This window comes from Pseudobacteriovorax antillogorgiicola (assembly GCF_900177345.1).
In the GTDB taxonomy this organism is placed as follows: Bacteria; Bdellovibrionota_B; Oligoflexia; order Oligoflexales; family Oligoflexaceae; genus Pseudobacteriovorax; species Pseudobacteriovorax antillogorgiicola.
The window spans coordinates 346,028-403,698 of the sequence record NZ_FWZT01000002.1 but is presented as its reverse complement, the minus strand read 5'-3'; the positions used below and the strand labels follow the sequence as shown (position 1 = coordinate 403,698).

Below are 57,671 nucleotides of genomic sequence, written 5' to 3'. Positions count from 1 at the left end.
CCCTGCTCCAGATCGTTTTTAAACGTAAGATCGAGGAACTTAGTGAGCGCAACGAAGGCAAGCCCGTTTCCCGCAAGCAGCGTAAAGATTTGCTTGAGGAGTCTCGCTTAGAGCTATTTGAGCAGTGTCTCCCCAATGTTAGCTTCGCTGATGTGTACTGGCATGAAGAGCGGCACGAGGTATTTTTGTTTTCCACAAGCAAAAGTATTCAGATCATCTTTGAAGAGCTGTTCAAGAAAACTTTTTGCGAGCATCTGAATCTAAGCTTGGTTAAGGTTCTTCCGCCTCTACTAGGCATGAGTCAGGATGAATGGCAGTCGGGTGCGAAGACCATAGACAGAGTTAGCCATGCGCTACCTAGTGAATTAGTTTCCACAAGCATTTCATAGTTGAACGGGCAGAGAGGACAAAGCAATGGCAATCGATCGGCAGTCGAAGATCTCAATTGGTCAGTGGTTTTTCAGAAATCGCGACTATACTCCTATTCCACTTATCATCTTACTGTTGTTTTTTGGTAAGCCTACAGTCGCAAGTGCTAGCCTGGGCTTATTGTGCGTAGTCTTTGGGGAACTCATCCGTATCTATAGTGTAAGTTTTATAGGCGGGGTATCGAGAACCCGATCTGATAGCACTGGTCAGAGCCTTGTTGCAACTGGCCCCTTTTCAATGGTGAGAAATCCTTTATATCTGGGCAATTTCTTTATCTCCTTCGGTTTTTCTTTGTTTGGCGGAGAAGCCTGGATTGCCCTACTGACCGTAGCGATGTTTGCCGTTCAGTACTTCTTCATCGTTCAGTATGAAGAATCGATCTTGTCGCAAAAATTCGGAGATGAGTACAGCAACTATAGAAAAAGGGTTCCAGCATTCATCCCCTTGAATCTACCCAAGCTGGAGCAGGTTGAGTGGCCAAGAGATTTTTCTCCAGCACTCAAAAGTGAGAAGCGCACCCTCACCACCATCTTCGCCTTGCTGGCATTTCTCATCGCCCTCAGTTAACGACCTCACATCGAGCTAGAAGTTTACATCTAACTCGATAAGCTAAGGATCGTCGCTGCACTCGGTAGCGGTCGATCCCGCAGCATCTGCCAGAATACTCTCACTCCGTCCTCAGGCTCCCACTGAAAACCACGGTAACCAAGCGCCATCCAGATTCGCTGCAACTTATCGTAACTAACCTGTACCCAAGGTAACTTAGACTTTGGTTCAATTCTGCTGGTGATTTTTTTTAAAGCTACTCGATAGCGACCTGCTGCCATTAAGCCTTCCAGATAGTCACCCCACGCTTCGATGAAATAATCATCCAAACTTAATGACTGAAACAGTTGCTCCGTTTGATGGAGATCCATCGCCTCAAAAATAGTGCAGACAATGCCTAGGAGTTGAGTAAAGGCCGGCTCGTCCTGCCAATCATCAAGGTACTGAACAAAGTGTTCCAGCTTTTCGCTCGACAGGCTGAGGTCAACACCCTCAAAAAAGTTTTTGACGCGACTCCGTGTACTATCGCCAGGGCTTGTGAGGATACTATCGATCACAATCAACCAAAAGTGACCAAAAGACTCGTCTAGTTCATCCTCAACGGCAAAGCTACTCAGATCTTCGTCGCTAGCCTGGCCCAACTCCCCAATCACTGCAGACTCTACCCCATCAGGTTCAATCGGAACATGTTCATCATTCGTGTCAATAAGCCCCCCAGGGGTACGATGATCGAATGACTCCTCTAGGGCATGTGCGCCTGATTCCTCTTCAGTTTCTGCCATTGCATCTTGTTGCGCTGTTAAGTGCTCTCGGGATGACTCAGCCTGAGTGTCTTCGTTCAGTGATGAAAATGCGAACGTTTGATCTGACGGTGGTGCTACGGCGAGTTGAGTCTGTTTGAGTTTTTGAGCTTTCTGCCCCATCTCCGAAAGATCAATTGGGCGCTTGTTGAGGGCTGTGACATTCGTCGCATCATGTTTCGCCTTGCGAATCTCTTCTTCACGAGCCTTTTTAGCAAGCTGCTCTTGCTCCTGACGCTTCTTCAGTTCTGCTGCTGCTCGCGTTGCCTCGGCTTCTCTTCGAGCGGCATTGGCTCTCTCCTCACCTGCACGGCGTTCCGCTGCAGCCCTCTCCTCGGCCGCCCGCTGTTGAGCTAAAGCTTGCTCTGCAGCTCGCCTTTGAGCCACTTGTTGTTCCTCTTGCTCCTGTCGCTGCCTTCGTACCTCTTCTTGGGCAGCTCTTTCTTGTGCCTGTTTAAGCTCAGGACTAACTTGATCAGGGCTTGCTTTTGTACCTTCATTGCCCAGAACAGACCAAATCTCGTCTGCAGACTTATTATCAAAGAATGGTTGCCGAGTAGAGTGTGGCGTAGAAGTATCTGGTGCTACTTGAGCAGGCTGCCTTACATCTTGCTGTGGAGTCGGTGGTTTTGGAGACACTACAGGTGTTGTGGGTGGCAATTGCTGTTTCGGTGTCGGCGAAGGTTTTTGGGGTTGCGACGGAGTTTTATGATTATCTTGAACCTGATGCTTAGGGGGAACTAAAGGGTTTTGCTTGTCTCTCGCAACTTGCCCAGGAGCCTCCTTCATAGGAATCTTGCTTTTTTGATCATGGCCACCGAGTTCATTCATGTTTTGAATGATCGTCGCTTGATCAAATGATGCTGACAAATCTTGGCCATCAGTTTTCTTTTTTCCTGGCAGGATCAAGGTTGCATCATCTAGAAACGACTTCAGCTTCTGCCTCACAGGCCTTGGAGGCTTTTTCGCTGGTTGAGTTGGTTGTCCTTGTTTTGGGGGTTCAGCGGGGCGTTGCTCTTCGACTTTTTTGCGCTTATTGAGGGTTGAAAAATCAATATTACTAGCCTGGTCGGGTGCAGATTTTTGTTGATGCACGCGAGCCAACTCTTGCTCAAAGCTCATCTCATTAACCTTAGTACCAATCTCCGGCTCGTTTTGCTTGATTTCCGCCTCTCGCTTCTTCTTATCACCAAGGACGTTGCTACCAAGTTTTTGTTCGACAGCCTTAGAGATTCCATGACGTGAATCACGAACTTTCTTTCCAGGCACCCCTGGTCTGTAGACACCAGAAAAATCTTGGCTTCCTGCTTGCTTGGGAAAATGAATCCGCCTTTTGGCATCGCGAGCCTCCGGCTTCACTGCCGATTTATCTTTTACTTGTGGGATTGCTGGCTTCTGACTCGGTACCCTCCGTACTAAACTTTGCTTTTTTTTCTCTCGATTGAGTTTGACCCACTCCGAGTGCTTCGCTCGCAACTTCTCCATTTCATGACCGATCAGCTCCGCCTTGCCATCCCTACCCAATGCTGTAAAACAAGCTTTGACAACTTCCAGAACTTGAATCTCTTGGGAATGCCCGTTAGACATAGCTCTAGCTTCTTGAAGCGCCATATAGGAAACTTTAAGTGCAATCATGGGATTGGACTTTACAAGTATGGTCCCCATGCGAAGATAGTAACCCATCCTCTTCTGGCTTGGTTCGTCTATCAGAAGTGAAAGAAAGCGATCAATATAGGTGTCGTTGGTGGGAGACCCCGCGATCTTCTTGAGAAAAGCTTCTAAGCCCTTGGCCATCATACCTCCGCACTAGGGGTGCTGTTCGGAGATATTGTATCATGGCCAACAAGGCTGAGAGGCTTCTGGAAACTCAGATAAGCATTACTACTTAACCTTTTCTACGTACTCTGACGTACGAGTATCAATCTTGAGCTTGTCCCCTTCGCTAATATGAAATGGAACTGTGACAGTTAATCCGGTTTCTAGAGTCGCCGGCTTGCCACCGCCAGACGACGTATCACCCTTAATGTTTGGCTGCGTCTCACTGACTACTAACTCCACGAAGTTATCCACTTCTACAGAAACAGGACGTCCTTGGAAGAACGTGACCTTGACGATGCTGTTTTCAATAATAAAATTCTTGGCAGTGCCAATATCGTCGTTACTTAGCTCAACCTGGTCGTAATGTTCCATGTCCATAAATGTGAATGCGGTGCCATCGGTGTAAAGATACTGCATGTCTTTGGTTTCAAGATCCGGTACAGCAACTTTCTCACCAGACTTGAACGTCACCTCGAGCACCTGAGCTGTTTCCAAGTTTTTTAATTTGGTGCGTACAAAGGCAGCGCCCTTCCCTGGGTTGACATGCTGAAAATCAACAATCACATAGGGTTTGCCATTGTATTCAATCTTGAGGCCTTTTCGAAAGTCGGTGGTTACGTACATAGATCATATCCTAAAGAACTATTAGTTGGTTCCGTATTAAGAAGGGTTTTATACGAAATCTTAGTTCAGCCCGCAAGGAAATGTCTCGGCATTTTGGCAAGGACTGTGGAGCTATCCCAATGGTGAACAGGATCTATAGCTTCGAGCGGACACCGTATTTCGGAGAGAGTGTTCGCCGAAGTTCTTTTAACAAACTCTCATGGCGTAGCACTTTCTGCAGAGGGCCCTTGTAAGTTTTAAACGTCACGAGGGTTTGCCTTTGGATTCCCTGACCTGGGCCACGGACCTCCTTACCCGACGTTGCATGGACCACATGACCAGTCCCAGGTTTGATGACCTTCTCCACGATGACCACGTGACCAGGATAGACTAACAAATCCCCCGGCAATGCCCGAGAGGCGCGATTGCCAAGATTCACCCAGCCATACCTTCGCCGCAAGGTATCCGTCGGTAAATCACGCATCTGACTGGTTGTAAGGTAGGGAGCACGCAAGCCTGCCTGGGTAAAAACAAGTGAGACAAAGTGTGAGCAATCCAAACTACAGCTCCGGCAAACCGGGCAGACTTCCAAGCGACGGTTCTTTTGAGGCACTTTTTCAGATAAACAGCTAGTGCAAGCATCGCAATGAGAAGAGTGGCCCAATTGCTTGCCGCCGTAAACATAGGACACATTAGCAAGATTTAGGATGCGGTCGGCTTCCTCCAGGACGCTCTGGCGAAGAGGGAGCTTCGTTCCCGACAGGCCATTTTGTGGAAGAAGCATGAACGCTACCACTAGAAAAACCGAGGAATAATGTGTCATGATATCTCCCTTACAGAAACTAGCTCCATAGTAGCAGACACCCGAGGATCTGCGAAGCAATCCCTAAAAAAGCCTTGCGTCAACCGGTCATGAGGCATATGCTGGCACACTTACGTTGACTCGATCTGCCGGAACCCTAATGGACACGACACCAAGGCATAGCCCATGGTACAGCGAAGAACCCAGCACCTATAAAACCTTTCCATTTCATGGCAAGGTCCGCATGATTGTGCCTTGTGAGCCGTGGAAGCTGGTACTCAGCCTTTATGGGATTGAGATCAACAAGCAGTGGATTCGCGCTGGGATAGACCGTAAGGCATTCGAAAAGCACTTTACTTTCGATGACTTGGCCTTCATTTTTCGCCTAGACGACCGCTACGGGATCCAGTTGGAGCCTGAGCACGATCATCTTCCAACACCGCTGATTAGCGGCGAACTGAGCCGACGTGATGTAGAGGGCAACGGCTTACAACTACAATTTACCTTCTTGGAACCGTCTCAGGACCTCGAAGAACTCTTGGCAGAATTAGAAAGCCAGCATAACTACCAGGAACTACCCAAGCACTTTTCTTGAAAAATCTGAGAATTAGCCGACAAGATACTGTGGCGGACTCGATATCGTCGCAGAATTGATTGCTAAGGATATGAAATATTGCTATTTCAAATACCTTATTTTACGTCAATTTTACCAAATAACTGGGGAAGGTAGCATCTTGTCACAGAAGCCAGACGTAACCCTAGAGACGCTACACAAAATCTTCACAATCCCCGAAAGTGAAGATAGCACACTGGGTCAGATAGAAAAAAAAATCTCTGAAAACCTTCTTGGATTTTTAAAGGAGCATATCGTCTCGGCTGAAACAACGCCAGCCAACCTTGAGAGGATGTTTCGTGAATTCAAGGTGCCCGAAGACCCAGTTTTCGTCTCCGAGCAAGCAGAGTTCTTGCTCAACAATGTGGTCTCTCAGTCAGTTCATACAGCCTCCCCTCGCTTTGTCGGCCATATGACCTCTGCCTTGCCCTACTTTATGCTGCCCCTGTCGAAAATGATGATTGCTCTCAATCAGAACCTGGTAAAGATAGAAACGTCTAAATCCTTTACTCCTTTAGAGCGCCAGGTGATTGGCATGGTTCATCACCTTATCTACGGCAACAGCACCATGTTCTATAAGAGACATACCCAAGACCATGAAGTAGCTCTAGGCACTTTCTGCTCCAACGGCACAATCGCCAATATCACTTCGTTATGGGTCGCTCTTAACAAGTGCTTTCCACCACGAAAAGACTTCGCCGGAGTTTCCGAGGACGGCCTTCACACAGCTCTACAAGAGTACGAAAAAGACGGTGCTGTGATTCTGGTCTCGCAACGGGGCCATTACTCGCTAAGCAAGGCTGCCAACCTTCTAGGCATCGGCAAACGCAATCTCATATCGATTCCCACCGATGACCGCAACAAGATCCAAGTTGATGTTCTCAGAGAGCAGGTACTCCGCTTTAAGCAAGAAAATAAGGCAATCATCGCCATCGTAGGCATCGCCGGCACCACAGAAACCGGCAGTGTCGACCCACTATCTAAGATCGCTGATTTGTGCCAAGCCGAGGATATCCATTTTCACGTGGACGCAGCTTGGGGCGGGCCTACCCTGTTTTCCTCCACCCATCGCTCAAAGCTAAGAGGAATAGAAACCGCTGATTCAGTAACGTTTGATGCTCACAAGCAGCTCTACGTGCCGATGGGTGCCGCCTTTGCCGTTTTCAGGGACAAGGGTGACCTGGCCTGTATCGAGCATCACGCCGAGTACATCATTCGAAAAGGCTCCCGTGACTTAGGCCGGAAGAGCCTGGAGGGCTCACGGCCTGGAATGGCCATGCTGGTTCATTCAGGGTTTCGAATCATTGGGCGCCGCGGCTACGAAATGTTGATCGATATGGGTATCGATAAAGCTCAACTGTTTGCAAAAATGATTCAAGAAGCTCCGGATTTTGAGCTGATTACCAAACCTGAACTTAATATCCTAACCTATCGCTACGTTCCTGAAAACGTTCAAAAAGTTCTCGGCACAGCCTCTTACGAGGAGCAACGTAGACTCAACGACCATCTCAACCGGTTGACTGTCACCATTCAGAAAGAACAGCGTGACAAGGGCAAAAACTTTGTATCACGAACCGCATTGCAGCCGGTCAAATATGACCGTAAAACCATCAATGTGTTCCGCGTGGTGCTCGCCAACCCCTTGACCAAAGAAAAGCATCTGCTCGAAATCCTTGACGAGCAGCGCAAGATTGCACGAACGCTCATGCGAGGAGAGTCTTGGTCAAAGACAGGAACCTAGTGTTACAGCTAAGTACCCAGTCAAGTTGAATTCTCGGCTCGGCGACAAGGAGCGAACGGGGAGACAGTACGTGCTGGGTACGGTGACGAGCGCGTGACAAAGTCAACAACGCCGAGGCTTCAAATCGACTAGGCACTAGTGCCTTATTGGGAGCTGTCTTGCCATTCAGCATCCTCTGCATCGGGGTCCCTACTAGGTGCAGGTGTGATGTCAGCCCTCTGGCTATCTTTGCGCCAGAGATCGTATTCTACAAGGTCATCGTGAACTGCTTTCAAAACATACACTAGAACCGTAGCATCATCCAAAAGCCCTTTTAGAGGGATAAAGTCCGGCACGATATCAAATGGGTTCAGAAAGTAGATAAAAGCGCCTACCACAATCAGTAGCGATTGCCACGGAACTTTCGTATAGCGACGCTTGATCACGTCCTTCATCATACCTAATGCCAGTTCCATGTCTTCACGAAAGTCTGCAAACCGAGGCAACGACTTCCGGCTGTACTTGCTCTGAACTCTGGAGATAAAAGACATCGCTTGATCTGGCTGCTTGAGCAGATCGCTGGCACGGCCCTTCAGGCCTTCTAAAATTTCGTTCACATTCATAAGCTCTTTGTCCTTGCTTTTGGATTCAGTTTTTTAGCGAATTGGCATGGGGTAGTGCAGCCCACCATCAATCCAGAGACGATTGAGACCCCGAGCAATCTTTAAGGGGCTATCCTGACCAAGGTTACGTTCGAAGACCTCCTCATAGTTGCCGACCTGCCGAATCACCTGGTACGCCCAGTCATTTTTTAAGTTGAGCTGACTCCCCAGTTTGCCATCTAAGCCTAACATACGTGCTGTGGCTGAGTTAGCCGCCTTCATCTTACTATCGATATTTTTCGAGGTGATGCCTAATTCTTCGGCATTTAACATGACAAATAGGGTCCAGCGAACCGCATCAGACCACTCGTTGTCACCGTGACGAACCACAGGCCCAAGAGGCTCCTTAGAAATAATCTCCGGCAGGATCTTGTGATCTTCAGGGGTTTTCAAGAGGAGTCGTAGAGCATAGAGACCTGACTGATCCGTTGAATAGGCATCGCAGCGACCACTCTCGTAGGCTTTAAGGGTTTCATCGGTCTTTTCAAAAGTCATCAGTTTGTACTTTTTTCCTTTGCCCTTAAAGTAGTCTTCAATATTTAGCTCGGTGGTGGAGCTAATATTAGCACAAATGGTGACCTCATTGAGTTGCTTCACCGATGTGATCCCTTGACTCTTACGGACCATAAACCCTTGTCCGTCATAATAAGTCACTCCCACCCAGTCGAGACCCAAAGAGCTATCCCTGGCAAAGGTCCAGGTGGTATTGCGGGAAAGAAGGTCTACCTTTCCTGTCTGCAGAGCCGTAAAACGCTCCTTTGACGACAATGGCTTAAATACAACTTTGGCTGAGTCGCCCAGAACAGCTGATGCGACAGCGTGACAAAACTCAACATCGATTCCACGCCACTGCCCTTTTGCATCAGGACTAGAAAAACCAGGTAGGCCTTGACTCACTCCACAGTGCAGTTGTCCCCGCTTTCTCACCTGTTCTAAGGTTCCTGCAAACCCTACTTGATTCCATGACAGCGCCAACTCTACAGCAACAACCCATGCAACTAGCCGCATATGCTCTCCTGTGATCATGTTGTGGGATATTATCCTACCTTTGGTTATAGCAAAATCCCCACCATGGCAAAACCTTCACTGGGCAAGGGAGAGGTCAAATGTCACTCCTACGTGATAATCAGGCTGGCTGCTTGCCGAGGGGGTAGGAATAAGCTAAAAAATGTCTGAATTTTGTTAACAGGAATGGCGGTCCTATGTCACTATTACAACACTCGATGTTTCAGTCTGTGTTTTTTCCCAACGAAGACGACGAAGCGTCAGGGCGTCAGCACGAACTGCTCTTGCAAAAGGTCCTTCGCTATCGGGCTCCGACCAATCGCCTGATTCGCGATTGCCGACTGGTGGTATTCGACTTTGAGACCACTGGCCTAGACAGTTACAAAGACCGGATCATTGAAATCGGTGGCCTCGTCGTAGAAAATGGCAAGGCGGTGGACGAGTTTTCGACTCTCATCAAGCCAGATATTCCCCTGCCAACAACAGCGTCTAAAATTACTGGCATTACAGAGGAGATGCTAGCGGACCAACCCAGCATCGAAGACGAACTACCCAAATTTCTAAAATTCATCGAAGGCTCAATCCTAGTCGCCCACAATGCCGAATTCGATATGGCTTTCCTTCGCAACACCTGTGAAAGGCTCGGCTACCAAATCCAGTGGCCTTCCTTTTGTACCTTGAAACTTGCGCGGGCTCTACTTCCAGATTTAGAAAGCAAGAACCTCGATACCTTAGCGCAGCACTACCAACTAAGCTTCGAAGCGCGTCACCGTTCCATTGGTGACTGTAAGGTAACGAGTGCCGTGCTGCAGTCTTTCCTTTCATCCGAAGGCTCCCACCTGGAATATTGGAACGACTTCGAACCTTATGCGGTAGGACAAAACATATGAAAATTGAATCGAAACTCGATACCTCCAGCGCTGGCTTTTTAGACAACGTTGAGCACCATAAGCATCTGGCAGAAGAATTGATCACAAAGCTTCAAACCGCTGCCGAAGGCGGTGGTGAAAAAGCTCGGAACTATCTTGAAAAACAAGGCAAGCTCAGCGCGCAGGCACGGATCGATCTTTTGATCGATCCTGATAGTCAATTTCTCCCCTTATCTTCTCTTGCCGGAGAGGAGTTGTACGACACGCCAGTTCCCGGCGGTGGAATCGTCACGGGCATCGGTATCGTTCATAACCGCCCTTGCATGATCGTTGCCAACGACGCTTCGGTCAAGGGTGGGACTTATTTTCCCATCACTGTGAAAAAGCATCTTAGAGCTCAAGAGATTGCAGAGAAGAATCACTTGCCCTGCATTTACTTGGTCGATTCAGGTGGAGCTTTTCTGCCAATGCAAGACGAAGTTTTTCCAGATAAGGATGACTTCGGCAGGATCTTTTATAATCAAGCCCGCATGAGCGCCAAAGGCATACAGCAAATCTCTGCTGTCCATGGCTTTTGCACTGCTGGAGGGGCTTACATTCCGGCAATGTCTGATCAAAGTGTGATTGTAAAAGGTACCGGAACAATATTTTTAGCCGGACCACCTCTTGTAAAGGCAGCTACAGGGGAAGATGTTACTGCCGAAGAATTAGGAGGAGCACGTGTACACACCAGTATCAGTGGTGTTGCCGATCACATGGCAGAAAATGATGAACATGCCTTGCAGATCGTTCGACAGATTGTAGCTCACTTCGGCAAGGCTAAAGCCAGTCATGTTGCCATCAAGAACCCTGAGCGACCCCACTACCACCCTGATGAAATATTGGGCGTCGTACCCAAAGATCCTAAGAAGGCTTATGACATCCGTGAGGTGATTGCACGGGTTGTTGATGGCTCGCAGCTTTTCGAGTTTAAGCCCAACTACGGCACGACTTTGGTCACAGGCTTTGCGCATATTGAGGGGATGCCAGTAGGCATCATCGCTAACAACGGGGTCTTATTTTCAGAAAGCGCTCTGAAAGGCACCCACTTCATTGAGATGTGTACCCAAGAAAAGATCCCTCTTCTTTTCCTACAAAATATTACGGGCTTCATCGTAGGTAAAAAGTATGAGCACGGTGGTATTGCCAAAGATGGCGCTAAGCTGGTTCATGCAGTCGCCAACGCTAACGTCCCTAAGATCACCTTGATTGTTGGCGGCAGTTACGGCGCAGGAAACTATGGGATGTGTGGCCGCGCATACGATCCCAACTTCTTGTTCATGTGGCCCAACGCCAAGATCTCTGTGATGGGCGGAGAGCAAGCAGCCAATGTTCTCGCTACTGTGAAGCAACAACAAATGGCCAAGAAAGGTGTAGAGCTGAGCGAGGACGATATCGATCAAATTCGCCAGCCAATCCTTGCCAAATACGAAAAGGAAAGCTCCGCATACTACTCCAGCGCAAGACTCTGGGACGATGGCATCATTCATCCCAAGGACACCCGGCGAGTTTTGGCAAGAGCTTTAGCCGCGACCATACATCATCCATGGCAAGATACCAAAAACGGTATTTTCCGCATGTAAACTGACCACGGTTCACTTCAACGACAAATAGGAGTTCGAAAGATTCGGACTCCTCCTGAAAATAGAGAGGGGCACACATTATGAGTAGTAAAACCATTAGCATCGGTAATGCGGGCGGCTATTGGGGCGATGACCCCACAGCCCTAGAACGCCAAGTGAATGGCGGTAAGCTCGATTATATCACTATGGATTTCCTGGCAGAAATCACCATGTCTATCATGCAGAAGCAAAAATCCAAAGATCAGAGCCTAGGGTATGCGCGCGATTTTATCGGTATGCTTAGGCCCATATTAAAGAAGCTGCTTCAAGATAAAACCACAATCATCACCAATGCGGGGGGGATCAACCCTCTCAGCTGCGCGCAAGCCATTCACGCTTTAGGGCAGGAGCTTGGTGAAAGCCCCAAGATAGCTATCGTTTATGGCGACGATATTCTTACATCTATCAACGATCTCCACAAAGACGGCGTTGCCTTCACCAACATGGAAACCGGAGAATCTTTCTCTGAAGTCGCAGACGACATAGAATCTGCCAATATCTATTTTGGTGCAGCACCCGTGGTGGAAGCTCTCAAGTGGGACCCCGACATCATCATTACTGGTCGCGTGACCGACACGGGCATTACCATGGCCGCTATGATACATGAGTTCGACTGGGCTCTCGATGACTGGGATCGCTTAGCCCATGGAATCGTCGCCGCTCATATCATGGAGTGTGGCACCCAATCCACTGGCGGTAACTTCACAGATTGGCATTTGGTACCATCTTTTGACAAAGTCGGCTTTCCGATCGTTGAAGCCTCTGAAGATGGTTCTTTTATTGTCACCAAGCATAGCAACACCGGCGGTCTAGTTTCAGTCGATACCGTTCGCGAACAGCTATTCTATGAGATGGGCAACCCAAAAGCCTATATCACTCCCGATGTGATCGCCGATTTCTCTAGCATTCAACTCGAACAAGCTGGTCCAGACCGGGTTAAAGTCTTCGGCATCCGCGGCGAGGCACCCACGCCTCTCTACAAGGTGTCCATGGCCTACGAAGACGGATTTAAGGCTATTGGCTCCATTATCATCTCTGGCCCCAATGCTAGGGCTAAGGCTGAAACCTTCGCCAAGATCCTGTGGGATCGCCTAGAAGGGGACTTCGAGGAGAGATCCACAGAATATGTTGGTTGGAACGCTTGTCATCGATCCCTCGTACAACAAGAAGATGGCAACGAGATCCTGCTCCGGCTAGGCGTTCGGGCCAAGGATGAGAAGACGATTCGTATCTTCGGCAAACTCGTACCATCTCTTATTCTTTCCGGACCTCCCGGGGTGGCCGTGCTAGGTGGTGTTCCACGGGCGCAAAAGGTAGTTAGCTACTGGCCTGCATTGATGCCAAAAGATATTGTGCATCCCAACATCGCCTTGCTCAAGGACGGACAAATTTGCGAAGAAAAGCAGGTTACCAACACTGCTACAGGGGAATTCGTTCCTGTCGAGGACTGCCTCGTCGCAGAATCACCCAAGCAAACGATTGGCCAAAGCTTGGCCGAGCAAAAAGATGATTGGATTCCTCTAGGAAAGCTCTGCCTTGCTCGCAGTGGCGACAAAGGAGATTCTGCAAATATTGGAGTCCTGGCTCGAAGCGAGAAAATCTACGAATTCTTAGATGGATACCTCACAGCACAAAAGGTAAAAGACTTATTCCAAGAACTTTGCTTTGGAAAGGTAACTCGCTATTCATTGAAGAATATGAATGGGTTCAACTTCTTGCTGGATCAATCTCTCGGCGGCGGCGGTACTAAAACTCTAAGAATCGATGCCCAAGGCAAGACCTTTGCCCAAGCCCTGTTGAGGCAACGAGTGCCTGCTCCCCGTGAACTTTTAGACGAGCTTTAAGGACAATTTATGACTCAGATTAAACGTCTATTCATCGCTAACCGTGGGGAAATCGCTAGGCGGATCGCCCAAACGGCACGCAAGCTCGGGATCGAAACCGTATGCATTGCTCAGCGGGACAGGGTACCCGTATTCCTCAAACCATTGATCGATCAGTTTCATTTGGTAGATGAGGAGAACTCCGCTCTATACCTCAATGCTGAGACGATGATTCGCATCGCCAAGGAAAACAATTGTGATGGAATTCATCCTGGCTTTGGCTTTTTATCAGAAAATGCAAGTTTTGCAGCTGCGGTGAGCGCAGCTGGCTTAGCTTGGATCGGGCCAAAGTCAGATGCGATCGAGGCCATGGCTTCCAAGTCTGCCGCTCGTGAGCTAGCTCAGAAAGCTGGAGTCCCCTGCGTTCCAGGAATTCAGGGGATTGATATTAGCCAGTCGGAAGCTCCCCTAGTTCAGTTTGTGGAGTCTGCCGGCCTGCCCGTCCTGATTAAAGCAGCTCTCGGCGGCGGCGGTAAGGGCATGCGAGTGGTCCGATCTCAGGACGAGCTTATTCCTGCTATGCAACGGGCCAGTTCAGAAGCGCTCAACTCCTTCGGTGACGGCAGCCTGATCGTTGAAAAATTCCTGGAAAACCCCCGTCATGTTGAAGTCCAGATTCTTGGTGATCACCACGGCAACGTGGTAAGCGTCGGCGATCGCGACTGCTCGGTACAAAGACGCCATCAGAAGGTGATCGAAGAAGCTCCAGCGCCGTTTCTTCACCCCGAAACCAGGCGTAAGATGCATGAGGCCGCCATTAGGCTTGCCAAAGAAGTCGGGTATAGTTCTGCAGGTACGGTGGAGTTTTTAGTAGAAGGCTCCGACGCTGAAAGTGAGCAGGGCTTTTACTTCTTGGAGATGAACACTCGCTTGCAGGTAGAGCACCCTGTATCCGAAGAAGTTTTTCAAACAGATCTTGTCGCGTGGCAGCTTAAAGTAGCAATGGGAGAAACTGTTGTAGGCCAGATTCCTGCAAATTCCCGTGGCCACAGTATCGAGGTAAGAATCTACGCCGAAGACCCCAGCAACGACTTTTTTCCAGCCCCAGGACCAGTCTATGGTTTTGAACCATTCCAACATGCTCATGTCCGCTGGGAGATTGGCCTCGACCCGATTGATGAAGTAAGCCCCAATTTTGACCCGATGGTTGCCAAGCTTGTCACTACCGGGGAAACCCGCTTGGATGCAATTCGGTATATGAAGATGGCTCTGGATAAGACCGTCTTTTGTGGGCCAATCCACAACATGGAGTTTATTTCAGAGATCATGGCCGACGAGATCTTTCTGAAAACTGTTATGGGAACTCGCTATATCGAAGAAAGGCGCGAAGACTTACTGGGGCTGATGGCACGCAAACGAGCCAGCAAACAGGATTTAGCAGATCGTGTGTTGATTCAGTTGGCGAAGTCTCCCCTAGAAAGCCAAGAAATTTGCCAGGTGACTCGCAATGCCTTTCAAACTCATAGCGGTGAGCAAGTAAAATTAAGCCCCAGCTTGCATTTTACCTGCTCCAGCTTTCCTCCCAAATCCGTAGAAATTGGTACTGGAGAAGGCATCCTAGCTAGCCAAACTGTCCGGTTTCAGTATGCTAAGACTCTTGCTCCAGAGGGGCAGTTCGTCTTCTGCAAGATTGACGGTCAAGGATTTCAAAGGCAAATTCCTAGAGAAGATAGCCCCGTTGGTAAGTCGGCAGAACAGGAAAACGCTATTGTCGCACCGGTACCGGGCAAAGTGATAAAGGTTTTAACCTCAAATGACGCTGAGGTAAAAGCAAAGCAAACTGTGGTCATTTTGGAGTCCATGAAGATGGAGTTTGAAGTTCAGGCCAACAAAGACGCAAGGATTAAAGAAGTTGTTGTTAAAGAGGGCCAGCAAGTTAATGCTGATGAACTTTTAATCAATCTTGCTTAGTCAACTTACCTTTCGGAGGCCTTTGGCCTCTGCCTTTCCTTTTAAGTGCGAAACCTGAATATTATTCTCTTTCCTTTACACAATCTTCATAGTAACTCTTCCCCCAATGAAGGAGACTGCGACACTTGCCCGGAAGATTGATATAATCTAAAGGCAAAGACGCAAAGATTATGGGAGAGACTCGATGTTCAGACACTTAGGATTATGGAGCGTAGGAGCGCTAGCTATTGGCTATGGAATTCCTCAAATAGCAGTAGCATCCGATGTAAAGGTTTATGGTAAGTTAATTGGAGCTTATGCCCAGCAAAGCACTTCGGAAGCGGAACTTTCTGGAACGCGGGTGAGCAGTTCAGGCAGTCGCTTTGGAATCAAGGCCAGTGAAAAAATTGACGATAACCATGAAGTTTTCGCAAAGGTTGAATTTGGCCTTTCTTTAACGAGCGCTTCGTCAACAGTGAGCAAGAGGGATCAATATTTAGGCCTCAAAACTGATATTGGTTCGTTTAGCATCGGTATTCGCGACACTCCCTACAAAAAAGCTAAAGTTGATATTTTTGCTGATACCTTCGGCGACCACAATGCCATTATCAGTAGTGGAATCGAGCGGCGAGGCGAACAAGCACTAGCCTACATGTCGCCAGAGATTGCTGGCTTGCAAGTTTATGCACAGTATTCGGATGCTGCTCAGCCAGGATTTGATGGTTCTGAGAACTTTTTCAGCGTTTCACTAACCTATAAACTAGCACCGCTGAAAGTGATGCTAGCTCACGAAAAAATCGCCCGACAGGATTACCAAGACGACGATGATCAATCAGTTTCAGCCGATGATCTCACAGCGACCAAGCTCACCGTAACAGGCAAGTTTGGGGACGCATCTGCAGCTGTGGTTTACGAGATGATAGCTGACGAAACTGGTGATACCCAACTCGATCGCACGGCCTACGGTGCCAATGGTACTTATAGGGTGGGCCAGTGGGAAGGACTACTCGAATACCTCATCGCTAGTGAAAGTGAAACAGAAGCTGGTAAAGACGGGGCAACAATGGCAACATTTGCAGTCAAGCGCCATCTTAGCGATCAGTTTTCTTACTATTTGATGGCCTCAAACCTGAGCAACGACGAGAACGGGTCGTATAAACCCAAAGCCTTCTCTAGCGACTTAACCGCCAGCGGCACCGCTGAAGAGAGCTACACCTCCGCAGGGGTGGGGATGATTTTTAAGTTCTGAAATCAAACAGCTGTCTAGACCTTTGACACCCTCTTTCGCAGATTGTCTGGACGGCCAGTTAATAGTTCCCCATGTTATCGCTAGCTTAGAAATGGCGTAAAAGTTGCTGTAAAGCCTTTAACTTGGGGACACCAACACTCTGAATTCTGCACTCCAGATCACAGTATTTCCTGCCGATAAGAACCCCAGCCCATGTAAAAGTTATTTTAGGGGAGAGGGGAATGCTCAGATTTATTGTAGCTACACTTTTTCTATCGCTGTTCGCTTGCGAAGAAAATTATGAGAAAAATAAACCCTACAGTGCACCCGCCCTGCCAGCCACGGCCGATGTGGTAGGTAATCGCGTATTGACGCCGACCAATCCTAATGGTGGCGATGTTGTAGGAAAGTTTGAGCCGCTCGACCCTGAAGAAAGCGAGCGACGAAAGGCACTCAATGTCATTCAGCCTATCCTATGGGGTGAGTCCATTGCTGGGATCACGATGACCACGGCTTTTTCGGAAGCTAGCTCCATCCTCTCTAATTCCGTAGGCACCAATGGCTTTTTCGTTTTCTACTCTGAGCATGTTGCAATTGCTTGGACAGGTGCCGAGCCAAACGTCCCGTTTGCCATCGTCGCACTTGATGGCTATGGTGGCAGCCTGAGTGTGGGAGGCTCCATTGGCGATATAAAGATTGGAAGTGATCTCAGTTCGCTCCTTGGTAGCTACGAGCAGAATCAAGAATTTGTTCGCACCTTAGCCAGAACCTTCGATGGTCAGGGAGCCGGTTACGACTGCTTTGCTCTGAACACCTGCCGCTACCTAGAGTTTAACGACGGATTCAAGCAGCTAGAATTCCGCCGAGGAGTGATCAGCATTGATAATCAAAATAGAATTTCACTCATCTATAGCCTTATGGACCAAACCTATCCAGCGCCTCTAACTGGTGATTATGTCTACGGCCAATCTCTTGGTGGCCTCACCCTAGCATCCAACCGTACCACCACAGAGCAGGCCATAGGCTTTCCCGTCTCAGAGGATGCCTTCTTTGATTTCTATGACAGCCTTAACATTGGTATCCAGTGGGGTGGAGATAATAGCCCCCTTGTGATCATTGCCCAGAACCGATTTGCTGGTGATATCAATATTGGTGACAGCATTACCAAAAAAATCGGAGATAGCATGATCGATATACTCGACACTCCCCCTGATCCAGCCACCGTCAGCGATGCTGAATTGGTAGAAACTCATGCTCCTGCCTTGATCCAAAAACTGGAGCGAATTCTTCACAACCGGGCCGCTGATTATAACTGCTTGGAGCCTGGCGTTGATGTGACTCCAACTTGCAAGCTTGGGATTTTCGACGATCAGCTGGTGCTCGATTTGCCGGAAGGAGCTTTCCTTCTCCAAAGGAAGGGCACCATGGACCTCGATGTAGTGTCTTTAACTGCACCTAGAACATTCGAAGAAGAAGAAACCGCAGAATAAGCTATTACACTCTTCAGGAGATCGGGATATATGAAACACTTGGCGTTGATCACAACAATTGGACTAGCTTTCAGCCTTGCCTGTGCTAAAAAGCGACCGGTTGAGAAGGTTCAGACTCTCGACGCGAGTCGATGGGCAAAAGGGGTCTTTGAAAATGGCCAGAAGTGGCTTTATAAGGTCACCATAGTTAATAATACTGCGAATGCCGCGCTAGGCTTCGTAGGCCTTCAAAGCGATATGCGTCTCGGTACATTCCGTTTCACTGAAAACAGCCTTGAGTTCCTGTCATCCGAAGAGGTCTTCGGTGACGACACCAATAATGCTAAAGTGATCAACTCTTGGAGCGGTACCCACAGCGACTACCATCGTGCTGTGGTGGGTGGCCAAGTGAGCAACGTGGAATCCGAAAACGACGAAATTCCATGGAACGAAAAGAGTTTCTTTATTGTTGATTGGACGTCAGCCATCGTTTCTGAAGAAGACAGCTTTGGATACGGAATAAGAGGAAGCAGATGTTTCGACAAAGCAGGCTCTCGCCTTATTAAGGACTCTGAATCCATCGAAAGTGAGCATGTAACATTTACGATTGCTGTTGATTTCAAAGGCAATGGCAAATGTGCCTGGACAGACGATATACAGACTCTTCATTACAAGTATAGTTTTATTCCAGATAAGCCTACTGACTACGAGCCCTACGTTTATACTGGTGAAGTTGATCCACTTATGAAGAAGTACGGATACTTCAATACGGTCGTACCCCGTGTTGATGCTAATAATCGCCTTCAATATGACTTTGTCATGAATCGCTGGGACCCGAAGAAGACCCACACATTTTACTTCGCTGAAGATTTCCCCAATGAATACAAATGGATTTATAATGATCCAGAAGCAGGTATTTTTGCCCGGACCAATAAACTATTCGAAGAGAATGGCATTGCCACCCGATTCGAAATACAAGATAACGATGGCAGTAAGAAATTCGGAGATCTCAGATACTCCTTCATCAAGTTCATCGATCACCCAGAAAGACAAGCCCCTTTAGGCTACGGACCTTCGGATGCTCACCCGATCACTGGCGAAATCATCACGGCCAACTCAATGATGTGGATCAGCGACCTTAAATTTTACGCCCTAAGATATCGAGACGAAGTGGAATATGAAAAAATTCAAGACGCTAGTTCAAGTATTTATCGAGAGATGGGTAATATCCTAGGCAACGGTCCTACCAACTGGACCGAGACGGCAGGCTTCCTTGAGAATGCTGACCTATCTTTCTACTATCGCTACCTAGTTCCTGAATTTACTTACAGCAGCCCAGGTAACTATTTTACCCGCGCGATCGACAACACACCCTTCCAGGGCTATGAGCGCACAAATCAGTATATTGTCGACAAACTAGGACCAACATCTAGCTTACCGACACATCTTCAAGCAACGGAAGAGACCATTCGCGAAGGCCTAGAAAAATATGCAAATGCGGAAAAATATGGCAACAATAGCTTTACTGTATTCGAATTCAACGAAGCTATCTTTGGCAATAGTGGCAATACTTTTCAAGATGCGACTTCAGAACAAGTCATCAATGACATCCTATACCGGGTGGCTGTTCACGAGTTTGGTCACAATCTCAATTTAAGACATAACTTTTATGGTTCAGTGGATGCCCGTATCAACCGGATTCGCGGTGAGGATCTTTCATTGAAGCGAACAAGCTCGGTCATGGATTATCTAACTGGTAGTGATGAAGTTGGTCTTGCTTATGACTGGGAAGACTACGATCGCGCCGCCTTGCTCTACGCCTACAGCGACGGCAAAGTGGATATGGCTAAAAAAACGGGAATTGTGCATCTATACTGCACCGACGACCATGAATTTTTCAACCCGATGTGTAACACATTTGATCAGGGAGCAACACCCACTGAAATCTTAATGAGCATGATCGACAACTACGATTCAAGCTATCGTTGGCGAAACTTCCGCTATGACCGAGCGATTTGGGACACTCGATCTTACGAAGGCCGAATGCTTCAGACTATGCTGAGAATTAAGTTAATGGTTAAACTGTACCAGGAAACCTTCCTACCTTCCCAAGTTGCCCAGGAGATGGCTGGATTGGATTTCCTGAGTCCAACTTTTAAAGACAATCTCACAGCTTTTATACGGCAGGACATTACAGAAGCAGTGAAGCTATCAGCGGCCTTCTTCGCTGCGGTAATCAAGCAATCATCTTTCGATCGGGACCACTCTAACCTCTACGATGAGTTCACTGGCCAGTTAAAGCAAGTGGGAATCTACCCTGATAAAGCATGGGCGCAACGATTCTTGATGTTTGACGATGCCTTCCCGTTGAATCCCAATTTTGGCTTCATCCCTGTTTCCTACATCAATCTCCGATCGAATACGCAGATCGGACCTGTCGTCGACAGCATCTTATTCGACAGCTTTGTCAACGCCGGCGAAGCACCTTATACTGATTTCGATGATCTCGGTAGGCTCTACTACGGTATCAACGCCGCACGATTCTTCGACTTCGAGGGAGAACAAGGTGCCGTTGACCTTATGAAAATCGAATGCTTTACAAGCCGAACCTTTAACAGTCAGTTTGGAGTCGACAGTGCTACCCTCGACCCAGGCTTCAATCGCCTGACACCAGACTGGGCAACCTTGGATGCCAATGCCAACGACTACTTTAAGACCGAAACCGAAGTCCTAGCCACTGTCATCAATGACGAGGTTTACGTCACTGGCCCCACCAAGAATCGCTATGCTGCTGGCGTCTTTCTCAATAACGACCTCAATGGAGTTCTCAACAGCCATCGCTTCTACAAGGACATTACCAGAGGCGAGGTTGAAAGTTGCCAATGATCAAGGCCTTTATCACTGTTCTGGGCCTTTTTATTGCTGGTAGCACAGTAGTCGCAAAGCCCTATTACTGGTCTGGCTCCACCGCAGCCAGCTACTCTTCTGACTTTGAAGGCGCAAACCCCAGCGCCTTATTTAGTTTAGCGCTTAACTACCCTGTGTCCGATGTTTGGACTCTAGGACTGAGCCAGGCGGTCAGCAAAAAGTTTTATATTTTTCCCAACGAGGACGAATTCGGGCTAACCGACACGGTAGTTTCAACCAGTCACAAGCTGATACCCATATGGGGATTGGAACACACTGGTAGCTTTAGTCTGAGCCTACCGATCTCGGAAAGCTCTTTAGACAACGAAAAAATCACAACTGCTAAGGCAGCCTGGAGCGGAAGCCACTCCATCTTAGATAGTCAGCTGAGCCTAAGCTATGGCTTGAACGCCGCAGGCTATTTTTCCGTCTATCAATCTGAACTTAGCGACGACGGCCTGGGAGGCGCTCCTTTGCCCACAAGTAGCGTGGGTATCAGCCACGGCGGGTCCTATACCATGCTTGAATCTCTATCTGCCAACTACTCAATAAGCTATACCCGGGTTTGGTATTACAACCTAGACCCTGAAGTGACGAGTTTATTGATTGCCATAGCCGACGTTCCCAATGAGCTATTCAATAATACTATTGGCTTGACCTACAGTATGGACAAGGGTTTGAGCGTCAGCGCGGGCTTCAGCAAGGGTAATCAGATCACCCAGCTGGGCTCCATCGATCTCGCAATCTTCGACGCTGAGCTTACCCAATACTATTTGAGTCTTGCTTGGTCATTCTCAAAAGAAACCTTCTTTGATGTGAAACCTAAAAAGCGAAAGAGACTGAGACGTAAGGCGCCGAAGCCTACAGCTCCCGCCCCAACAGTTCCATCAAAGCCCGAAGACCCACCTCAACTGCAGGCTCCCTCTCCCCTTCCAACAGAATCGGAATAACGCGACTTAGATGATTCTAAATTCAGCTAGCTTAGAATCATGGAGTAAACTGCCGGAATATGTAGATCTGGCAGAAAAGTTTGTATTTAAGCCATGATGAGACTCGCTCTCATATTTACAGGCACCACGACAAATGGGATACTAGACCTGGTGCTTGATCCATGTGCCGATCAATACACCCCCTGGGATCTCCGATAAATTATCCCTTTAGGAGCTATCATGGCATTTCAAGACTTTGTCACCGAGTCAGGGTTAAAGATCCTGGCTATGGCTCGACTCAGCCAATGCGAATACAGTGTCGTACTTTACTTACTCAATTGCTCGGTATCTGGCCTGACCCAGCTAATTACCACAGAACAAGAGTTCGCTTCGCTCATCGGTTATGACGAGGAGACCCTCGATCGCGCCATGACAAATCTAGCGGAGCGAAATATCATATCGATCAAATATGGTGAGTATCACCAGCCCGCAGATCGACGGTCCATAAGGGTCGGCATGAAGTGGGACACCAACGAGTGGCAGCTGACATTCGATGAGGATGTCACCTCTCAGGATGCGATTGTGTTTCCCTTCCGTCGGGATTCAAATTTAACTGTTTTGCCTAGCACTGAGACCCAAACACCAACCATCAAGCATCCTTTGCCAACCTGGAAGCGGATTGTGGAAGCCTACCTTGAAGGCCGAGACGAAGAACTGGCGGATGAAGCCATGGACAAAGCCGAGCGGGATGCCAAGATATTAATTGATACCCACCCCGTCGATCAGGTGATACTGATGTTAAGGCACTTCGGGGATCGAGTCCCAACCTTAAGCCTGCTAGCCTCCTCATGGCAGCACTATCAGTCGATTTTCGAGGAAGAGACCGAGAAAGTAAACCTGATGGAAGCCCGGCACAAGCACCATGAGCTTGACCACCGGCTTCGGGATTCTGTGGATCTTCTACTCAAACAAAAGTCATCATTGAAGCTCAATGACGAGGAAATTACCGTGCTTGAAATCCTGTATAATCATCGCCACCCTCGCCGGCAGCTTTTTTGGGCCTATCAAACGCGAGCACGGTATCCAAACCTGAAGTCCTTTTTTGAAGACAATAGCTTCCTGATGCTACCGGTCACGTCATCTGGGGCTGTCGTCAAAAAGCGACCTCACCGAGATTGAGGATCAACTCATGTATTCACACTTGAGTTAGATCTATTAGGAGGCTTGGGGGAGTGCTTCGGTCGGATAAAACAAACGAACACCCTCCACCTCTAGGATGATACCATCAGCGTTCTTTATCAGAACGAAGGTTTGCCCACCCAGAGAAAAGCTTTTTTCTACGTTCGGAGCTAGAGAACTAAGATCAAAATCAACAAAAGCTCCAGAATCAAAGCTTAGATGAAGCATGGTATCGATTACATCCATGCCCGAAAACTTAAACACTTCGGACGTTTTAATGGGTTTTCGCGGACTGGAGGCCATGGGAGTGATCGAAATCGTCTCTTCCGCCATATTTGCCAAGTCATCATCTGATTCGGCATCATCTTCGATAGGAGATAGCTCGCCCTCATCCAGGTCGTCAAGATCAAGGTCATCGAGATCGTCTTCGTTGAGATCGTCTAAGCCAGCTTCTGCCTCTTCAATATCATTCTCAGCGAGTAGCTCCTCGGTATCATCATCGAGGTTGTCCTCTGCAAAATCCTCTTCCTCCAAGCTGAGGTCTTCGAGATCATCAGCAACCAAATCGTCCGTAGCCGACTCTTGGCTGCTCTCTTGATCGACTTCTGGGTGGGACTCTAGCATACCCAACGCAGATTCCCGATCGTCAGCATTCACATCAGAGGGAGTGCTTGCTAACACTTGAGCTTCTTCATCGATATCTGCTATCAGTCGATTTTCAAAGTCCTCTTCATCAGTATCGGATAGGTCATCGATTTCCTCAAACTCCGTGTCCGCCTCAGGGCTTGCAGCACTGGAACTCGCCGCGGGAGCGGCTTGGGCCGGAGTCTCACCAAACACGTCATCCGCTGAAAGATCTTCTATTTCAGGTTCATCGCCGTCACTATCAATGCTGTCTGCGCCTTCATCGATAGCCTCCAGGTCAACCTCTCCATCTTCGATGGGAATATCATCCTGAGCAAGCTGATCCTCAACAACCTCGACGCTAGTGTCATCAAGGTCCAGCTCTAAGTCGTCATCCAAGCTAGGTTCATCTTCGGATAGATCGCCATCATCTAAATCAATATCGAGGTCTATATCGTCATCGACGACGTTTTCACCAAGACTCACATCGTCATCAATTTCATGATCACTTTCACTTAGAAGCTCCATTTCGGAGTCATCAGCCTGAGACTCCTGGGCCCCTGCTTGATCAGAGGCTGCGGCATCGTCGTCGAGATCCAGATCATCCTCAAGGGCTAGATCATCATCGTCAACAGCTTCATCGGCAGCTTTTTCGGGCTCGATCTCACTGCTATCTCCAACATCGTCAAGGCTGAGATCGTCACCAAGATCGACCTCATCCAAATCTCCATCGAGATCGATATCATCTGCCACAAGATCAGCATCAGCTTGATCGATTTCAGCATCGACTTCCATGCCTTCGCCAGCTGACAAAGCATCTTCTTCATTGTTTGCTGTAGACTGCTCATCTAAATCGATCTCATCATCAAGCTCTAAACCTTCCGCTTCATCAGATATGGTATCTCCACTTTCTGATAACTCACTATCGTCGCCTAGGGCCGATTCGTTGTCTTCCACCATTAAGTCTGAGTCATCAAGCTCGCCAAGTTCATCAAGCTCATCGTCTCCCACCTCAGCTTCGACTTGGCTTCCACCTACCTCACCTGCATCCTCGATATCAAGATCATCATCAAGGTCCAAATCATCATCGCTGACCTCACTCTGTTCTAAGGAGTCTTGCCCCTGATCACTTTCCGGGGCTCCTCGGTCATCGGTCAAATCAGGCTCTGCGTCCCCTCCAGCGAACGGGTCATGCTGCACCGCTGCATCCTGACTGTAGGGAGCTAAGGCTTCTACAAAGTCACTGATGCCACAGCGATCGATGACTTCAAGGAGGGACTCATCATCTTCTACCTTATCCGCATAGAGAGTCACGACGTTTTTTATGAGGTCTGGTAGCTTGTCCGCAGGGACACCCTCCGCCACAAATGAAGCTAGTTCAGGCACCTGCTGATTTTTGCCCCCAAGACTAATCCGATAACCATTGGCTTCGCCAACGACAGCGATATCTAATGTGTGGCAAGGAGTGCAGCATTTGAAGCAACCATTGATTCCAATCTTTAGTGGCGACTCAAGACTCAACTCTGCGAGGGTCTTAGCCAGATCCATGGCTGTCCCTAGTGCATCCTGTTCGTGATCGCTACATAATTCCCCGAGGCATGTCACCGCTTGATGTAAGCCTTGCTGATAATGCCTCACACCTAGTCCGCAAGCCTCTAGCTCCTTGGCAACGCGAGCAGCTTCCTCTTCTTTGACAAATAGCCCTAGACGCTGATCTTCTGTAGCTTTGACAATGGCAAGATCGTTAGCACAAAGCTCGGCAACTTTTTTCAGCTGAACGGAATTATAGATGCCTCCGGGAGCTTCCGTGGACAAAAATAGTGTTCCGTTTTTCAATTTGAACAGCTTTTCGCTCACCTTCCGCCTCAATGTGTTAGGACAGGGATTACTAGTCATGTCGGATGGTTGAAGAAAGACTTTAAGCGATGGGGATTCGTTCAGGTAAATTATTGTAATTATGAGGGATTTAAAAAGGAGGGGTATCCCTCCTGTAATACGTTTAGCTGCTTATTCGCTAGCTAGTTTAAGTTTTCAAGGTAGTCACGAAGTCTCTGATTCATGAGAGCCTTGGACACCCAGAAAGTTTCTGCCAATTGCATAACAATGTCGAGACTACTGTCGATTTTTTCCACTTCTGTTCGCAAGATATCAGCGGGAATCAGCAGCATGCCAGCGAAGATATTGGACTGAATCTCCAATACCTCATCAGGGGCTTTCTTCATCATATGGGCAACTGCTTGCCCTGAGCGACAGAGATACTTATAAAGTTCTTTGGCAATCAGAAAACGAACGTAGGGGCGCATCTCACCGCCCTTGTACCTAATATTGACCTGTAGCGCCTCATCCTGCCCCTCTTGATCGACAGCAATAGGATCTTCAAGGCTTTCATCAGCTTGCAGCGAGATATTGGAGTAGAGCTGGAAAACCTCAGGAATATAAATAGGAGCTTCGTGAAACTTGCCAACCGTTAAAACATGATTTGCGATTTTTGCAACCTCTGGTCGGTTGATATCAAAAAGCTCTTCAAATGTTTTTAGCTGGCCCTCGATCTGCCATTTATCTGGATTTTTAAAATATTCCTTCTTCAAGTTTTCTAGGGATTTGCCACCAAGAGAAAAGCTTCCATAGCCTTTGAACTCAAAAACAGCTTCTTCTAGGCCAACCTTGCCACTAGCAATATCGATTAGCAATCGCTCGTCGATATTGAGATGATCAGCAATGCTTTTAAGGGTTGCTAGGGCTCGGATATTCTTTTTGCCTTTTTTCCAATGACTACAATCAGCGGGATCGTAGCCTAAAATCGCCCCAACATCTTGGTCAATGACCTTGACGTTTCCTTCATATCGAATCTCAAGTGCCTCTTTGCAGAAACGAAACAGGGTTGCTGAGTGGGGATACCGATTTGCTTCAACCTTTTTCATGGTCGCTCCCAGTTTTGTCGTATCATTCCAGCCTTGGAACATACAAAGGTAGTTTGGTTTTTTTCTTATACAATTAGAAACAATTTTTTTCTTAGGGTCAAGCCGATGCCCCATAAATCTTGGCGTGTTTTTGATCAGATCTCAAGCTGTATCGCTGTTACAATGTGATACTTAGAAAACTTTTGAAGTGGGTCATCTGAGTCACGACTTTCCTGCGAAATTCCAATTTTAAAGTTACCATCATGCTCCATATCAAAGCGATAGTGAACGCCGAATTTGGTGTCAATGTCAGTTCTGCTTGTGGTAGCATCAGGGAAGACCTTCTGCCCTAGGGACAAGTCAAGGTCGATCACTGACAAACCCCAAAATCTTAACAGATACTCAAGCTCTAAGCTGGTTGAAGAATAGGAGTCTGCGGCCACGAGATCATTGGTGAAAGTTCGGCTTAGATAGATCAGCCGAACATTAAATTCTTGCCGAGGTTGCTGCCATGCTCGCCCCCCGAAGCCGAACCTGAGTAAGCGCGACGAGCGATCTGAAGCAACTCCTTGCAAATCACCACTTAAGGGATCAATTATGTCTGCCCTGCTAGGAACGGGATCTTTATAAACCCCAAGATCGAAAATTAATTCAGGTTGCCAAGACAGGTCTTGGTAGCGGTAATTATTTTCTAATATCAAACCATCTAGTGCCCGTTCGGATCCTAAAACCAAGGTCTGGATATAGGCTCGGCCTCGCAACCACTTGCGCCTACCAAAATAATATTCAGAATAGATTTTTTGATCGACCTGATCCACCTCATGCAGAGCCTTTTTAATCCACCCCAAGCGACGGACATCGTAGCCAAAGCTTAGTCCAGATGCACGGCCTTGCATCACGTACCGCCATATTTTGGCCGAAGCCTGGTAGCCAAACCCAGACAAACCAGTGATATCGTCTTGGAAGGATAGGTTTTCTTTGTCCGATGTCTGGAACAAGTTAGTATCAAGAACAAAACCTAGGGATCCGTTAGCACCCCAGCGATTGAAAATAACCATAAGGTCGCGGAAACGATCGATACTATCCATAATTCGCTGATCTTCTGCATACCAATTAGACTCTTTAAAGTATCGATCAGCAAGTGGAAAATCTTTGTTACGAAAGGCAATCACCCCCAAGTAGTAATATAGCACCTGTCGATCCCCAAAGTGCTTGCCATCAGCAGCTTTGATAAACCAATCCCGAGCCTTATCCCAATTGTTGTTTTCAAAATATCGCAAGCCAATGGAGTAAGCCACAGCCCCACCTTGAACGCTTTCGTAGCTCGCTTTGAGCTGCTGGATGGCAAGCTTGCCAAGATTGATTCCGCCGAGCGCATCACCTTGCAGCCAACGCCAGCGGGAAGACGTTTTAAACTCTTCACCAGCCTGTTGCAACAACCACAAGGCTTGGCTGTAGTCTCGCCCCTGAAGCAGAGCCTGGCTGGCTTTCATGGGGTTTTTAACGTCTAAGCCAAGGACCTCACCAGGGTAACGCCGCGGCTTGCCCTCAAGAACGGGAAAGAGTAATTCTGGGGTCGTTCGACGAAAGATATATCGCACCTTCTTTCGGGGTAGAATTTTTTGTAGAAATGGTTTCTTACTCTTGCGTACGAGCAGCTTGGTTCCTGCCACCTGCCAATGAACCGGGGGAACCGCCTCGCTGAGCACTGGATCCTTGATAATTCTCACCTGGCCACTAAACACATAGAGCATCGCCTGGTCTGGAGCCCTAGGGTGATACTCCACGGCAAAATCTGCAGCATTACTGCCATCAAGCTGAAGCCAGTCTCCCACAATTACGGTCCAGTTGGGTATATTGCCTCGATCGAGTTGCCGGCTTCTCAGCATTCCCTCTTGCAAAAGGATCAAACGTCGTTTCTCGGCTTGCACCAATCTTGCTTGTGAACCAGGTAATAGAAAATGCTCATCCTGCTTTAAACGGCCCAGCTGAATGGTGCCACCGGACGACTTCAGCTTTTCGTCCCAGTCTAGGTTTCTTGCTAAGGTTTTCAATACATATAATTTGTCATCACGCCACGAAAATGCACTACCCTGAACAGCTAAGGCATAAGGCTCCTCTTCAGAGAAGCTCGATGACTGCTGTTCCAACTCCTGAAAATCCGGTGTAATCAAGGCTGGGGGCGAGGTATTGAGCTTCTCCTTAACCAGAAGATAGAAACTTACAAACTCCGACCCCTTATCGTTGGAAACAATAGTTATGATTTTGTAAGCGCCAGCCTGCCAGGAGCCGGTGTCCACCCGACAATCAATCCCATCACAAAGCTTTTCCTTGCTCAGCCACCACTGAATCAGATCATTCTCCGAAGAACTCTTCAAGCGCAATGAGACGATGTCACCACGATTCACAACGACTCTTGTTTGGGAATGACCTAGAATCTGAGGCAAGCCCGGTGATTCGGCCCTCAGTTCTAAACTAATCCACGCTAGAACTATTAGAGTCAGGAAGCGCAAAAAGGTTCTCCATCATAAAATCCATCACGATAGAGATCGGACACTAGGCAGCATCACTCAAAGTCCTCAGAAGGCTGATTGTGCCTAGTATGCCGCGAGAAACTCTTAGCTAGTTTGATCTAAAAAGCGGAAAAACGCCCGTTCGTCCTCATCCAGTTCGGTGGGTTGCTGACACTCCGAGCAAAGTTGATCTGTGGATGAGTCAATCAACTCTTCGGGATCTCGATCCCCTGAGAATAAGATGGACTCCTCATGACCGCAGTGGGGACAAGTGAAGGCTCCGTAAAATGATAGGATATGGCCATGGCCAATAAAGCGTGGAAAAATATTGATCTGTTGGATCACTTCGTGGCTGCATTCTTCGTACTCTATCTTGCGACCAGTTTCGAAGCTACTCAAAAAAGCTAGCCAAAAGCGGGCACCGAGGCTAGTGACACAGTCAACTTCCTTGAAATTAAACCTAACGTTATTGCCCATCGACTGACCGAGACCCTGACAGCACTCCTTCACAGATTCGTTCATGGTGCCATCGAAGGCAATGATATCTAAGTTGCCATGTTTCTTGTGCCTGTAGGAAAACATAGATCCCCGCCGATGTACTTTGACCTGAGTCACTTCTCGGAGCGGCTATCGAAACCATAAGCGATACGCAGCAGATAGGCCTAAGACAGCTGTTATCTTAAGAGTTTTTCTGGCTCATCCGAGCCACCACCATTGGCGGAACAAACGAGCTGACATCACCGCCATGGACGCTCAATTCCTTCACCAAGCTTGATGAAACATAGGCAAATTGAGACTTGGTAGGGAAAAAGACAGTCTGAATCTCGGGAGAGATCTTATGGTTGGTCATGGCCATCGGCATCTCATAGGAAAAGTCAGCCTCAGTTCTAAGCCCCCGGACCAAGCAGGTAGCATTTTCCTTACGAGCGAAGTCGACTACCAAACCGGCGAAAGCCTTGACCGAAATTTCGGGGCGATCCTTATAGATATCTTGAATGATCTCAACCCGCTCCTCGTCGCTAAACAAAGGGCGCTTGCTACTGCTTTGACCAACCCCAATAACGAGGCGATCAAAAACGTGCAGGGCTTGCTCGACGATATCCTCATGCCCTAAGGTAAAAGGGTCAAAGCTACCGGCAAAAACTGCAACCTTCATATTATTCCTCTCCAAGCCTTTCAAAGATCGTGATGAAAGTTCTTCCATATCGTTTATGTTTTGATTCGCTCCAGATCGCCAGGGACCTAAGATCTTCGATGACTGGTAACCCTCTTTGATCACACTCGACGATCATCTTACCTCCGGGGACTAGAACCCGAGCGGCTTCCTTTGCCAAGCCTGGCAAGAGATCAACAACCTGATCGTAGGGGGGATCGATCCACAAGATATCAGCCGCATCGGAGCCCTGGGCTGTCAGAACCTTCACAGCATCGCCTTGAATAATCTTCATAGTGATGTGCCTTTGATTGGCCAGGGCACGAGTTTCCATCAAGGCTTTATTTTCGCGGAGGCACTTAACTGCTGCCAGCGATTGGTCGATGAACAGGCTGGAACGGCAACCTCGGCTTAAGGCTTCGAAACCTATAGCCCCCGAGCCACTGAAAACGTCAATCACTCTCGCGTTGTGAAGATCAAACTGGAGCGAGTTCCAGACCGCTTCTCTTGTTCTTGACGCAGTAGGACGAGTATGTAATGCTGGAGGACTTTTGAGGGTGAGGCCGCGACACCAGCCCGAATTTAATTTGATTGCCATCGGAGACTTCCTCGTCTAATAGAGATCGGTCGCAACGTTAAGCCAAGGGCCTAGACAATAGTTCTTTAGAATTCATTTTTCATTAACATTTTGAATTCCTGTTTCCAATAGAGGTCGTGACATGAATATACAACAAATTCAAGAGGCTAGAGAGCAATACGGAATCGAAGGCTGGGGCTCCGGCTATTTTGGCATTGATGACAATGGTAATGTTGTCTGCCACCCCACCGGTGAAGAGCACCTTTCGATCGATTTGCCAGACCTCGTGGAACAGGCAAAAGAGAACGGCATTTCAGCCCCTATGATTCTGCGCTTTCCACAGATCATTGAGAACCAGATAGCGAGGCTTCATCATGCCTTCAAAGAGGCCGTCTGGGAATATAGCTATGAAGGGGGTCACCGAGCCGTTTTCCCTTTCAAAGTGAACCAAAGGCGAGAGTTTATCGACCACATCGTTCGCTGTGGCTCCGATTACCACTATGGCCTTGAAGTGGGTAGCAAGCCCGAGCTACTGGCAGCAATGAGTTATAATCTATCCGAGAAAGCTCTGTTTATTTGTAATGGTTTTAAAGACCGTGAATTTATCGAAACGGGCTTCATTGCCAAAGCCATGGGTAAAAATGTGGTTCTTGTGGTTGAAGGTCCTGACGAGCTTTCCCATATCATCGATCTAGCCAAGGAAAACCCTGCGCTCTGTCCAGATATTGGTATTCGCGCGAAACTCTACAGCCGAGGCTCTGGCAAATGGGCGAAGTCCTCCGGGGAGTCTTCTAAGTTTGGCCTGACCACAGTAGAGGTTTTGCATTGTATGTCGCTACTTAAGAGCGCGGGCATGGAAGACCGCTTGCAAATGCTGCATTTCCATATTGGCTCTCAGGTAACTGAAATCAAGCGCATTAAAAATGCGATCAAGGAAGCGTCTCGGGTGTTTGCAAAGGTAACCCACATGGGGTTTTCGCCGCAATTTTTGAACATCGGTGGTGGTGTTGGGGTTGACTACGACGGCAGCAAAACATCGTACCAATCCAGTGCTAACTATTCACTTCAAGAGCTTGCTAACGATGTGGTCTATGAAATTGGCGAAGTTTGCAAGCGAGAGAAGATTCAAGCGCCACAGATTGTAACCGAAAGTGGCCGCGTAATTGCAGCCTATCACTCCATTGTTGTTGCCGACATTCGTGAGGTGCAAAGCACCGAGAGCTTCTCGGCAGCAGAGGGGTTTGAACTCGACTTTAATGAAAATACCAATCACAAAAGTTTGGGCGAGCTGAAGTACATTATAGAAAACATCAATCGCAAGAACTACATCGAATACTATCACGATTCTATTGAGTACTATGAAGAAATGTTTACCCTCTTCAACTTAGGCTATGTGAATCTTGAGGAACGTGCTCTTGCGGAGCAGATGTTCTACCGGATCTGTCGCCGGGCCTTGTACTTTTCATCATTTGAGAAACATGTTCCCGAAGAGTTCGAATCTTTGCAGCAACGAATGGTGAGTAAGTTTCTCGCAAACTTCTCCATCTTTCAATCCATTCCAGACGCTTGGTCTATCGACCAACTGTTCCCGGTCATGCCTTTATCACACCACGAGCAAAAGCCAACGCACAAGGCGACCATCGTGGATATCACCTGTGATTCTGATGGCTGTCTGGAACGCTTTATCGATCGCAAGGACTTTCGCCAGACTCTTGACTTGCACTCTCCAAGCGATCGGCCCTACTACCTTGGCTTTTTCTTAGTGGGCGCTTATCAGGAAAGCTTGGCTAACGAGCACAACCTGTTTGGGGCTATCAACGAGGCCGAGGTCTATATCGATGAAAAAGGCGATTGGGAGATCAGAAAGACCACCATAGGCGACCCAATTGAGGAATTGCTAAACACCCGTAACTACGACACCCCTGAGATCCTGACGAGCCTCAGCAAGCAGTTAGAATCAGCTTTTTCTGAAGGTAAGCTTCCTGGTGACGTGAAAGATTCTTACCAATCCCGCCTAGAAGTGATGATGGCAGGCTCCCCATACCTTAGAGAGTCCAATAAAAACAAATATTTATAGATACAACCGCCTAGTATGAGGGAAAACCCGATTTTTCCCTCAAGGATTCCCACTCAAGACCGATCTTTTCCTTAGATTTGGTTTAGTTTTTAACGGTGGATGCGATGGGTATTTCCATTAATCTCGTCCAGAAGGACAACTGGGATCTTGTAGAATATGTCGGGCCGATCGATGCTGAAGCAGAGGTGCACCTAGAGCAACTCTTATCGAAGTTGGGCTCGCAGATTAAGTTCAACTTCAAGCAAGTTGAATCGGTAAATTCTTGCGGGGTACGTAGTTGGATCAATTTCATGCGCGAGTTGGAAAAAGGCGATCGCAAAATCGTTTTCGAAGAGTGCACGAGCGAGATCGTGATGCAGATCAATATGATCCCCAGTTTCAAGGGCAAAGCAGAGGTCAAGTCTGTGTACGGTTGCTACATTTGCGATGAATGTGGCAACGAAGAATCGGTTCTTTTTGAAGCCGGAAAGAACTTACCAAGTGGCCCGATTACCGAACTTCCAGGGAAGGCGTGTTCTCAGTGTGGATCTGAGATGGAGCTAGAAGAGATGGAAGAGGAGTACTTCGCTTTTCTAGCTGCTTAAGGAGCGTTCGAAAACCATGAAGGTACATGATGTCTGAAGCTGCCAACAGTTTAGAGCAAAGACAGACCGTCGAGCAGGTATTTGGCAAGTTCTCTCACTTCGCCAAAGTGCTTCTTGACGCCTATGCTGTGGTTGACAAAAATGGCAAGGTCGTAAAAGCTAATCAGCTTTTCGCTCAGCTCACTGGCATTAAGATGAGACAGATCTTAAAGACTGAGTCAATCAATGAGTTGCTCGAATTCTCTGTGAACGATGATGTTATTGGCATTGAAAATCTGCTCGAATATGAATCCCCGATTCGCATCGACGAGGTACGAGGTAAGACCAATAGCGGCGCAGAACCGAAGAACCTTATTTTAGGCCTTTATCCATTTTTTAATGACGAAAAAAGCGAGAAGCTCGGTGCCTTCCTAATCATGAGGGATGTCACAGCAGAAACGAATCTCCAGGATCAGTATAAAGACAAGGCTATCCAGTCCATTACTGACCCTCTCACGGGATTGTTTACCCGAGGCTACTTCGAAGAGTACCTTACTGGACAAGTCACTAGAATGGAAAACAAGGCTGCTAAAGATCGATACCCAATTTCAATCGTCATGTGTGACATCGACTTTTTCAAGAAGGTGAATGATCAGTACGGTCACCAAGCCGGCGACTATGTGCTCAAGGTCGTTGCAGAACTGATGCGCAAAACATTTCGGAAAACTGATGTATGCTGCCGCTATGGTGGAGAAGAGTTCCTGGTCATACTACCCGCAGCAAATTTTGAGAACGCGGGCCATGCCGCAAACAAGCTGCGGCATGCGGTTCAAAAAGCGCAGATTGTGTTCGAGGAGACTCATATTCCTGTCACCATTAGCTGCGGCGTGAGCACCATCAATATTGGTCAAGAGAGCTATGAAGAGACCATGGCCCGCTCCGATGCAGCCCTCTACGAAGCCAAGCGCAGCGGACGAAATCTCGTGTGCCTGCATGATGGTGATCAAATTATTCCCACAGACAGAGACTAGATCCTAACGGCTCAGGGTTTTAGGCCTGCTCGTTTTCTTGAAGGAACTGGTCAGCCATCGCTTCTAACTTGCGATTCAAGATCTGGCCTTTAACTTGGAAGTCTACAGCCTCATAGTTGAAGTCGCTCCAGTCAATAGGTAAGTAAAGGCTTTCCTCTTCCTCTAGAAGAAATTCTTCGAAGTAGATATCGAGATAATCGACTAGGAAGAGTGCTGCTTCGCTAGCCTTCATCTCTTCCGCCTCAAACATCACCCTACCCTCGACTGGATAGTAGAAGCTCTCATCAGGGTTTTTGAGAAGTATACAAACATAGACCCCCGGACCATCTTTCCTAGCAGAGACCGAAAAACTACGCCCCTTGAGAGCAATTTTATATTTGGCATTCATGGCGGTAGCCAATTCCTGGCATTCTTCTGGAGTTATAAATTTTTCCTGCTCTTGCATGGACTATCTCCTTAGTTCGAACTGATAAGGTGATCGGGTGAACGCTGGTTTTCATGGCTAACCATAAGGCCGGCAGTAATATCATCAAATAGGCTCATCGCCTTCTGGACACCCTGGCTAAGGTAGTCTTGGTATCCTAAGTCCCAGTTCTTGCTAGTTTCCAAGAGTGTTGTCATCATTAAAGTCACAAACTCATCATGCTTTGTCTTTAGCTCCATCTGGCTTAGCGCCATGAACGACTCTAAGATATCGCGATCCAAAGCCTTAAACGTAAACTCCTGCGTAATCAGTCCATGAACAAAGGCTGTACTTAAAAGCTTTTCTAATGGCCCTGTACCTTGAGCAACCTGCTTCATGTAGAATAAGCCTGAAAGGCCCAGAGCATAGTCTCGAAGCAAGCCGAAATCTGACATCGATCCGATAGGACAGAACTTAAGTTGGTTACGATCCCCCTGAAACTGCGGTGTCATAGGAAAGCGATTAAACAGGCCTTTCAAGATTTCACTTGCTTCAAAGCCAAGCACATCACTTAACACGCGATCGATATGGAATAGTATTTGGCCCCACTGCCCACCTTGAAACAGAACCTTTAACTCCTCGGCTCCTTGAATCTCGGCTTCCATCATCCGATCGATCAAACGCTTTCTTAGATCCTGAATCAAGGAAACGCCAACTCTAAATAGAGTTTTAGCATGTTCCTGCTTGAGAATAGCAAGGCCACGATCGGTATCTCCATCTGAAAGATAATCCAAGCCAAGGCCGACCAAAGCACGACATTGCTCTAGAACACGATTAAGCCCATGCAAGTCTTCTGGCTCAACCTGGGCTGCACTGCAAAGGGAGTTGGCTAAAAAAAGCAGCTGCTGATGAACTTCAAACTGCTCATCCATAGTCCACTGCCTTTCCTGAGCTAGGACTAGAATGCTCATGAGATAGGAGCCAGCAGCCGTGGGTTGAGCTACCGCACCCTGGCGACGAGGACTACTTTCGCTCCAGCGATCTTTGAGGTGCTGCAAATCAATCGGTGTAAAACACGATAGGCTCTCCTCATAGGGTACAAAACCATCCTCTTCAAGGCGAGCCATGCGGAACTGGCGAATAGCTTCTTCACTCTCACTGGCAAGCGCAAACGAGGCATGACCGAGAATTGAGTAAGCGTAGCGAAGATTATGCTCGCATATGGACGAGATAAGTTTCAAAACGAAAGATACCGTTTCCGGGTCGTCGCTAAACAAGCGATAAAAAACTTGCTGGCATGGCATTGCGTGGACAAGGTCTTGCTGTTCTTGGGTCATAGCCTCATATTCTTCCAAGTCGAAGACTTCTACCAGACCAGCAAGAATGCTAAGTTGGTATTCTTCGTCAAGGTAGGCAAAGCGTCGGTACAGCTCTGCAGAACTGATTTCGCCAAAGTAGTTCAGCAACTCATACACTTTTTTAGGTACAAGGCGGTCTTTGCTCCAGACATCGTAATCAACAATGCGGGCCACTTGATCATCTGTGAGATGAGGCAGTACATCAAGGCAATCAGCAATTCCCTGGCGTTTCAGACCGTAGTATAAAGGCTGCGTTGGCAGGGACTGGATAATTTGCTTGGCATCTGGACTCTGAAGAATCGCATGAAAGTCTATGCCTGCGAGAAATCCTGACGGTTGCCCTGGTTCCCAGGGTAAGCTTTTGTGCCCGGCATCGAGCGTCGATGCCACACTAGTCTCGGACAAACGGCCTGCCATATGTTATCCTTTATGATACTTGATTTTCTCTGAGGACACGGGTTGCCATCGTTACGGCCCCGGATAAGCATGCCAGTATAGCAGTAAAACATCAGTCTTTCAACCAAGAAATCCATCGCTTAGAGCCCTTTCAAATACTCCGCCAAAGGTACGGCATTAGTCAGTAGGAATGCTGGCAGAGCCAGTAAAAGCTCAATTATTCCTTGCTGTTCCTGAAATTCATCAAGCTTTGCAATGCGAGCCTGGCTCAGCCGCATGCCCTGCTCTTCAGTCATGGCACGCTTTTCTTGGTCGTAGCTGGTACCGGTCTCTTGTTCAAGACGAGAAAACTCGGCAAGGAAGGTAAAATTGGAGTCGCTGGAGCACCGGGTAAATAGCGCTTCCAACCAGGGTAAAGACTGGCGTTCATCAAGGAGCCAATCCTGAGCCAACTGAACTTGAACCCAAAGATAGACCCCGCCAACCCAAATTCCCCCTAGAAGACTTAAAAATAGATCAACTCCTGTGGGAAGCCACTGACCTCCCCAAACAAACCGAACCGCAGATGCAAAAGAAATGGTCATTAAGACTTTCATTTTCAAAGCTGTTGCCAGGGACGATGCCTTCAAGCAACGCCTCTCCCCAAGAACAAGTTGTTGCTGGAAGGCTCCGATGGATTCTCTAGGACACTGACCCAACTGGATCTGCTGATCGACAAAGTAACGATAAGTGGTGAAGGTGGGGTGGTATTTAGCAAGTGGTGACAGAGTCAGATTAAGCCGCACCTGCCGGAGATCATTGTGCAAGGCTTGGATCATCTTGTCCCAGGGAACAAGCATGTAAGCGCTTTTAAAAAACAAAATTGCGATGATGAGAAGAGCTGAAAAAATCATAGCCCTCATCATAGAGTGAGAAGAGCTAAAGGGATAAGGACATAAACTCACTAGTTCGGACATCTTGCTTAGTGGATGGCCGAGGCCTCCCGTTCCTGCCAGCGAATCATCTTGATTTTAAAAGCATCATCATCCATAGGCTTTCTGAGGAGTGGCTTGGCGAGATGAAGGTAAAACATGAGGCTTCGAAAATCTTCAGCTACCAAACGATAGTTTAACTGCTTCCAAACTCCAGAAAGGTCGATACGCTGCCCCTGGCTGTTGAGAGGTGCAATATCGGGAAGATAACTGGACGGTTCGACTTTCATCCGCGCCTGGGCTAATTCCGCAGCTTGGATAACTTGCTGCTTCGCCGCCTGGGAGGGAGAGCGCTTGCCTTTCTGCAATACAGATGCAACGAACGGCATTTCGGTAAGCTCCATCCAAAGATCAACCAAGTCGATCACCGAATGGTATTGACTGCGCTTCGTTAATCCTTCCCGACCTTGCTTCAAATCGAGACATACTCCCTGATAACCTTTAAAGGATGCGGCGCTACCTTGCATCATTTCATTGGTTTCATAGGCATTGGCACCGAATAATAGGCGGTACAAGATTCGAGCCAGACTCGCATAAGAACCGCAACCCCCATTAAGATTTAAGAAGGGGATTTTTTTAAACCGAGGTTCTGCAAGTGATTTGCTTGCATCCCAGATATAGGCCGCAGCCGCGCGAAGATCGTCGCTTTTTTGCAAGTTCGCCTGGCTAAAGATTTCCTTGAGCGCAGATATCCTTGGTGACAGCTTAGACTTAAATTCGTCGCAGTTTTCGATCGTAAGATAGGCTAGATTTGCTGAGCCAACAAGAACTTCGCCCACTGGCAAGGCCAACTCGAATTCCGAATCCTTAATGAGTCGATCCGGCGAGCATAAAACCAAGCTCACATCCTGGTCTCTCAAAAGTTCACTCAGGGCCTCCTGGCCGAGTCGATGAACCAATGCAGGGTTCTGCTTTTCAAACTCTCGACTAAAAGGCACGAGAGTCCATCCGGAGGAACAGCCTAAAACCGAACCTTCCGGAAAATTTTCCTCTAAGGTTTTCATGAAGCTTGGCTCATCGTTGAAAAAACTTTTGCTGCAGCTTCGATTGTGGCGTCGATGTCATCATCGGAGTGAGTTGTCGAAACGAAACCCGCTTCATACGCGGAAGGAGCAAGATAAACCCCCTCATCAATCATAGCTGCAAAGAAGTGGTTAAAGGCCTCGATATTAGCCGCCTTGGCATCATCAAAGTTCTTTGGCATGGCTTCACTGAAAGCGAAGCCAAACATTCCACCTTCGCTGTCGGAACTGAGAGTTACGCCATTTTTACGCGCAGCATCTCTTAGCCCGACTGCCAATCGATTAGTACGATTCGAAAGCTCTGTAAAGCTATATTTATTTTCCAATAATTCTAAGGTCTTCATACCGCAGGTTACAGCCAGTGGGTTACCAGATAAGGTTCCCGCCTGATAAACAGGCCCTGCGGGAGCAACCTTATTCATCACATCGCGGCGTCCGCCATAGACTCCAATGGGCATTCCACCACCGATCACCTTGCCGAACGTAGACAGATCTGGCTTTACTCCAAACAGGCCTTGGGCACAGTTCAAGTGAACCCGAAACCCAGTCATCACCTCATCGAAAATCAGCAAAGTCTGATGCTCATCACAAAGCTTGCGCAAGCCTTGAATAAACTCCTGACTCGGACGAATAAAGTTTGCATTCCCTGCAATGGGCTCAATGATGATGGCCGCTACTTGCTCCTTGTTCTCGTTGAGTAGAGCTTCCGTCGCGGCGAGATCGTTGAATGGCGCGACCAAAGTGTCGTGGGTAGCACCTTCTGGAACTCCGGGGCTTCCTGGGATTCCAAGTGTAGCTACCCCAGATCCTGCTTTTACTAACAGCATATCGGCATGACCATGATAGCAGCCATTATACTTGATCAGCTTATTACGACCTGTAAATCCTCTCGCCAATCGTAGGGCGGACATACATGCTTCTGTTCCACTTGAAACAAAGCGCATCATCTCCATGCTGGGCACAAGCTGACGAATCTTTTGAGCTAGTTTAGTTTCAATTTCAGTGGGCGCACCGAAGGAGAAACCTTTGCTCATAACGTCGCTCACGGCGGATACCACTTCAGGATGCGCGTGCCCTATAATTGCAGGTCCCCAGCTCCCAATATAATCGATGTAGCGATTGCCATCTGCATCGTAGAGGTAGGGACCTTCCGCTCGCTCGATAAATAAAGGCTCTCCGCCAACGGCACCAAATGCCCTAACAGGGGAGTTGACTCCCCCAGGGAGAATTTCTTTGGCGTCTTTAAACAGATCCTGAGATTTATGTCTATTTAGTGGCATGAATAACCTCATTCAAGAATATGACACAGATAAGCTGACTTATAGGCACATGGCTGTGGTAGCACCTGCCTCCTTTATTAGGGGACTCAGGGCGAATAATCTAGCTTCTTTTTAATCCGCCACATCGTCCATAATAAAAAAGGAAGGGAGATTACCAAAGCTCGTCATCCTCAAGACGACCTTCGGAGTCTGACTCCTCTTCGTTTGCAGGCTTATCGCTGGTGCGAGGCAACGGTGCCGGAGCTGGCGTAGGAGTCACACGTGCCTCTTGAGGTATTGATGAACTTCCCAATCCTGAGTCGGTGTCATCGGGGCTTGGGGATAGCTCTAGCTCATCACCCTCGTCCATTTCACCATCGTCGCTATACTCAGGATCCCCACTCACGTCCTTTGGTTCGGAAGCTTCAGTATCTTCTTTTAAGAACGGCTGAAACATCCGGCGCGGGGATCGCCCACGCTCATCAGACTTCATCGCAATTTGGACGTATGAGTTGATCGATCGCGTGCGTGCAAACTCATTCATAAATGTTTCACCATCCTTCGCAAAGTTAGTGAAACCGAACGATTCACTATCGCCCTGGTTTGAAGCTCGAATGATGGTTCCACGGGGAAGGTCGACTTTGGTTCCACTGGTGCATTCATGAAACTTCAGAGGCCAAACCTGACGAGATATGAGATTCAAATCGAATTTATCTAGGTACTCCCCGTACTCTTGCACCTTCAAGAGACCTTTAGCGTAGTCAGTCCAAACTGGTAAGGCTCCCATGGCACCTGAGATTCTAAATGGCCCCCGCTGCATGGTTTGATTGAGATCGTAGCCAACATAGGACGCAATCACATTCGCTCCCTCCATCGGGTCCAATGCAGCTCGGGCGGACGAAGGATAGGGCACATAACCAGCAAAGTAAGCTGTGGTGTAGTCGTTTGTAGTTCCAGTTTTACCATAAGCGGGAATCCTTATTTTACCCTTCCGCTGACCTGCTGAGATCCCTGCTACCTCACTAAGATCCAGATAGAGTTCACCCCGTGCCCGACGGCCTGTGCCATGGGTTACAACCTTTCTCAAAATCTCGCCCATCTGCGCTGCATAGCACGGATCGACCAGTTGAAACTCTTCTTTCTTCGCTTCCCATAACACATTGCCATCCCGATCTTCAATCCGCCGAACAAAGTTCAACTGATTCTGAGGACCTTCTTCAAAGAAGCGGTAAATCTTACCACTCTTGAAAGTCTGATAGACCTTGGCTACTTCAGCCACACTAACTTCATTGGTACCCAGGCCATAGGACAACACTGGCTCTAGCCGCGAGTAAACGCCCATCGCACGCCCTAGATCCACGAGATACTTCAAGCCAACAGCGATTTTAAAGTCATGGTGATGAAAATACTGGTAAAGAGAGTATTTATCTTTTTGCGTCATCACCAAGCGGTAGCGATCTTCAACGCCTGCACGAATCTTTTCGTAGTATTTTAACGGTAGATAGGCATCCAAAAGGATATCGTCGAGTTGGATATTAGACTGGCCACCTAGACTATCCATGCCGCCCCAAATCGCTTGCACATCCAGTGGATTTAGAGATCGCCCTGGAGGGGGCTGAAGTGTTATTTCTTCATCAGGCTTGGTAGGAACATACTCTTCCCCTGGCAACTCCCGGACATAACCAAGAGTCGGACGGCTTGAAGAACTCATAACCCGAAACCGAGACAAAATCGTTGTTAAAGCCTCATCCATGAAAACCCCTTCGGGCCCGATTCTCTGGATCTCTTGGCCAAGGCGATCCCAATCCTCTCTTGCGCTTCTCGCTAGAACACCCATTCGCTCGTAATTCCTTTTGAGCAAATTAATCCGTGTTGCCCGCTCACGATTCGAAATTTCGTCAGGCTCAATGAGATAGAGGTTTTGTAGCTCTGCTAGGTAGCCACGTCCCCACCATAGTTTGCTTAAATCTCGGAGCAGAGATAATCGCCCAGAGAACACGAGATCTGGCTTCATATCCTCGATCGTACGGCCGAGCAGATACTCTTTAATACCACTATTATCCAATTGAACCCCAGTTTCCTTTGCCACTCGATAGTGATAGTCCCTCGGAGCTTCGTCGTCTTCGGGGAGCAAGCCGGAGCTACCTAAAAGAGTTTTAAACTCGTCAAAGTTAAGCTTCGATAGTAAGTTTTTCGTAAGATAAATGGTTGCTAGGTTCTCAGACTTAACACCGGCCCACAGAAGCGAAACGTCTTTATATGGGCTTTTGTGGTCAGGCCTAGGGAAGTAATAAGTACCCTGAATGGAAAATAAGCGTCGCTCGTTATCTAATTGATCGAGAACGCTCCAGCCTAGCTGCAACGCAGCAAAATAGACCACTGACTTGAAAACTGAACCTGGCTGTCGTGCAGCAAACATCGCCCGATTGTAGCCCTTGTTGTCAAACCCAGCGACAACCGACCGAACTTCGCCCTTGTCCACAGATATCAAACCACCGTTGATACTGGGGCGCTTTTTAATTTCAAGGACAGCTTGATTCGTATCCTTATCGTAACTCATGACCTCGACGAATATAATATCCCCCACCTTAGTGGTGTTCAGAATCTCATCGAGGTGAAACTTGTAGCCTTTGTAGGTGGGGAGATTCAAAATCTTTGCTGTTCGAATGAGAGATTTTGAGGGCACAACCCCCTTCGGCAAACCGAAGTCGACAAAGATCTTAGGATCCTTGCCTTTGACAATTTTATCAACTTTAGCATAGTAAAACTGGTTAACTTCTAGGGAGCGAAGAGGTTTGAAAAGCTCAGGATCTTCTACCCGATAGCCCTGGAGTATGGTTTCCAGTCGAGACAAATTTCGTCGCATGGCTAGTTGCGCAACATCTTGCATCTTTTTATCAATGGTGGTGTAGATCCTCAACCCAGCGTGATTCAACTCTTGAATCGAATCCATCCCTAAGGCATCGAGAATCTCTTTCTTATCAAGCTGACCACGCACCAATGAGACCAGTGCAACCTCTCGGGTACGGAATTTTCCACGATTGAATGGTACCGGCTGATCCCAAGCGTCTTTCAGTTCAGCTTCACTTATCCAACCTTGTTCATACATTCGTCGCAGAACATAGTTTTTCCTGCGATTCGCTTCAAGCAAGGCCTTATCACGCTTTGCTTTGGTATACTTGATAAAGGGATTATATTTACTAGGAGCCTTCACCGAACCTGCGATGAATGCCCCTTCGATCAAGTTGATATCTTGCACGTCTTTATTGAAATAGTATTTCGCAGCAATCCCAATCCCCTTACCATTAGCAGTGACGTGGAATTGGTTCAGATAGAACTCGAGAATCTGCTCCTTGGAGTACATCCTCTCCAACTGCAGAGCTCGGATCATCTCTTTAAACTTCCTTTTGAAGGTATGCTCCCGACGATCCAGAATATTTTTTACCGTTTGTTGGGTGATGGTCGAACCACCGCGACGAAAGCGAAGACCGGAAGAGACCCCCTCCCAAAAGGCCTTTGAAATAGCAATTGGGTCGACCCCAGAGTGGTTGTAGTAGTTTTTATCTTCGGAAGCTACCATGGCTCGAATCATGTGGGTAGGAATCTCGTCAATAGGAACGTAACTACGATGAGACTCATTGAAAAAGCTTCCCAACTTCTGCTCTTCATTGAGCGTGTAGATTGTTGTCTCTTCGTTAATTCGTGCCAGGATAGTAGACTTTTTAAGTTCAGAAACATCCCCAAAATAAACCTGGAAAACAACCACCGAGATCACTCCGAGTCCTGCGGAGAATCCAGCTACTGTTACTAGGAGAAGAGCATAGAGTGAATACTTCTTAACGTTTTCCAATGGATATTGTTCCTTATGATGATGACCGCGTGCAAATGCCCTCAATCAAAGAATTATTGCTTGATATCATTAATAAGTCTAGCATTTGATCCTTGGTCCGTAACACCGCCATAGCTATCAAGGCCAGACTAGGCAAGCTTTACCGAGTTCAGATCGCCGAATCAGTCCTATCCTAAATATGGAGCCGGGTCAGTTGCAGAGGGACAGACATGCACCTAGTGATCGTACTGATCTCTATTATTTTCGCGACAGATAGTTATGGCCGCATCTATCAGAGCTTTGCTGATATAGCGGAACGGGCGATTCCCGGTGTGGTCAATATTCGTACGACCCAGTATGTGGCAGGTCGTGACGCCTTGCTCGACCCCTATCAGTTTTTTCTAAACGGTCGACTTCCTCGGGGAGCCAAGACTCACTCCCTTGGCTCAGGGGTTATCATGAAGCAAAGTGGCTACGTCATCACCAACTACCATGTAGTGGATGGTGCGGCAAAAATTGATGTCCTCTTCGCCAAGACCAAAAAGAAGGTTCGCGCCAAGCTAGTAGGTGCCGACCAAAAGACGGATCTGGCCCTACTTAAAATCCACCAGAGAGGTGAGGCTCGCCCCTTAGATTTCGGCGACAGTGACAGACTCCGCGTCGGAGACATCGTCCTGGCTATTGGCAACCCATTCGGCTTTGCTCACACCGTCACCAGCGGGATCATTTCTGCCAAAGGCCGCGTGATTGGCACTGGTCCCTACGACCGCTTCCTACAAACTGACGCACCCATACATCCAGGCAACTCTGGCGGCCCACTCATTGATATCAGGGGGCGCGTCATTGGTGTCAACACCGCTGTTAGTGCTCAAGGGGCTGGTATCGGCTTCGCGATTCCCAGCAACCTTGTTCAGTCGGTGGTAAAAGACCTGATCCGGCACGGTAAAGTCATTCGGCCATGGCTTGGAATTGTTGGTAAAAACATCCTCGCTCAAGATGAATTGGGGGACAACTACGATCCCTCCGGGGTGTATGGCGTCATTGTTGAAAACCTGATTGTGGAGGGACCAGCCTACCGCGCTGGCCTCAGAATCGGTGACTTGATCATGGCTATGGATGGCAAAAAAATATTTGATCTCAACCAGCTACAGCGTTTTTTAAGCCAAAAGGCTCCAGCCTCTCGGGTAACATTGAAAATCTATCGTCGCAGAACAGGTTTTGTGAACTTAACCGTAGCCTTAAGTGAAATTCCTGCCACCCAAGAATTGCCCCAAGAAAAAGACCTTTTTTAAAATAAGATAAGCCTAGCCAAAAACTTTGATGAACATTTGACGGTTCTCCCGTGCCTGGTTATACTCCGCCCGCAAATCGGAATCATATAGAAATCATGAGGGCTCCCATGAATGACATCCAGACCATTAACGTTCTGAAAGGTCTTGTTATCGATGGCGTTAGCAAGGCGAATTCAGGCCACCCCGGCGGCGCGATGTCCAGTATGGACTTTGCTTATCTCCTATTCTCTGAATACCTTAAGTTCGATCCCGATAACCCCGGATGGTTAGGCCGCGATCGATTCATCTTGAGTGCAGGTCACGAATCTATGTTGATCTACTCTCTCTTACAGCATGTGGGCTGGCTTGAGATGGATGACCTCAAAAAGTTTCGTCAGCTTCATTCACGCACCCCTGGCCACCCCGAAAACTACATGACCCCTGGTGTAGAGTGCACCACCGGACCTCTTGGTCAAGGTGCTGCCATGTCTGTTGGCTTTGCCATCGCTGCGAGGCATTTGGGTGCTAAGTTTGGCACCGAAGTTTTTAAGCAAAAGACCTGGGTTCTAATGGGTGACGGCTGCATGCAGGAAGGTGTGACCTTGGGAGCTGCATCTCTGGCTGGTCACTTAAAGCTGGACAACCTTGTTTGGTTCTACGATCGCAATAAAATCCAGATTTCTGGTCAGATCGATCGCTCTGTTTCCGATGATTACCAAAAGATTTTCGAAGGCTTTGGTTGGGATGTGCTTGAGGTTGATGGCCACGACCACAGCAAGCTAAGAGAAGCCATGGATCACGCACAATCAACTGGTCGCACGCAGCCTCTCTTGATCATTGGCGATACAACCATGGCCAAGGGCGCGTTTTCCATGGAAGGTAGCCACAAAACTCATGGTGCACCTCTCCCCCCTGAAGAAAAGGCTAAAACCAAAGAAAAAATGGGCCTCAAGGATGAAGAATTCTACGCTCCTGAGGACTCCATCAACCATTTCCGCCGAAACTTCGACAAACTTCGTAGTGAAGTCAAGCAATGGCATGCGATGCTCGATGAAAAGATGAAGGACGAAGGTTTCTCCGAACTATATCGCCAGTGCTTCGAGTCTGACTTTAGCCACCTCAAGGATATTGCTTGGGATCGCAGCAAGCCTGTCGCCACTCGCAATGCCTTCGGCGATGTTCTGGAATCATGGGCTGACCAACTCCCCAACCTGATGGGTGGTAGCGCCGATCTAGAGCCGTCAAACATGACTGGTGCATTTGCCAAAAAGGTCGGTGACTTCGATCGTGATCATCATGGCAATCGTAACCTTGCCTTTGGTGTCCGTGAATTTCCTATGTCCGCAATCTGTAACGGCATGGCACTTCATGGAGGAGTGATCCCGTTTGATGCAACGTTCCTTTCGTTCGCTGACTACTCACGTCCCGCTCTACGACTCGGTGCCATTCAAAAAGTGCGAGTCATCCATGAGTTCACCCACGATTCTTTCTATCTTGGTGAAGATGGACCCACACACCAGCCTGTAGAGCACGTGATGTCCCTGCGCCTGATTCCAGACTTTCTCGTCATGCGCCCTGCCGATGCTTTCGAAACTCAGGTGCTAATGAAAACGGCATTGGTTGAAAAGCGACCGTCAGCTATCTGTCTATCACGCCAGAAGCTCCCGATTCTTGATATCGATCTCGACACCGTCCAAAATGCTGGTCGTGGTGCCTATGTCGTACAAGACACCGAAGCTGAGCCAAATGTGATTTTGATTGCCACTGGCGCAGAAGTTGCGCTCGCACGAGCGACTGCCGCTGAGCTTACCGACCTGAATGTCCGTGTTGTGTCCATGCCATGTTGGAAGATTTTCGACGAGCAACCACAAGAGTATCGCGACGAGGTCCTTCCTCCACGAATGGTCAAGCGAGTCTCCATTGAGGCCGGCGTCACTCTTGGCTGGCAAAAGTATACCGGTAGTATGGGGCTTAACATTGGTTTCGATCAGTATGGTCATAGCGCTCCCGCTGGAGATCTAGAAAAACTTTATGGGTTTACACCTGATCAAACCGCGAAGAAAGTTCGCGATTGGTTAGCTCAAATTTAAGTCATCGATGACTATCTGAGGAAGCCTAGTTGCATGGCTTCCTCAGTCTTGCCACTGCACATGAGATCTCACCATCTCGTTAATTTACAAGCTATAGATCCCCTTGCCCTTAGGATTCCACTAACAAGTTAAGTGAAGCGGTTGTTTAATGCAGTTGATCAGCCCTTGCGATTCACGTTATCCTCCGATAGTTTTTATTCTCGAAAACCTGAAAAAGGCTCTTTTGGAGTCTTGGGTATGTTTGTTGAGCCAGGAAGGGCAGGGCAACTGAGACTTGTTGGGCCAACGAACGGTCATTCAGCCTTCACTTGTGAGGTGTTGATGAACGGTAAGGGGTTTAGCCTGATCGTTGATATCAGTCGACATAAATGCGGGCAGATTATGAATTATCAATTTTAAAAGGAGTTTTGAATGGCCTTAAAAATCAAAAAGGCTGCCGTCCTGGGTGCAGGAGTCATGGGCGCTCAGATCGCGGCCCACCTGGCAGCAGCAGGAGTTCAAACGCATCTGTTAGATTTATCCAGCGACAAAGCACCAGAAGATAAGAAGCTTGCCAAGGCAGTTGGCAAAAACTTCCGATCGACTCCAGCGATTCTCGCCATTGAAAACCTTAAAAAACTTAAGCCAGCGCCTTTAGTATCACCAAGTGTTTTACCAAATATCATTCCGGGAAACTTTGACGACGACATGTCGGTCCTTGCGGATTGTGATTGGGTGATCGAAGCTGTTATCGAACGCATCGATATCAAAAAGTCCATGCTCAAAAAAATTGCAGAGTATGCCCGTACCGATGTACCCATTACGAGTAACACCTCTGGCCTATCCATGGCTAAAATGTGTGAAGACATGGATGACAGTTTCCAGGCTCGATTCTTTGGAACTCACTTTTTCAATCCGCCAAGGTACATGAAGCTGCTTGAGATCGTCCCCCATGCCAAAAACAACATGGAAATGGTTGACGAGCTTTCAGCCTGGATTAAAGAACGTCTTGGCAAGGGCATTGTTTACACCAATGATACGATCAACTTTATTGCCAACCGTATCGGTGTTTTCAATATGCAGTCATCTCTCAAGCATATGGAAGACCTTGGACTCAATGTTGAGACTGTTGACGCCCTTACCGGTAAGCTTATGGGTCGACCACCATCCGCGACCCTTCGGACCATGGATGTTGTCGGCATCGACACCTTCGCTCATGTGGCTCGCAATGTTTATGACTACGCTCCTGAAGATCCCTATCGCGACTGGTTCCTACCACCTAAATGGATCTCTGAGCTTATAGAGAAGGGCCACCTAGGCCAAAAGTCTGGCTCAAAAGGCGCCTACATGAAAACCAAGGACGGTGGAAAAACTAAGATACTCGCCTACCGCCCAGAAAGTGGTGACTATGTTGAGCAGGCTCCGACACTTTCTCCATGGATGGCTGAAGCAAAGAAGATGCCTGACACCATCGAGCGTTTGAAATTCGTCTTGAAGCAGGATGATAACAATGCTCAATTTTTATGGCGTATTTTACGAGATAGTATGGCCTATTCAGCTATCCTCCTTGAAGAGATTGCTAACAATCAGCCGTTGGCTGTTGATAACAGCATCAAATGGGGCTTCAATTGGGAGTGGGGCCCCTTCCAACTATGGCAAGCTCTTGGTCATGACGAAATACTTGACCGTATGGAAAGCGATGGGGTCAAGCTACCGGATTGGGTTAAGAAAGGGATCGAATTCTATAAACCTATGCCGAACTCCACGGAGTGGCATATGGAAGGTCCACAATCCCAGTTTATGGGTAAGCAAGGCTCTCACGGCGAGATCCCCAAAGAAGAGCATCTGTACTACCTGCCAAGATTCCAAAACCCCAAAGACAAGCGCGTCGTTCTTTCGAGCAAAAATGCCAGCCTAGTCGACATTGGTGATGGAGTCGCCTGCCTTACCTTCCACTCTAAGATGAACGCCCTTAATAGCGATATTTGTGAGCAAACCATCAAGGCTGTGGAGAAGGTCCAAGCAGACTTTGATGGCCTCGTTATTGGTAACGATGGTGAAGTATTCTCAGCCGGAGCTGACCTAAGGGAGGTCATAGGAGCCTGCAAAGAGAAGAAATTCGAAGAGCTCGATGGCTTCTTAAGACGCTTCCAGGGTGCCGTGCAGATGATCAAGTATGCCCCATTCCCTAGTGTTTCCTGCCCTCAAGGTTTGGTCTTGGGTGGTGGTTGCGAAGTCTCTCTCCACGCCTCTCGACAACTCGTTGCTAATGATACCTTTGCTGGTCTCGTTGAAGTTGGTGTTGGCTTAATTCCTGGTGGGGGAGGTACTAAAGAGCTAGCTCTCAGAGCTTATAAGCAGATGGATCTCACCGAGATGGGCGACCCAATGCCTTTCTTACAAAGAGCTTTCATGCTGATTGGTATGGCCAGAACTTCCACGTCTGGACAGGAAGCGATCGAAATGGGTCTGTATCCTCAGACTGCTGAAGTCATCATCTCTAGAGACCACCAAATCGATCGTGCGAAGAAGATGGTCCTTGAGATGTTTGGCCGTGGCTATATGCCACCGATACCTGCTCAGGGAATCAAAGTGGTCGGTGACCCTGGTATCCAAACCTTTAAAATGATGCTTTACAATATGGTCCAAGGGCGTCAGATCTCTGAATACGATGCATTTATTGGAGAAAAGGTAGCAACAGTTCTCTGTGGCGGTGAAATAGATGGCGGCCAAAGAGTCAATGAGCAGTACTTCCTCGATCTTGAGCGTCGCGTCTTCCTCGAACTATGTACCGAGCAGAAGACTCAAGATCGTATCGAACACATGCTAAAGACTGGCAAACCGCTTAGAAACTAAGAAAGGATCGAAGATGAAAAATGCATATATCGTAGCGCCCTATCGATCGGCTGTAGGCAAAGCCTTCCGAGGTACCCTCCGTAGCAAGAGACCTGATGATCTTTGCGCCGATGTGATCAAGGGAGTTTTGGAAAAAGCTGGTGACTTCGATCGCAGCTTAATTGAGGACACTATTGTTGGCTGCGCCATGCCAGAAGCAGAGCAAGGCATGAATGTGGCTCGTATAGCGGCTCTTCTTGCCGACCTGCCAGATGTCGTGGCCGGTGTCACAGTCAATCGTTTTTGTAGCTCAGGGCTTCAAACCATCGCTATGGCGGCTCATCAGATCCAAGCGGGAGCTGGAGACTGCATCTTAGCTGGTGGTACTGAGTCCATGACAATGGTTCCCATGATGGGCCATAAGCCTGTTGGTAGCCGAGCGATTATGAGTGGTCAAGATAAACGGCAGGAATACTATCTTGGAATGGGGCACACGGCTGAAAACGTTGCAAAGGACTACAAGGTTACTCGGGATGATCAGGATGAGTTCGCCTACCAATCGAACATGAAGGCTTCAAAAGCCATCGCTGATGGCCTGTTCAAGGATGAGATTGTACCGGTACCAGTGGAGATTCGTCGCCCCGGTAAAGACGGAGTGCCTCAGGTGGATACTGTGACCTTCGATACCGACGAAGGCCCTCGGCCCGAAACAACAACAGAAGCTCTTGGTAAGCTAAGGCCAGCTTTCTTAGCTGGCGGCACTGTGACTGCTGGAAATGCGTCACAGATGTCGGATGGTGCAGGGATGTGCTTAGTGGTCTCAGAGGAGTTTTTGAAGACCCATAATCTGACACCTGCGGCTCGTTTCTTAGGATTCTCTGTGGCAGGGGTTCCCCCTAGAGTTATGGGTATCGGGCCAATCGAGGCAATTCCCCGCGCTCTTAAGCAAGCTAAGCTAACAATAAAAGATATCGAGCGCTTTGAGCTAAATGAAGCTTTCGCTTCTCAGGCTCTCGCTGTCATTCGAACCTTAGATATTAACCCTGAAATCGTGAACCCAACCGGCGGTGCTATCGCTCTTGGTCACCCTTTGGGAGCCACAGGGGCAAAGCTTACTGCTACTTTGATCCATGGCATGAAACGGGATAAGCAAAAGTACGGAATTGTTACCATGTGCATTGGCAATGGCATGGGCGCAGCCGGTGTTTTTGAAAACTTATCTTAGGGTTTATTGATTATTCTAAAACCTAGATAAATCATCGTTTCGTATTATCGTAGCCCCGAATCTATTCGGGGCTCTTACCCAGCCTCAAGCAAGCCGCAAGTCCTCTAGAACCTGATGTAATAATTGTGTTAATATAAACCAATGGCTAGCTGCGCTGATCGGCTGTAAGACAGTCAGAATTGATGTAGTTGACACCTAGCCTTTAGAAAGTGTGAGATAATAGTTATACTTTCTTCAAAGGGTGCTCATTTGCTACTGAACTCTATCTAAGAGGTAACCGCATGCCTAAGATTCTCATCGTCGACGATGAAGTAGATATCTGTGAAATGATGTCATTTACCTTCGATAGTCACGGATTCGAAACCTTTGTTGCCCACGATGCTGCGGCTGCATTCGAATTAGTAAAAACAGAAGACCCCGACCTCGTCGTCAGCGATATTCGTATGCCCAAGGGTGGCGGTATGAAACTTCTCGAAGATATCAAGAACCATAATGCAGATCGTCCTAAGGTGTTTCTCATCACCGGCTATAGCGACAACACCCGCGAAGAAGCCATTTCAGCAGGGGCTGAAGATGTTCTAGCCAAGCCAATAAAGCTTCAGGAGTTAGTTGAGAGAGTTACAAGTGCGATTTGAAATACGATCGATAAGTCTAAGAAATAAAAAAAGCGCCTATCATTGATAGGCGCTTTTTAGTAGCGATAAATTTCACTCTTCCTCTGCTGGAGCTGCTGCCTTACGACGGGTTGTTCGTCTTTTAGTAGCCTTTTTCTTAACTGCCTTTTTACGGGTCGTTTTCTTCTTGGCTACTTTTTTCTTAGTGGCCTTCTTCTTTGCTACTTTCTTCTTAGCTTTTTTCTTAGTGGCCTTCTTCTTAGCAGCTTTCTTCTTAGCAGCTTTCTTCTTAGCTTTTTTCTTAGTGGCCTTCTTCTTTGCTACTTTCTTCTTAGCTTTTTTCTTAGTGGCCTTCTTCTTAGCAGCTTTCTTCTTAGCTTTTTTCTTAGTGGCCTTCTTCTTTGCTACAGTCTTCTTAGCTACTTTCTTCCGAGTAGCCTTCTTCTTAGCTACTTTCTTTTTTGCTTTTTTCTTCTTAGCTGTTTTCTTCTTAGCTACTTTTCTCTTAGCTGTTTTCTTCTTAGCCGTTTTTTTCTTTGCCCCGGCCTTCTTCGTGGTCGCTTTCATACTCGAACAATCCTCCTAAATAAAGTAAATATGCGTCCCACACGGGACAACGAGAGCGGAACTCTCATAAACACACCTTGCTAGAAAAACCATTGTGCTGTCTCAATGAAAATGTTAGCACAAAAATAAGAGGATAGAAAATATCAGCGAACTCCTTACTTCCTCTTTGTTGACAAATTTATCGGAGCCATATTTATTTCCTAAAGGAAGCCTTCACAAATTTTTCCTGCTTTTATAGGCTCGAACCATCTTTAGCTTTTTTTTCTTTTTTATTTTTAGCATCTTATAGCCCAAAAGTGGTGCTTTAAAGTTCGGATTATTTTTCCTTTTAATTCCTCGATTTACTAGAGAATTAATTTCATCAAACCGGTAAGCACATAAAGAAGGATCCTAAGTTGATGCTTGCTAAGAACTGCTGCCTCTCACTAAAGCACGGTCTTATTCGTGAGATAGAGCACCATTGCGGCCTTTAAATAACTCAAGTGCTGCTCTCGCTTTCTCTGACATGACGGGATCATGAGAAGATTTATTTTTTTCAGAACTCTCTTCGTTTGTAGGGATGTTCTTAGACCTTATCGCCTTAGAATAACCGACTCCTAGCTTGATCAGCATCTCTGCCAGATCTCTATCGTAAAGTATAATCAGCAAGTTACAATGAGGAGAAAGGGTTTCTATCTGCCTTATGAACTCTAGCTGACCCTCTTTCGCCATAGGTTCAAGCGCAAAGATATTCAATGGTGAAGAGAGCGCTCTTAAACTAAAAACCTCCTCATTCTGAAGAGTTTGGGTATCATCATCTAAAATTTCTGCAAAGGCTTCGCATTGGTCAACCATTGAAAAGAAGCGATTCCAATTTTTGGCACCAATTTCTGTATAGGGAAGATCTAGCAGTGAGAAGTTTTTGCGCCATTGACTCTCACATTGCTTGATCGAAGTCTCATAGTTGCGGCGTAGGCTTTGGAAAAAATCAACCTTCGTGATAAGTTTCCTAGCCTTGATCAATTGATCTTCTTTCTTACCCTTGTATTGAACCAAACTTCTCACTTCGGATATCAAAATCGAAACCTGATCAAGATCGCCTGACTTCTGGCTGCCTGTAAGCGCTCTCCAATCCAAGACAATCTTTTCTAACTTTTTGAGTTTATTCCGATAGCTGGTGAGTTCTATCTTGAAATCTTTTTTCTGCGAATAGAGACTGGAAATCTGACCTAGATTGCTGATCAAGTTGAGCATCGACTTAAGATTCATGGCAGGATCGAACTGATAGCGTTTCGCTATGACAAGCCATTCGTCTTTTGCCTTTCCGCGCTCCTTCACAACTTTCTCATAACGTTCCTGAATTGAATCCAAACCTTCGGTGTAGGATGTTGTCATGACTTCTAAATTTGAACACATGGAGCCCAATGCTCGTAGAACCTGATCCACTGCCGATCTACTTGAGTCTAAAATATCTGGTCTTGGACTTGGAATTGCATGAGCATTTTCACGCTCACCGAAGAGCTTTTTCAGCATGCTCTTATCTTGATTTTTAGACTGCTGCTCTTGTTGAATCGTCTGACAATGATTGGTTAACGATTGTAGTGACTGCTCGATTTCGCCCAAGAGGCGTTTATCTTCAGATAGAAACCCCCTCATAGAACGAATATGTTCCTGGAAGAGAGGCTTGACCATATTTTCTACGTGACTGAAAGAATTCCGATAACCTTGCTCTAGCTTTTCATAAGCCTGGAGGCGAGCCAGGGAACTGATCACTTTCCCCCAATCGATCTCTTGATCAAGGGTTGGTAGCTGGAGGATTTGATTTTTTTCGCAAATGCTACTGAGCTGCTTGTGAGTCCGCCTCAATTTTTGTTTCATCACATCAAACGACCGAGAGGGATCGTTGAGAAACTCGGCATCTTTCTCAAGTCGTCGGAGCAAATTCAACTCTTGCTCTAGTGTTTCCACTACGGTGCTATCGATTTCCTGAAGAGCACCATATTTTTCCATAAGCAGGTTCAGGTGCCTGCTGCTTTCACTCCATTCCGTCAATAAGCTACGTGACTTGCGAGCGAAGCTCACTAAATTAGGTAGGGATACTTTATGACTAGAGGTAAGAAAACCAGCACAGGCTCCTATCAAGTCGTCGAGTTTTTTCTGACCTCGCTCATGAAAAACTCTCGCAACCTGGCTTTCCTTACCATCCCGTTGTGCTGTTAGCCCACCTTCCTGGTAGCTAATTTTATAGATGTCAAACAAGACGCTTTCAGAATCTGGCCCATCAAGGAGGGCCTCCCTAAACTGCTGTTCACCATCAGACTCCATAGCTTGCCGATTTTTACTAAAGCGAGATCGGTCTCCCCGACGCTCTAATTGCCACTGATCGCCATTGCTATCCACAAGAAAGAGAAGAACTGCCGTTATGGGTGAAATGACACGGCCAGTCAGGGCATAAAGAAGGGCCGACTTCAAGTGTTCGGGGTCCTGACCATCGAAGTGAATCACCACATTTCGAAACCGCGACTCGGCATTGTGAAATCGATAGGTGTAGGTATTCGTATCGTGTTCCAGCTGATACTTTATGCCGCTTAGAAACAAAACAGCCTCCCAATCTAAGATGGGTTTCATTGAAAAATTTCAATATGATAGCGTCTATATCTCGCGCCCGAAAGGGCGTGGAGCTGGTGGTTCACCTCTATTATAACCCATTTCAGGCTACTGTGTGACCCGACAGATTATTGACGGATGTAGGGTTTACCGAAGGAAAATAGATACTTTGGCTTGCTTGTCTGGATGGGAAGCGTTATTGAATAAGCGCAATCATGGGAAAGGACGACATATGCCAACAGTCTCAAGAAGTTTTGCCACCAAGCTGGGAAGTTTTGGAACAGCCTGCCTTCGGCTTCTCCCCGCCGAAACTGCTCACAACCTAGGTATCAAGTTGCTTGCCTCCCCAATGTTTTCATATTTGCCCAGACCCAATTTGAGCCCTCTTTTTGAAAACATGACAAGTCATGTCCCCGGTGTTGGTAGCTTACCCCACCCCATCGGCTTAGCTGCTGGGTTTGATAAGCACTGTCTCGCTCCCCATGGATTTTCTAGACTTGGCTTATCGTTTCTTGAAGTTGGCACCGTTACGCCAAGACCCCAAGAGGGCAACCCAAAGCCACGGATGTTTCGTTACCCCGAGCAGAAAGCCATTATCAATCGCATGGGATTTAATAGCCACGGCAGTGAACGAGTTCGGGAGCGCCTACAAGAGCTCGACTGGGATCACAACCAAACCCCTCTTGGCGTTAACATTGGCAAAAATAAATCCACTACCGAGCTAGCAGCTATAGAAGACTTTAATCACGGGCTGCAAACATTTCGTGGTATGGCCAAATACTATGTGGTGAACATATCATCCCCAAATACAGCTGGTCTACGTGATTTGGCAAACGACGAGTTTCTAAAACAGTTAGCCAAAGATAATCAAGATATCCGGGAGAAGATCTGGTTCAAACTCGATCCCGATATGAGTCGCGTTAAACTCCAATCATTGATTGAAACTATCTGTGACGCTGGGTTTCAGGGGGTTATTTTAAGCAATACTCATAAGGTCAGTTGGCCCGAAGCGGGAGGGCAATCCGGGCACCCACTCATGAGCTTATCAAACCGCAGTTTAGAGTGGGCTTATCAGGTGCACCAGGGTCAATTACCAATGATCGCCTCAGGTGGTATTCTATCTGGAGGGGATATTTTGCAAAAAATCGTCCGCGGTGCGTGCGCCGTTCAAATATATTCAGCACTGGTATATCGAGGACCATGGGTCGTGGCGAAACTTCTAGAAGAGCTGAAAGCAGAAATGGACGCTCAAGGAATTCAATTCCTGTCTGATGCTATCGGCACTCACTATCAGGCTTAAGGAACCAAGGTATGGGATTAGAAATTGTCCGAAGAATCCGAGGCAACGTTCACGGTAGCATTGATATCAGTGAACTGGAAGATGCCGTCATCGCTCACCCCTACTTTCAAAGGCTACGTCGCATCAAGCAATTGGCGTTTTTGAACTACGTTTTTCCAGGGGCCACTCATACCCGATTTGAGCATTCATTAGGCGTCATGCATTTGGCGGGAGTTGCTTGGAGCAAACTCCTTGCTAACCAAGAACGGCTCTACAACACTCTGATCCGCTATGGTGAATTTGAGGAAATGGAAAAACGTTCCACTGGGAAGGATGGTGTGATTCATGGTCGCATCTCCCCAACCTTTTCGTTGATGGGCAAAATTTTCCAATCAGACTATATTCTGCAAGCTCTCCGGCTGGCAGCCTTGCTACACGATGTAGGGCACCCCCCATTTTCTCATAGTGGCGAGCGCTTCCTACCATCATGGACCAAACTAAAGGAAGATAACCCCGATCTATCGCCTTACATCAAAGCCTACGTCGAACGAAAGATCCAAGAGTTTGAAATCCGAGGTATCGATCCCAGTCAGCAATCGGTACGACACGAGATCTATTCGATCCTGATGATCGATAAAATACTCAGTCACGTGTATCTAAAAAATCCTGCTCTGAATATCAAGGTCGACCCTCAAGATGTGATTTCGCTTATCAATCCTGGAATTCCACCAAGGGAAGGCTCAAAACTGAAGGAGTACCAAGCCTACGATCTGTGCCGCGAACTCATTTCGGGGGAGCTTGATATTGATCGAATGGACTATCTGCTTCGCGACTCTCGGGAGTGTGGTGTAGTCTACGGGGTCTTTGATGTGGATCGCATTCTCGATAGCCTTTGCCTCTATCACGACGACGAGGACCAGAAGCTACATGTTGCCATCAATCTGTCTGGGTTAGCTGCGTTCGAAGACTATCTTAGAGCGCGCCACTCCATGTATTTGCAGCTCTATTTTCATAAGTCTTCCGTATCTGCGGAAGCAATGATGCAGCACTTAGCTAACAGGTTGAACTACTGGCGATTGCCAGCAGGAGTGGAGCGTTACTCTAGGATTGATGAATATAATATTGGCGAAACCTTGATGTCGGCAGCTAAAGAGCACTTAAGTGAATCAGAGTTGGTGCTGTTTAAGAAGAAAGTAGACGACTTGCTCTACACCCGCAAACTATGGAAGCGAGTCTTTGAGCTTTCTGGGCCGCGAACCACGATATCAGAAGAACATATTTCTTTCGCTGCTAAGCTGCTCGCTGATAAGAAGATTCCATTTGAAACCATCTTTTCAGGCAGCTCGTTGACTAGGTTTAGCCCAAGAAGGGCCAATCAAAAAAGTAGCAATTATCTGCGGCTGATAAAAAAAGATGAGAAACAGTTTCCTAGAGTGGTGCCGATTGAAGACTACAGCGATGTGATCACATCCAATCGAGATATCGTCATTCACCGGATCTACGTCGAATCGGAGTTCGATGATGAAGGCGTCTTCT

The 57,671-nt window shown here is 47.6% G+C and carries 42 protein-coding genes (2 of these 42 running past the window's edge); 23 read left to right on the top strand and 19 right to left on the bottom strand.

The window, feature by feature from the left end:
• Together rdgC and B9N89_RS04135 are read left to right on the top strand one after the other, a co-directional pair.
• Positions 1-389, top strand: partial view of a recombination-associated protein RdgC gene (gene rdgC, locus B9N89_RS04140; RefSeq protein ID WP_132315060.1) — the 3' portion only. Its footprint begins 277 nt before the window's first position; only the last 389 of its 666 coding nucleotides appear in the window; its start codon lies off the left edge, out of view; it ends in the stop codon at positions 387-389.
• A gap of 25 nt (positions 390-414) precedes the next feature.
• Entirely contained in the window at positions 415-996 is a 582-nt protein-coding gene (locus B9N89_RS04135; protein ID WP_132315062.1) for a methyltransferase family protein, read from the top strand.
• 29 nt (positions 997-1,025) lie between these two features.
• On the opposite strand, the gene B9N89_RS04130 is transcribed toward B9N89_RS04135, so the two are convergent.
• The 3 genes from B9N89_RS04130 to B9N89_RS04120 form a co-directional block, all read right to left on the bottom strand.
• Positions 1,026-3,569, bottom strand: coding sequence for a hypothetical protein (locus B9N89_RS04130; protein WP_132315064.1), 2,544 nt, complete (start codon positions 3,567-3,569; stop codon positions 1,026-1,028).
• A gap of 87 nt (positions 3,570-3,656) precedes the next feature.
• Entirely contained in the window at positions 3,657-4,217 is a 561-nt protein-coding gene (gene efp, locus B9N89_RS04125; protein ID WP_132315066.1) for an elongation factor P, read from the bottom strand.
• A 133-nt stretch (positions 4,218-4,350) separates the two neighbouring features.
• Positions 4,351-5,019: an NlpC/P60 family protein gene (locus B9N89_RS04120; RefSeq protein WP_132315068.1), complete on the bottom strand. Its 669-nt coding sequence runs from the start codon at positions 5,017-5,019 to the stop codon at positions 4,351-4,353.
• 115 nt (positions 5,020-5,134) lie between these two features.
• On the opposite strand from B9N89_RS04120, the gene B9N89_RS04115 reads away from it, so the two are divergent.
• Entirely contained in the window at positions 5,135-5,593 is a 459-nt protein-coding gene (locus B9N89_RS04115) for a hypothetical protein (protein ID WP_132315070.1), read from the top strand.
• Between the two features lie 118 nt (positions 5,594-5,711).
• On the top strand, positions 5,712-7,352 hold the full coding sequence (gene panP / locus B9N89_RS04110; RefSeq protein ID WP_412535398.1) for a pyridoxal-dependent aspartate 1-decarboxylase PanP: 1,641 nt from the start codon (positions 5,712-5,714) through the stop codon (positions 7,350-7,352).
• A 143-nt stretch (positions 7,353-7,495) separates the two neighbouring features.
• Here panP and B9N89_RS04105 read toward each other — a convergent pair whose 3' ends face one another.
• Together B9N89_RS04105 and B9N89_RS04100 are read right to left on the bottom strand one after the other, a co-directional pair.
• A complete protein-coding gene (locus B9N89_RS04105) occupies positions 7,496-7,954 on the bottom strand; it encodes a YkvA family protein (protein WP_132315074.1) in 459 nt (152 codons plus the stop codon).
• A gap of 33 nt (positions 7,955-7,987) precedes the next feature.
• The gene (locus B9N89_RS04100; RefSeq protein ID WP_132315076.1) at positions 7,988-9,001 is read right to left on the bottom strand and encodes an amino acid ABC transporter substrate-binding protein; all 1,014 of its coding nucleotides are present in this window, start codon (positions 8,999-9,001) and stop codon (positions 7,988-7,990) included.
• Between the two features lie 194 nt (positions 9,002-9,195).
• Between B9N89_RS04100 and B9N89_RS04095 the strand changes: the two genes are divergently transcribed.
• The 9 genes from B9N89_RS04095 to B9N89_RS04055 all read left to right on the top strand — a co-directional run bounded on the left by B9N89_RS04095 (position 9,196) and on the right by B9N89_RS04055 (position 23,013).
• On the top strand, positions 9,196-9,888 hold the full coding sequence (locus B9N89_RS04095) for a 3'-5' exonuclease (RefSeq protein ID WP_132315078.1): 693 nt from the start codon (positions 9,196-9,198) through the stop codon (positions 9,886-9,888).
• On the top strand, positions 9,885-11,489 hold the full coding sequence (locus B9N89_RS04090; protein ID WP_132315080.1) for a carboxyl transferase domain-containing protein: 1,605 nt from the start codon (positions 9,885-9,887) through the stop codon (positions 11,487-11,489). The genes B9N89_RS04095 and B9N89_RS04090 overlap by 4 nt, the downstream gene beginning before the upstream one ends.
• 80 nt (positions 11,490-11,569) lie before the next feature.
• On the top strand, positions 11,570-13,372 hold the full coding sequence (locus B9N89_RS04085) for an acyclic terpene utilization AtuA family protein (protein ID WP_132315082.1): 1,803 nt from the start codon (positions 11,570-11,572) through the stop codon (positions 13,370-13,372).
• Positions 13,373-13,381: 9 nt separating this feature from the next.
• Positions 13,382-15,322 (top strand): acetyl/propionyl/methylcrotonyl-CoA carboxylase subunit alpha, encoded by a 1,941-nt coding sequence (locus tag B9N89_RS04080; RefSeq protein ID WP_132315084.1) that lies wholly within the window; start codon positions 13,382-13,384, stop codon positions 15,320-15,322.
• Between the two features lie 184 nt (positions 15,323-15,506).
• Positions 15,507-16,550, top strand: coding sequence for a porin (locus B9N89_RS04075; RefSeq protein ID WP_132315086.1), 1,044 nt, complete (start codon positions 15,507-15,509; stop codon positions 16,548-16,550).
• 221 nt (positions 16,551-16,771) lie between these two features.
• Positions 16,772-18,019, top strand: a complete 1,248-nt coding sequence (locus tag B9N89_RS04070; protein ID WP_132315088.1) for a hypothetical protein — start codon at positions 16,772-16,774, stop codon at positions 18,017-18,019.
• Positions 18,020-18,049: 30 nt separating this feature from the next.
• The gene (locus tag B9N89_RS04065; protein ID WP_132315090.1) at positions 18,050-20,884 is read left to right on the top strand and encodes a zinc-dependent metalloprotease; all 2,835 of its coding nucleotides are present in this window, start codon (positions 18,050-18,052) and stop codon (positions 20,882-20,884) included.
• Positions 20,881-21,855 carry a hypothetical protein gene (locus tag B9N89_RS04060; protein ID WP_159455130.1) on the top strand — a complete coding sequence of 325 codons (975 nt, stop codon included), beginning with the start codon at positions 20,881-20,883 and terminating at the stop codon, positions 21,853-21,855. Before B9N89_RS04065 ends, B9N89_RS04060 begins: the two co-directional genes overlap by 4 nt.
• A 219-nt stretch (positions 21,856-22,074) precedes the next feature.
• A complete protein-coding gene (locus B9N89_RS04055; protein WP_132315094.1) occupies positions 22,075-23,013 on the top strand; it encodes a hypothetical protein in 939 nt (312 codons plus the stop codon).
• 36 nt (positions 23,014-23,049) lie between these two features.
• On the opposite strand, the gene B9N89_RS04050 is transcribed toward B9N89_RS04055, so the two are convergent.
• The 6 genes from B9N89_RS04050 to B9N89_RS04025 form a co-directional block, all read right to left on the bottom strand.
• A complete protein-coding gene (locus tag B9N89_RS04050; RefSeq protein WP_159455129.1) occupies positions 23,050-25,494 on the bottom strand; it encodes a hypothetical protein in 2,445 nt (814 codons plus the stop codon).
• Positions 25,495-25,655: 161 nt separating this feature from the next.
• A complete protein-coding gene (locus tag B9N89_RS04045) occupies positions 25,656-26,558 on the bottom strand; it encodes an ImmA/IrrE family metallo-endopeptidase (RefSeq protein WP_159455128.1) in 903 nt (300 codons plus the stop codon).
• A gap of 134 nt (positions 26,559-26,692) precedes the next feature.
• Positions 26,693-29,050: a tetratricopeptide repeat protein gene (locus tag B9N89_RS04040; protein ID WP_132315100.1), complete on the bottom strand. Its 2,358-nt coding sequence runs from the start codon at positions 29,048-29,050 to the stop codon at positions 26,693-26,695.
• Positions 29,051-29,155: 105 nt separating this feature from the next.
• Positions 29,156-29,632 (bottom strand): hypothetical protein, encoded by a 477-nt coding sequence (locus tag B9N89_RS04035; RefSeq protein ID WP_132315102.1) that lies wholly within the window; start codon positions 29,630-29,632, stop codon positions 29,156-29,158.
• A 97-nt stretch (positions 29,633-29,729) separates the two neighbouring features.
• Positions 29,730-30,206, bottom strand: a complete 477-nt coding sequence (gene coaD, locus B9N89_RS04030; protein WP_132315104.1) for a pantetheine-phosphate adenylyltransferase — start codon at positions 30,204-30,206, stop codon at positions 29,730-29,732.
• 1 nt (position 30,207) lies between these two features.
• A complete protein-coding gene (locus B9N89_RS04025) occupies positions 30,208-30,801 on the bottom strand; it encodes an RsmD family RNA methyltransferase (RefSeq protein WP_132315106.1) in 594 nt (197 codons plus the stop codon).
• Positions 30,802-30,922: 121 nt separating this feature from the next.
• Between B9N89_RS04025 and speA the strand changes: the two genes are divergently transcribed.
• The 3 genes from speA to B9N89_RS04010 all read left to right on the top strand — a co-directional run bounded on the left by speA (position 30,923) and on the right by B9N89_RS04010 (position 34,451).
• Positions 30,923-32,857 (top strand): biosynthetic arginine decarboxylase, encoded by a 1,935-nt coding sequence (gene speA / locus B9N89_RS04020; RefSeq protein WP_132315108.1) that lies wholly within the window; start codon positions 30,923-30,925, stop codon positions 32,855-32,857.
• Between the two features lie 104 nt (positions 32,858-32,961).
• Complete coding sequence (locus B9N89_RS04015; RefSeq protein ID WP_132315110.1) at positions 32,962-33,441, top strand: STAS domain-containing protein; 480 nt, start codon at positions 32,962-32,964, stop codon at positions 33,439-33,441.
• Between the two features lie 26 nt (positions 33,442-33,467).
• On the top strand, positions 33,468-34,451 hold the full coding sequence (locus B9N89_RS04010) for a sensor domain-containing diguanylate cyclase (protein ID WP_132315112.1): 984 nt from the start codon (positions 33,468-33,470) through the stop codon (positions 34,449-34,451).
• Between the two features lie 19 nt (positions 34,452-34,470).
• On the opposite strand, the gene B9N89_RS04005 is transcribed toward B9N89_RS04010, so the two are convergent.
• From B9N89_RS04005 to B9N89_RS03980, 6 genes are all read right to left on the bottom strand, one after another.
• Positions 34,471-34,896, bottom strand: coding sequence for a hypothetical protein (locus B9N89_RS04005; protein WP_132315114.1), 426 nt, complete (start codon positions 34,894-34,896; stop codon positions 34,471-34,473).
• Between the two features lie 11 nt (positions 34,897-34,907).
• On the bottom strand, positions 34,908-36,629 hold the full coding sequence (locus B9N89_RS04000; protein WP_132315116.1) for a DUF6178 family protein: 1,722 nt from the start codon (positions 36,627-36,629) through the stop codon (positions 34,908-34,910).
• A gap of 119 nt (positions 36,630-36,748) precedes the next feature.
• Positions 36,749-37,501, bottom strand: a complete 753-nt coding sequence (locus B9N89_RS03995) for a hypothetical protein (RefSeq protein ID WP_132315118.1) — start codon at positions 37,499-37,501, stop codon at positions 36,749-36,751.
• Positions 37,502-37,569: 68 nt separating this feature from the next.
• Entirely contained in the window at positions 37,570-38,583 is a 1,014-nt protein-coding gene (locus tag B9N89_RS03990) for a type 2 periplasmic-binding domain-containing protein (RefSeq protein ID WP_132315120.1), read from the bottom strand.
• A complete protein-coding gene (gene hemL / locus B9N89_RS03985; RefSeq protein ID WP_200820658.1) occupies positions 38,580-39,881 on the bottom strand; it encodes a glutamate-1-semialdehyde 2,1-aminomutase in 1,302 nt (433 codons plus the stop codon). Before hemL ends, B9N89_RS03990 begins: the two co-directional genes overlap by 4 nt.
• Positions 39,882-40,032: 151 nt before the next feature.
• Positions 40,033-43,710: a transglycosylase domain-containing protein gene (locus B9N89_RS03980; RefSeq protein ID WP_159455127.1), complete on the bottom strand. Its 3,678-nt coding sequence runs from the start codon at positions 43,708-43,710 to the stop codon at positions 40,033-40,035.
• Between the two features lie 209 nt (positions 43,711-43,919).
• On the opposite strand from B9N89_RS03980, the gene B9N89_RS03975 reads away from it, so the two are divergent.
• From B9N89_RS03975 to B9N89_RS03955, 5 genes are all read left to right on the top strand, one after another.
• Positions 43,920-44,981, top strand: coding sequence for a trypsin-like peptidase domain-containing protein (locus B9N89_RS03975; protein WP_132315126.1), 1,062 nt, complete (start codon positions 43,920-43,922; stop codon positions 44,979-44,981).
• Positions 44,982-45,088: 107 nt separating this feature from the next.
• Positions 45,089-47,050: a transketolase gene (gene tkt, locus B9N89_RS03970; RefSeq protein WP_132315128.1), complete on the top strand. Its 1,962-nt coding sequence runs from the start codon at positions 45,089-45,091 to the stop codon at positions 47,048-47,050.
• A 411-nt stretch (positions 47,051-47,461) separates the two neighbouring features.
• Positions 47,462-49,885: a 3-hydroxyacyl-CoA dehydrogenase/enoyl-CoA hydratase family protein gene (locus B9N89_RS03965; RefSeq protein ID WP_132315132.1), complete on the top strand. Its 2,424-nt coding sequence runs from the start codon at positions 47,462-47,464 to the stop codon at positions 49,883-49,885.
• Between the two features lie 13 nt (positions 49,886-49,898).
• A complete protein-coding gene (locus tag B9N89_RS03960) occupies positions 49,899-51,089 on the top strand; it encodes an acetyl-CoA C-acyltransferase (protein WP_132315134.1) in 1,191 nt (396 codons plus the stop codon).
• 281 nt (positions 51,090-51,370) lie between these two features.
• A complete protein-coding gene (locus tag B9N89_RS03955; RefSeq protein ID WP_132315136.1) occupies positions 51,371-51,724 on the top strand; it encodes a response regulator in 354 nt (117 codons plus the stop codon).
• Between the two features lie 72 nt (positions 51,725-51,796).
• Here the strand turns inward: B9N89_RS03955 and B9N89_RS03950 are convergent, their stop codons facing one another.
• Both B9N89_RS03950 and B9N89_RS03945 read right to left on the bottom strand, forming a co-directional pair.
• On the bottom strand, positions 51,797-52,270 hold the full coding sequence (locus B9N89_RS03950; RefSeq protein WP_132315138.1) for a histidine biosynthesis protein HisIE: 474 nt from the start codon (positions 52,268-52,270) through the stop codon (positions 51,797-51,799).
• Between the two features lie 438 nt (positions 52,271-52,708).
• Positions 52,709-54,877, bottom strand: coding sequence for a hypothetical protein (locus B9N89_RS03945; RefSeq protein ID WP_132315140.1), 2,169 nt, complete (start codon positions 54,875-54,877; stop codon positions 52,709-52,711).
• A gap of 211 nt (positions 54,878-55,088) precedes the next feature.
• On the opposite strand from B9N89_RS03945, the gene B9N89_RS03940 reads away from it, so the two are divergent.
• Positions 55,089-56,156, top strand: a complete 1,068-nt coding sequence (locus B9N89_RS03940) for a quinone-dependent dihydroorotate dehydrogenase (RefSeq protein ID WP_132315142.1) — start codon at positions 55,089-55,091, stop codon at positions 56,154-56,156.
• A gap of 11 nt (positions 56,157-56,167) precedes the next feature.
• Positions 56,168-57,671, top strand: partial view of an HD domain-containing protein gene (locus B9N89_RS03935; protein ID WP_132315144.1) — the 5' portion only. 38 nt of this gene lie beyond the right edge of the window; only the first 1,504 of its 1,542 coding nucleotides appear in the window; the start codon lies at positions 56,168-56,170; its stop codon lies off the right edge, out of view.

Coding starts and splice junctions, on each gene's coding strand:
- B9N89_RS04070 (WP_132315088.1), top strand. CDS start 16,772: ATGCTCAGATTTATTGTAGCTACACTTTTTCTATCGCTGTTCGCTTGC.
- efp (WP_132315066.1), bottom strand. CDS start 4,217: ATGTACGTAACCACCGACTTTCGAAAAGGCCTCAAGATTGAATACAAT.
- B9N89_RS04105 (WP_132315074.1), bottom strand. CDS start 7,954: ATGAATGTGAACGAAATTTTAGAAGGCCTGAAGGGCCGTGCCAGCGAT.
- B9N89_RS04095 (WP_132315078.1), top strand. CDS start 9,196: ATGTCACTATTACAACACTCGATGTTTCAGTCTGTGTTTTTTCCCAAC.
- B9N89_RS04135 (WP_132315062.1), top strand. CDS start 415: ATGGCAATCGATCGGCAGTCGAAGATCTCAATTGGTCAGTGGTTTTTC.
- B9N89_RS04010 (WP_132315112.1), top strand. CDS start 33,468: ATGATGTCTGAAGCTGCCAACAGTTTAGAGCAAAGACAGACCGTCGAG.
- hemL (WP_200820658.1), bottom strand. CDS start 39,881: ATGCCACTAAATAGACATAAATCTCAGGATCTGTTTAAAGACGCCAAA.
- B9N89_RS04060 (WP_159455130.1), top strand. CDS start 20,881: ATGATCAAGGCCTTTATCACTGTTCTGGGCCTTTTTATTGCTGGTAGC.
- B9N89_RS04120 (WP_132315068.1), bottom strand. CDS start 5,019: ATGACACATTATTCCTCGGTTTTTCTAGTGGTAGCGTTCATGCTTCTT.
- tkt (WP_132315128.1), top strand. CDS start 45,089: ATGAATGACATCCAGACCATTAACGTTCTGAAAGGTCTTGTTATCGAT.
- B9N89_RS04065 (WP_132315090.1), top strand. CDS start 18,050: ATGAAACACTTGGCGTTGATCACAACAATTGGACTAGCTTTCAGCCTT.
- B9N89_RS03990 (WP_132315120.1), bottom strand. CDS start 38,583: ATGAAAACCTTAGAGGAAAATTTTCCGGAAGGTTCGGTTTTAGGCTGT.
- B9N89_RS04055 (WP_132315094.1), top strand. CDS start 22,075: ATGGCATTTCAAGACTTTGTCACCGAGTCAGGGTTAAAGATCCTGGCT.
- B9N89_RS03955 (WP_132315136.1), top strand. CDS start 51,371: ATGCCTAAGATTCTCATCGTCGACGATGAAGTAGATATCTGTGAAATG.
- B9N89_RS03945 (WP_132315140.1), bottom strand. CDS start 54,877: ATGAAACCCATCTTAGATTGGGAGGCTGTTTTGTTTCTAAGCGGCATA.
- coaD (WP_132315104.1), bottom strand. CDS start 30,206: ATGAAGGTTGCAGTTTTTGCCGGTAGCTTTGACCCTTTTACCTTAGGG.
- B9N89_RS04000 (WP_132315116.1), bottom strand. CDS start 36,629: ATGGCAGGCCGTTTGTCCGAGACTAGTGTGGCATCGACGCTCGATGCC.
- B9N89_RS04090 (WP_132315080.1), top strand. CDS start 9,885: ATGAAAATTGAATCGAAACTCGATACCTCCAGCGCTGGCTTTTTAGAC.
- B9N89_RS04075 (WP_132315086.1), top strand. CDS start 15,507: ATGTTCAGACACTTAGGATTATGGAGCGTAGGAGCGCTAGCTATTGGC.
- B9N89_RS04080 (WP_132315084.1), top strand. CDS start 13,382: ATGACTCAGATTAAACGTCTATTCATCGCTAACCGTGGGGAAATCGCT.
- B9N89_RS04005 (WP_132315114.1), bottom strand. CDS start 34,896: ATGCAAGAGCAGGAAAAATTTATAACTCCAGAAGAATGCCAGGAATTG.
- B9N89_RS03960 (WP_132315134.1), top strand. CDS start 49,899: ATGAAAAATGCATATATCGTAGCGCCCTATCGATCGGCTGTAGGCAAA.
- B9N89_RS04085 (WP_132315082.1), top strand. CDS start 11,570: ATGAGTAGTAAAACCATTAGCATCGGTAATGCGGGCGGCTATTGGGGC.
- B9N89_RS03965 (WP_132315132.1), top strand. CDS start 47,462: ATGGCCTTAAAAATCAAAAAGGCTGCCGTCCTGGGTGCAGGAGTCATG.
- speA (WP_132315108.1), top strand. CDS start 30,923: ATGAATATACAACAAATTCAAGAGGCTAGAGAGCAATACGGAATCGAA.
- B9N89_RS04045 (WP_159455128.1), bottom strand. CDS start 26,558: ATGAAAAAGGTTGAAGCAAATCGGTATCCCCACTCAGCAACCCTGTTT.
- B9N89_RS04100 (WP_132315076.1), bottom strand. CDS start 9,001: ATGCGGCTAGTTGCATGGGTTGTTGCTGTAGAGTTGGCGCTGTCATGG.
- B9N89_RS04130 (WP_132315064.1), bottom strand. CDS start 3,569: ATGGCCAAGGGCTTAGAAGCTTTTCTCAAGAAGATCGCGGGGTCTCCC.
- B9N89_RS03975 (WP_132315126.1), top strand. CDS start 43,920: ATGCACCTAGTGATCGTACTGATCTCTATTATTTTCGCGACAGATAGT.
- B9N89_RS04025 (WP_132315106.1), bottom strand. CDS start 30,801: ATGGCAATCAAATTAAATTCGGGCTGGTGTCGCGGCCTCACCCTCAAA.
- B9N89_RS04015 (WP_132315110.1), top strand. CDS start 32,962: ATGGGTATTTCCATTAATCTCGTCCAGAAGGACAACTGGGATCTTGTA.
- B9N89_RS03940 (WP_132315142.1), top strand. CDS start 55,089: ATGCCAACAGTCTCAAGAAGTTTTGCCACCAAGCTGGGAAGTTTTGGA.
- B9N89_RS03995 (WP_132315118.1), bottom strand. CDS start 37,501: ATGATTTTTTCAGCTCTTCTCATCATCGCAATTTTGTTTTTTAAAAGC.
- B9N89_RS03950 (WP_132315138.1), bottom strand. CDS start 52,270: ATGAAAGCGACCACGAAGAAGGCCGGGGCAAAGAAAAAAACGGCTAAG.
- B9N89_RS04035 (WP_132315102.1), bottom strand. CDS start 29,632: ATGTTTTCCTACAGGCACAAGAAACATGGCAACTTAGATATCATTGCC.